Source organism: Bradyrhizobium iriomotense (assembly GCF_018130765.1).
GTDB lineage: Bacteria > Pseudomonadota > Alphaproteobacteria > Rhizobiales > Xanthobacteraceae > Bradyrhizobium > Bradyrhizobium iriomotense_A.
In genome coordinates, this window is record NZ_JAFCJZ010000023.1 from 1 (window position 1) to 57,671 (window position 57,671).

51 protein-coding genes (1 of these 51 running past the window's edge) are annotated in these 57,671 nt (G+C 64.7%); 21 read left to right on the plus strand and 30 right to left on the minus strand.

The annotated features are described in order from the left end of the window. Positions 1-141: 141 nt before the first annotated feature. A complete protein-coding gene (locus tag JQ635_RS30825) occupies positions 142-567 on the plus strand; it encodes a DUF5071 domain-containing protein (RefSeq protein ID WP_211413554.1) in 426 nt (141 codons plus the stop codon). Between the two features lie 268 nt (positions 568-835). Here the strand turns inward: JQ635_RS30825 and JQ635_RS30830 are convergent, their stop codons facing one another. Further along, a complete protein-coding gene (locus JQ635_RS30830; protein WP_211413555.1) occupies positions 836-2,266 on the minus strand; it encodes an aldehyde dehydrogenase family protein in 1,431 nt (476 codons plus the stop codon). Between the two features lie 326 nt (positions 2,267-2,592). Beyond that, positions 2,593-4,956, minus strand: coding sequence for a transketolase (locus JQ635_RS30835; protein WP_211413556.1), 2,364 nt, complete (start codon positions 4,954-4,956; stop codon positions 2,593-2,595). Between the two features lie 136 nt (positions 4,957-5,092). On the opposite strand from JQ635_RS30835, the gene JQ635_RS30840 reads away from it, so the two are divergent. Continuing rightward, entirely contained in the window at positions 5,093-5,554 is a 462-nt protein-coding gene (locus JQ635_RS30840) for an Lrp/AsnC family transcriptional regulator (RefSeq protein WP_027571162.1), read from the plus strand. A 4-nt stretch (positions 5,555-5,558) separates the two neighbouring features. Here the strand turns inward: JQ635_RS30840 and JQ635_RS30845 are convergent, their stop codons facing one another. The 11 genes from JQ635_RS30845 to JQ635_RS30895 form a co-directional block, all read right to left on the minus strand. Continuing rightward, positions 5,559-6,638, minus strand: a complete 1,080-nt coding sequence (locus JQ635_RS30845; RefSeq protein WP_211413557.1) for a zinc-binding dehydrogenase — start codon at positions 6,636-6,638, stop codon at positions 5,559-5,561. 60 nt (positions 6,639-6,698) lie between these two features. Beyond that, on the minus strand, positions 6,699-7,640 hold the full coding sequence (locus tag JQ635_RS30850; protein WP_211413669.1) for a DMT family transporter: 942 nt from the start codon (positions 7,638-7,640) through the stop codon (positions 6,699-6,701). Between the two features lie 189 nt (positions 7,641-7,829). Next, positions 7,830-8,669: an aldo/keto reductase gene (locus tag JQ635_RS30855; RefSeq protein ID WP_211413558.1), complete on the minus strand. Its 840-nt coding sequence runs from the start codon at positions 8,667-8,669 to the stop codon at positions 7,830-7,832. Between the two features lie 19 nt (positions 8,670-8,688). Continuing rightward, complete coding sequence (locus tag JQ635_RS30860) at positions 8,689-9,585, minus strand: SMP-30/gluconolactonase/LRE family protein (RefSeq protein ID WP_211413670.1); 897 nt, start codon at positions 9,583-9,585, stop codon at positions 8,689-8,691. Between the two features lie 291 nt (positions 9,586-9,876). Continuing rightward, on the minus strand, positions 9,877-12,579 hold the full coding sequence (locus tag JQ635_RS30865; protein ID WP_211413559.1) for a nitrate reductase: 2,703 nt from the start codon (positions 12,577-12,579) through the stop codon (positions 9,877-9,879). Position 12,580: 1 nt separating this feature from the next. Then, positions 12,581-13,798 (minus strand): NAD(P)/FAD-dependent oxidoreductase, encoded by a 1,218-nt coding sequence (locus tag JQ635_RS30870; protein ID WP_211413560.1) that lies wholly within the window; start codon positions 13,796-13,798, stop codon positions 12,581-12,583. 10 nt (positions 13,799-13,808) lie between these two features. Further along, on the minus strand, positions 13,809-14,237 hold the full coding sequence (locus JQ635_RS30875) for a globin family protein (RefSeq protein ID WP_211413561.1): 429 nt from the start codon (positions 14,235-14,237) through the stop codon (positions 13,809-13,811). A gap of 122 nt (positions 14,238-14,359) precedes the next feature. After that, positions 14,360-15,739: an MFS transporter gene (locus JQ635_RS30880; protein ID WP_211413562.1), complete on the minus strand. Its 1,380-nt coding sequence runs from the start codon at positions 15,737-15,739 to the stop codon at positions 14,360-14,362. A 339-nt stretch (positions 15,740-16,078) separates the two neighbouring features. Next, positions 16,079-16,873 carry an ABC transporter ATP-binding protein gene (locus tag JQ635_RS30885; RefSeq protein WP_211413563.1) on the minus strand — a complete coding sequence of 265 codons (795 nt, stop codon included), beginning with the start codon at positions 16,871-16,873 and terminating at the stop codon, positions 16,079-16,081. Between the two features lie 14 nt (positions 16,874-16,887). Next, positions 16,888-17,784 carry a nitrate ABC transporter permease gene (gene ntrB, locus JQ635_RS30890; protein WP_211413564.1) on the minus strand — a complete coding sequence of 299 codons (897 nt, stop codon included), beginning with the start codon at positions 17,782-17,784 and terminating at the stop codon, positions 16,888-16,890. A 61-nt stretch (positions 17,785-17,845) separates the two neighbouring features. Next, positions 17,846-19,165 (minus strand): CmpA/NrtA family ABC transporter substrate-binding protein, encoded by a 1,320-nt coding sequence (locus tag JQ635_RS30895; protein ID WP_211413565.1) that lies wholly within the window; start codon positions 19,163-19,165, stop codon positions 17,846-17,848. A gap of 678 nt (positions 19,166-19,843) precedes the next feature. On the opposite strand from JQ635_RS30895, the gene JQ635_RS30900 reads away from it, so the two are divergent. Together JQ635_RS30900 and JQ635_RS30905 are read left to right on the plus strand one after the other, a co-directional pair. Then, a complete protein-coding gene (locus tag JQ635_RS30900; protein WP_211413566.1) occupies positions 19,844-20,683 on the plus strand; it encodes a formate/nitrite transporter family protein in 840 nt (279 codons plus the stop codon). A gap of 60 nt (positions 20,684-20,743) precedes the next feature. Next, entirely contained in the window at positions 20,744-22,477 is a 1,734-nt protein-coding gene (locus tag JQ635_RS30905) for a bifunctional protein-serine/threonine kinase/phosphatase (protein WP_211413671.1), read from the plus strand. A 5-nt stretch (positions 22,478-22,482) separates the two neighbouring features. Here the strand turns inward: JQ635_RS30905 and JQ635_RS30910 are convergent, their stop codons facing one another. Next, positions 22,483-23,400: an intradiol ring-cleavage dioxygenase gene (locus tag JQ635_RS30910; protein WP_211413567.1), complete on the minus strand. Its 918-nt coding sequence runs from the start codon at positions 23,398-23,400 to the stop codon at positions 22,483-22,485. Positions 23,401-23,563: 163 nt separating this feature from the next. Here JQ635_RS30910 and JQ635_RS30915 point away from each other — a divergent pair, with 163 nt between their 5' ends. Then, positions 23,564-24,838 carry a serine hydrolase domain-containing protein gene (locus JQ635_RS30915; RefSeq protein WP_211413568.1) on the plus strand — a complete coding sequence of 425 codons (1,275 nt, stop codon included), beginning with the start codon at positions 23,564-23,566 and terminating at the stop codon, positions 24,836-24,838. Between the two features lie 39 nt (positions 24,839-24,877). Here the strand turns inward: JQ635_RS30915 and JQ635_RS30920 are convergent, their stop codons facing one another. The 3 genes from JQ635_RS30920 to JQ635_RS30930 all read right to left on the minus strand — a co-directional run bounded on the left by JQ635_RS30920 (position 24,878) and on the right by JQ635_RS30930 (position 27,792). Continuing rightward, the gene (locus JQ635_RS30920) at positions 24,878-26,197 is read right to left on the minus strand and encodes a TRAP transporter large permease (protein WP_211413569.1); all 1,320 of its coding nucleotides are present in this window, start codon (positions 26,195-26,197) and stop codon (positions 24,878-24,880) included. After that, complete coding sequence (locus tag JQ635_RS30925) at positions 26,194-26,709, minus strand: TRAP transporter small permease (RefSeq protein ID WP_211413570.1); 516 nt, start codon at positions 26,707-26,709, stop codon at positions 26,194-26,196. The genes JQ635_RS30920 and JQ635_RS30925 overlap by 4 nt, the downstream gene beginning before the upstream one ends. A gap of 84 nt (positions 26,710-26,793) precedes the next feature. After that, positions 26,794-27,792 (minus strand): TRAP transporter substrate-binding protein, encoded by a 999-nt coding sequence (locus tag JQ635_RS30930; protein WP_211413571.1) that lies wholly within the window; start codon positions 27,790-27,792, stop codon positions 26,794-26,796. Between the two features lie 660 nt (positions 27,793-28,452). Between JQ635_RS30930 and JQ635_RS30935 the strand changes: the two genes are divergently transcribed. Beyond that, the gene (locus JQ635_RS30935) at positions 28,453-29,910 is read left to right on the plus strand and encodes a sensor histidine kinase (protein ID WP_211413672.1); all 1,458 of its coding nucleotides are present in this window, start codon (positions 28,453-28,455) and stop codon (positions 29,908-29,910) included. A 4-nt stretch (positions 29,911-29,914) separates the two neighbouring features. Here the strand turns inward: JQ635_RS30935 and JQ635_RS30940 are convergent, their stop codons facing one another. Next, complete coding sequence (locus JQ635_RS30940) at positions 29,915-30,421, minus strand: SRPBCC domain-containing protein (protein ID WP_211413572.1); 507 nt, start codon at positions 30,419-30,421, stop codon at positions 29,915-29,917. 113 nt (positions 30,422-30,534) lie between these two features. Here JQ635_RS30940 and JQ635_RS30945 point away from each other — a divergent pair, with 113 nt between their 5' ends. From JQ635_RS30945 to JQ635_RS30970, 6 genes are all read left to right on the plus strand, one after another. Beyond that, positions 30,535-31,458, plus strand: a complete 924-nt coding sequence (locus tag JQ635_RS30945) for a LysR family transcriptional regulator (protein WP_211413573.1) — start codon at positions 30,535-30,537, stop codon at positions 31,456-31,458. Beyond that, the gene (locus tag JQ635_RS30950) at positions 31,455-32,588 is read left to right on the plus strand and encodes a mandelate racemase/muconate lactonizing enzyme family protein (RefSeq protein ID WP_211413574.1); all 1,134 of its coding nucleotides are present in this window, start codon (positions 31,455-31,457) and stop codon (positions 32,586-32,588) included. The genes JQ635_RS30945 and JQ635_RS30950 overlap by 4 nt, the downstream gene beginning before the upstream one ends. 328 nt (positions 32,589-32,916) lie before the next feature. Next, complete coding sequence (locus JQ635_RS30955) at positions 32,917-33,855, plus strand: helix-turn-helix transcriptional regulator (RefSeq protein WP_211413575.1); 939 nt, start codon at positions 32,917-32,919, stop codon at positions 33,853-33,855. Between the two features lie 96 nt (positions 33,856-33,951). Further along, complete coding sequence (locus tag JQ635_RS30960; protein ID WP_211413576.1) at positions 33,952-34,233, plus strand: hypothetical protein; 282 nt, start codon at positions 33,952-33,954, stop codon at positions 34,231-34,233. Positions 34,234-34,351: 118 nt separating this feature from the next. Then, on the plus strand, positions 34,352-35,554 hold the full coding sequence (locus JQ635_RS30965) for an NAD(P)/FAD-dependent oxidoreductase (RefSeq protein WP_211413577.1): 1,203 nt from the start codon (positions 34,352-34,354) through the stop codon (positions 35,552-35,554). A 90-nt stretch (positions 35,555-35,644) separates the two neighbouring features. Continuing rightward, positions 35,645-36,562, plus strand: a complete 918-nt coding sequence (locus JQ635_RS30970; protein WP_211413578.1) for an MBL fold metallo-hydrolase — start codon at positions 35,645-35,647, stop codon at positions 36,560-36,562. A 71-nt stretch (positions 36,563-36,633) separates the two neighbouring features. Here the strand turns inward: JQ635_RS30970 and JQ635_RS30975 are convergent, their stop codons facing one another. From JQ635_RS30975 to JQ635_RS30985, 3 genes are read right to left on the minus strand one after another with little or no spacing between them, the layout of a single operon-like run. Beyond that, on the minus strand, positions 36,634-37,107 hold the full coding sequence (locus JQ635_RS30975; protein WP_211413579.1) for a DoxX family protein: 474 nt from the start codon (positions 37,105-37,107) through the stop codon (positions 36,634-36,636). 55 nt (positions 37,108-37,162) lie between these two features. After that, positions 37,163-38,518, minus strand: coding sequence for an MFS transporter (locus tag JQ635_RS30980; RefSeq protein WP_211413580.1), 1,356 nt, complete (start codon positions 38,516-38,518; stop codon positions 37,163-37,165). Further along, positions 38,487-39,554, minus strand: a complete 1,068-nt coding sequence (locus JQ635_RS30985; RefSeq protein WP_211413581.1) for an amidohydrolase family protein — start codon at positions 39,552-39,554, stop codon at positions 38,487-38,489. The genes JQ635_RS30980 and JQ635_RS30985 overlap by 32 nt, the downstream gene beginning before the upstream one ends. A gap of 177 nt (positions 39,555-39,731) precedes the next feature. Here JQ635_RS30985 and JQ635_RS30990 point away from each other — a divergent pair, with 177 nt between their 5' ends. Both JQ635_RS30990 and JQ635_RS30995 read left to right on the plus strand, forming a co-directional pair. Further along, positions 39,732-40,286, plus strand: coding sequence for a MarR family winged helix-turn-helix transcriptional regulator (locus JQ635_RS30990; protein ID WP_211413582.1), 555 nt, complete (start codon positions 39,732-39,734; stop codon positions 40,284-40,286). A 21-nt stretch (positions 40,287-40,307) separates the two neighbouring features. Continuing rightward, a complete protein-coding gene (locus tag JQ635_RS30995) occupies positions 40,308-41,519 on the plus strand; it encodes a 3-hydroxybenzoate 6-monooxygenase (RefSeq protein WP_211413583.1) in 1,212 nt (403 codons plus the stop codon). Between the two features lie 9 nt (positions 41,520-41,528). Here the strand turns inward: JQ635_RS30995 and JQ635_RS31000 are convergent, their stop codons facing one another. Both JQ635_RS31000 and JQ635_RS31005 read right to left on the minus strand, forming a co-directional pair. Continuing rightward, positions 41,529-42,260 carry a cytochrome c biogenesis CcdA family protein gene (locus JQ635_RS31000; protein WP_211413584.1) on the minus strand — a complete coding sequence of 244 codons (732 nt, stop codon included), beginning with the start codon at positions 42,258-42,260 and terminating at the stop codon, positions 41,529-41,531. Between the two features lie 203 nt (positions 42,261-42,463). Further along, positions 42,464-42,730, minus strand: a complete 267-nt coding sequence (locus JQ635_RS31005) for a hypothetical protein (protein ID WP_129271976.1) — start codon at positions 42,728-42,730, stop codon at positions 42,464-42,466. A 484-nt stretch (positions 42,731-43,214) separates the two neighbouring features. On the opposite strand from JQ635_RS31005, the gene JQ635_RS31010 reads away from it, so the two are divergent. The 5 genes from JQ635_RS31010 to JQ635_RS31030 all read left to right on the plus strand — a co-directional run bounded on the left by JQ635_RS31010 (position 43,215) and on the right by JQ635_RS31030 (position 47,952). Continuing rightward, a complete protein-coding gene (locus JQ635_RS31010) occupies positions 43,215-44,261 on the plus strand; it encodes a LysR family transcriptional regulator (protein WP_211413585.1) in 1,047 nt (348 codons plus the stop codon). 30 nt (positions 44,262-44,291) lie between these two features. Continuing rightward, positions 44,292-44,663 carry a helix-turn-helix domain-containing protein gene (locus tag JQ635_RS31015; protein WP_020608151.1) on the plus strand — a complete coding sequence of 124 codons (372 nt, stop codon included), beginning with the start codon at positions 44,292-44,294 and terminating at the stop codon, positions 44,661-44,663. 407 nt (positions 44,664-45,070) lie between these two features. Further along, positions 45,071-46,420 carry a L,D-transpeptidase family protein gene (locus tag JQ635_RS31020; RefSeq protein ID WP_211413586.1) on the plus strand — a complete coding sequence of 450 codons (1,350 nt, stop codon included), beginning with the start codon at positions 45,071-45,073 and terminating at the stop codon, positions 46,418-46,420. 120 nt (positions 46,421-46,540) lie between these two features. Further along, positions 46,541-47,356: an enoyl-CoA hydratase gene (locus JQ635_RS31025; protein ID WP_211413587.1), complete on the plus strand. Its 816-nt coding sequence runs from the start codon at positions 46,541-46,543 to the stop codon at positions 47,354-47,356. Positions 47,357-47,664: 308 nt separating this feature from the next. Further along, positions 47,665-47,952 (plus strand): hypothetical protein, encoded by a 288-nt coding sequence (locus JQ635_RS31030; protein ID WP_211413588.1) that lies wholly within the window; start codon positions 47,665-47,667, stop codon positions 47,950-47,952. Between the two features lie 78 nt (positions 47,953-48,030). On the opposite strand, the gene JQ635_RS31035 is transcribed toward JQ635_RS31030, so the two are convergent. The 4 genes from JQ635_RS31035 to JQ635_RS31050 form a co-directional block, all read right to left on the minus strand. Further along, on the minus strand, positions 48,031-48,447 hold the full coding sequence (locus JQ635_RS31035; RefSeq protein ID WP_211413589.1) for an ASCH domain-containing protein: 417 nt from the start codon (positions 48,445-48,447) through the stop codon (positions 48,031-48,033). Between the two features lie 10 nt (positions 48,448-48,457). After that, positions 48,458-49,537: an isocitrate/isopropylmalate dehydrogenase family protein gene (locus JQ635_RS31040; protein ID WP_211413590.1), complete on the minus strand. Its 1,080-nt coding sequence runs from the start codon at positions 49,535-49,537 to the stop codon at positions 48,458-48,460. 73 nt (positions 49,538-49,610) lie between these two features. Further along, complete coding sequence (locus JQ635_RS31045; protein WP_211413591.1) at positions 49,611-50,678, minus strand: alcohol dehydrogenase; 1,068 nt, start codon at positions 50,676-50,678, stop codon at positions 49,611-49,613. Between the two features lie 147 nt (positions 50,679-50,825). Then, positions 50,826-52,022, minus strand: coding sequence for a CaiB/BaiF CoA transferase family protein (locus tag JQ635_RS31050; RefSeq protein WP_211413592.1), 1,197 nt, complete (start codon positions 52,020-52,022; stop codon positions 50,826-50,828). 196 nt (positions 52,023-52,218) lie between these two features. Here JQ635_RS31050 and glgA point away from each other — a divergent pair, with 196 nt between their 5' ends. Then, complete coding sequence (gene glgA, locus JQ635_RS31055; RefSeq protein ID WP_211413593.1) at positions 52,219-53,634, plus strand: glycogen synthase GlgA; 1,416 nt, start codon at positions 52,219-52,221, stop codon at positions 53,632-53,634. A gap of 171 nt (positions 53,635-53,805) precedes the next feature. On the opposite strand, the gene JQ635_RS31060 is transcribed toward glgA, so the two are convergent. Both JQ635_RS31060 and JQ635_RS31065 read right to left on the minus strand, forming a co-directional pair. Further along, positions 53,806-54,756: an oxygenase MpaB family protein gene (locus JQ635_RS31060; protein WP_211413594.1), complete on the minus strand. Its 951-nt coding sequence runs from the start codon at positions 54,754-54,756 to the stop codon at positions 53,806-53,808. A gap of 92 nt (positions 54,757-54,848) precedes the next feature. Further along, positions 54,849-55,997 (minus strand): patatin-like phospholipase family protein, encoded by a 1,149-nt coding sequence (locus JQ635_RS31065; protein ID WP_211413595.1) that lies wholly within the window; start codon positions 55,995-55,997, stop codon positions 54,849-54,851. Positions 55,998-56,194: 197 nt separating this feature from the next. Between JQ635_RS31065 and JQ635_RS31070 the strand changes: the two genes are divergently transcribed. After that, complete coding sequence (locus tag JQ635_RS31070) at positions 56,195-57,082, plus strand: LysR family transcriptional regulator (protein WP_211413596.1); 888 nt, start codon at positions 56,195-56,197, stop codon at positions 57,080-57,082. Positions 57,083-57,281: 199 nt separating this feature from the next. Here the strand turns inward: JQ635_RS31070 and JQ635_RS31075 are convergent, their stop codons facing one another. Beyond that, positions 57,282-57,671 carry the 3' portion of a peroxiredoxin-like family protein gene (locus tag JQ635_RS31075; protein WP_211413597.1) on the minus strand. 327 nt of this gene lie beyond the right edge of the window, so the window shows 390 of its 717 coding nt (coding positions 328-717); its start codon lies off the right edge, out of view; its stop codon occupies positions 57,282-57,284.

Genomic DNA, 57,671 nt, shown 5'->3' on the forward strand with positions numbered 1-57,671 from the left:
CTGGCTCTCCGTGGGTTCGAGTGTGGAAACCCAAACCTATCGGAAAGGCCACGCTCACCGCCCCATGGAATCTACGAAGTCTGCGCTCCGTCATTGCGAGTGGGGTACGAGTCCACCATTCACAGGAATGATTGCCAAACGATGGACGACCTCAGCGATCTCATCCCAACCGGGAAAGCCGACCTGGAGCGTGCGCATGCTGCGGTCGATGCCGGTTATCCCAAGGTGGCCCCTATTCTCGGCGAACTTGTCGGCTGGCTTCGCGACTGCAATTGGCCGGTCGCGCGCGTCCTGGCCCCGTTTCTGGCTTCGCTCGGGGCTCCGCTGAAACCGCATATCCGGGACGTCCTCAAGTCCGACGACGACGTTTGGAAATACTGGGTGATCAGCATCCTGATCGATGCGCTCGCGAAGACCGACACCGAGGAGTTTCGCCCCGAGCTTGAACGGCTTTGCTATGCGCCCAAGCCGCACGAAGTCGCGGAGCAGCTGGACGAGCAGGCTCGATCGGTCCTTCAGAAATTTGACTGGTTTCGGGACGATCCCGAAAGACCTCAATTGGATTGATGCCAACATCAGGCACGTTTCGTAGGGTGGGCAAAGCGAAAGCGTGCCCACCATTTCCTGTTCGTCGTAGAATGGTGGGCACGTCGCGCGAAGAGCGCGCCTTTGCCCACCCTACGAGATCCCTCTTCCGTCATTGCGAGCGAAGCGAAGCAATCCAGATTGTCTCCGCGCAAGGATTCTGGATTGCTTCGCTTCGCTCGCAATGACGAAACAAAAAACGCCGGGGCGGTTTCCCGCTCCGGCGTCTTGTACGTTCAGCAGCTGAAACTTAAGCCGCGTTGAAGCCGGCCACCGCCTTCACTTCGAGGAAGTCCTCGAGGCCGTACTTGCCCCACTCTCGGCCGTTGCCGGACTGCTTGTAGCCGCCGAACGGCGCGGTGCGGTCGTTGGGCACGCCCTGAAGGTTGACGTTGCCGGCGCGGATCTGGCGGCCGACGCGCTTGGCGTCCTCGACCGTCGCACCCGAGACGTAACCAGCGAGGCCATAGGGCGTGTCGTTGGCGATCTGCACGGCGTCGGCTTCGTCCTTGGCGCCGATGATGGTCAGCACCGGTCCGAAGATCTCTTCACGGGCGATCGTCATCTCAGGGGTGACGTCGGCGAAGATGGTCGGACGGACATAGAAGCCCTTGTTGACGCCTTCGGGCAGGCCCGGGCCACCGGCGACGAGCGTTGCGCCCTCGTCGATGCCTTTCTTGATCAGCGCCTGGATCTTGTCCCACTGGCCGCGGTTGACGACCGGGCCGATGGTGGTGCCTTCCCCGCGCGGATCGCCGGCCTTGGTCTTGTCGGCGACGGCCTTCGCGATCGCGGCGACTTCCTTCATCTTCGAGGCCGGCACGATCATGCGCGAGGGCGCGTTGCAGGACTGGCCGGAGTTGTTGAACATGTGCATCACGCCGCCGGTCACCGCCTTCGTGAGGTCGGCGCCTTCGAGGATGACGTTCGGCGACTTGCCGCCGAGCTCCTGGCTGACGCGCTTGACGGTCGGCGCTGCGCGCTTGGCGACGTCGATGCCGGCGCGGGTCGAGCCGGTGAAAGAGATCATGTCGATGTCGGGGTGCTCGCTCATGGCGGCGCCGACCTCGGGGCCGAGGCCGTTGACGAGATTGAACACGCCCTTCGGCACGCCGGCTTCATGGAGGATTTCCGCGAAGATCAGCGCCGAGGTCGGGGTGAACTCCGACGGCTTCAGGATCATGGTGCAGCCGGCAGCGAGCGCAGGCGCGACCTTGCAGGCGATCTGGTTGAGTGGCCAGTTCCAGGGCGTGATCATGCCGACCACGCCGATCGGCTCGCGCAGCACCATGGCGGTGCCGACCGGCTCCTCGAAATGATAGTTCTTGAGCACGTCGAGCGTGGTCATGAGATGGCCGAGGCCGGCGCCGGCCTGCAGCTTCTCCGCCATCGGCAGCGGGGCGCCCATCTCGTCGGAGACGGCGGCGCCGATCTCCTTGATGCGGGTCTTGTAGACCTCGATAATCTTCGAGAGCAGCGCGACGCGCTCCTCGCGGCTGGTCTGGGAGAACGTTGCGAAGGCGCGCTTGGCGGCGGCAACGGCCTTGTCGACATCGGCCTTGGAGCCGAGCGCAACCTCGTACATCGCCTCTTCCGTCGCGGGATTGACCACGGCGGTGGACTTCTTGACGGCGGGATCGACCCAGGCGCCGTCGATGTAGAATTGCATGCGATTGACCATCGTTAACCTCTTCTTGGGGGCTTGGAGGGGGCGTTTCGGCAGGCATCCTTGCACGAAAGCGCCGGCAATTGAACCCGCCATATGCGGGGCCAGCGTTGCGGCGGACGCGCGGAATATGGGGCGCGATTTGAGGCGAGGCAAGCGGCCATGGGTCCCGGCTCTGCGTCGCGACATTTCATGTCGCGCCGCGTCCGGGACACAAGATTAGAACGGATGCAAACACTCTCGTGTCCCGGACGCAGCGCAGCGCTTCCCCGGCGATGCGAAGCATCGTCCGGCGCAGCGGTGCGCTGCAGAGCCGGGGCCCATGCGGCCGGTTACCTCGACTACACCGCCATCTTCCGATGCAGCACCGGCGCGCCGGTGGTGAGGGTTTCGGCCGCATCGATGATGGCGTTGGCGTCGATGCCGTAGTGGCGATAAAGGTCCGCGATGCTGCCGGTCTGGCCGAACTGCTCGACGCCGAGCGCCTCGACGCGATGGCCGCGGACGCTGCCGAGCCAGCCGAGCGCGGAGGGATGGCCGTCGATCACGGTCACGATGCCGCAGTCGCGGGGGAGCTGCGCCAGCAGCTTTTCGATGTGGCTGAGATGCTGCACGCCGCGGCGGTCGCGCCGCAATTTCCGCGCGGCGGTCCAACCCGCATGCAGGCGATCCGCCGAGGTGATCGCGAGCAGGCCAACGTCGCGGCGGCTCTCGCCGATGAAGCCGGTGGCCTCGATCGCCTCGGGCGCGACCGCGCCGGTATAGGCGATCACGACCTCGGCATTCGGGCCCGGCTTGCGCAGCCAGTAGGCGCCGTCGGTGATGCCCTGCTGCAGTTCCGGCGTCATGATCCGCTGCGCCTGCTCGATGCTGCGCGTCGAGAGGCGCAGATAAACGGAACCGCCCTCGCCCGGATCGCGCTGCATGTGCTGGAAGCCGAAAGCCATGATCACGGCGAGTTCGTCGACGAAGGCCGGCTCGAACGAGGCGAGCCCGTCCTGCGCCATGCCGATGAGCGGCGTCGCGATCGACTGATGCGCGCCGCCTTCGGGCGCGAGCGTGATGCCCGAGGGCGTTGCCGCCACCATGAAGCGCGCATCCTGGTAGCAGGCATAGTTCAGCGCATCGAGCCCGCGCTCGATGAAGGGATCGTAGAGCGTACCGACCGGCAGCAGCCGCGCGCCGTTGATCTGGTGCGACAGGCCGAGCGCGGAGAGCATGATGAACAGGTTCATCTCGGCAATCCCAAGCTCGAGATGCTGGCCCTTGGGCGAGGCGTCCCAATTGTAGGTCGACGGAATTTTCTCGCTGCGGAATAAGTCCGCCTTCTCCGCGCGCGCGAACAGGCCGCGCCGGTTCACCCAGGGGCCGAGATTGGTCGAGACTGTGACGTCAGGCGACGTCGTCACGATGCGTTTTGCGAGTTCGCTGTCGCCGCGCGCGATCTCGTTGAGCACCAGCCCAAAACCCTGCTGGGTCGACATCTGCGGCGACGGCTTGAAGCTGAGCTGCTGGGGCACCTCGATGACCGGCGCGGTCAGCCTCCGGCCGTCCTGGTTGAACGGCACGCTTGCGAGGAACGCATCGAGCTCGGCAGCGGATTGCGCGAGGCCCTCGTACTTGTCCCATTCATGGCCGGGGCGGATGTTCTGGCTGTCGCGATATTTCTCCATCTGCGCGACCGTCATCAGGCCGGCATGGTTGTCCTTGTGGCCCTGGAACGGCAGGCCGACACCCTTGATGGTGTAGGCGATGAAGCAGACCGGGCGGTCGTGGTCGATGGACTCGAACGCCTCCAGCATGCTCGCCATGTCGTGGCCGCCGAGATTCGACATCAACGCCAGCAGCTCCTCGTCGCTGCGCTTGTCGATCAGCTTTGTGATCGGCCCCTGGTCGCCAATCTCGTCATGGAGATGTTTGCGGAAAGCGGCGCCGCCCTGGAAGCAGAGCGCGGCGTAGAGCGCGTTCGGGCAATTGTCGATCCAGCGCTTCAGCGCCTCGCCGCCGGGCTCAGCAAAGGCCTCGCGCATCAGACGGCCGTATTTCACGATGACGACGTCCCAGCCGAAATTGCGGAACATGGTCTCGAACTTTTCCCAGAGACCTTCGCGCACGACGGCGTCGAGCGACTGGCGGTTATAGTCGACCACCCACCAGGTGTTGCGCAGACCGTGCTTCCAGCCCTCTGCCAGGGATTCGAAGATGTTGCCTTCGTCCATCTCGGCATCGCCGACCAGGGCAATCATCCGCCCTTCGCGGCGGTCCTTCATCCAGCCATGCGCCTTGACGTAGTCCTGCACCAGCGAAGAGAACAGCGTCTGCGCGACACCGAGGCCGACCGAGCCGGTGGAGAAATCGACGTCGTCGACGTCCTTGGTGCGCGAGGGATAGGACTGCGCGCCCTTGAAGCCGCGAAAGTTCTCCAGCTTCTCCCGGCTCTGCCGGCCGAACAGATACTGGATGGCGTGGAACACCGGGCTCGCATGCGGCTTCACCGCGACGCGGTCCTCGGGCCGTAGCACGTGGAAATACAGCGCCGACATGATGGTGGCGAGCGAGGCGGAGGAGGCCTGATGTCCCCCGACCTTGAGTCCATCAGCGTTGGCGCGGATGTGGTTGGCGTGGTGGATGGTCCAGGACGACAGCCACAGCGCCTTGCGGCTGAGAGCGGTCAACGTATCGAGACGGGCGGAATCAACGGGCATGGCAATGCGCTCCCGGAAACAGGTTCTGACGATGATACGCCTGCGGCCGGCGCCAAACTTCTCAATTTTTCGCGCCATACCTCCGATTATTGGGATATTTTACCAACCTAGCCCGCCAGAAACAGGTTTCATCCCAATGCCCGAGCTCGACGCCATCGACCGCAAGATCCTCAGCCACCTTCAGAACGACAGCCGCCTGACCATGCAGGAGCTCGCCGACAAGGTCGGGCTCTCGGTCTCGCCCTGCCATCGCCGGGTCAAGCTGCTGGAGGAGCGCGGCGTCATCTCGCGCTATGTCGCAACCGTCGACCAGAAGGCGCTGGGACTGCACGTCAGCGTGTTCATCTCGATCAAGCTGGCGCGGCAGAAGGAGGAGGACCTCAACCGCTTTGCCCGCGCCATCTCGAAATGGGATGAGGTGCTGGAATGCTATCTGATGACCGGCAATCGCGACTATCTGCTGCGCGTCGTGGCGGCCGACCTCGCCTCCTACGAGACCTTCCTGAAGACCAAGCTGACCCGGCTCGACGGCATCGCCTCGATCGAGTCGAGCTTTGCGCTGAGCCAGGTGAAGTACTCGATCGCGCTGCCGGTATAGGCCCTCACCGCCACGGTTGCACGATGATCTTGGTGTGGACTTCCGGATTGGCGAGATCCGCGAAGGCCTTGGCGACGCCGTCAATGCCGACTTCCGCCGTCACCATTGCCGCGGCATCCACCTGCCCCTCCGCAATCAGGCGCAGTGACGCGGCAAACTCCTCCGGCGTGTAGCCGAGCACGTACTGGACGTTCAGCTCCTTCATGATGCCGAGCATGGGCTCGCTCCTGTCGGTCTCCATGCAGACGCCGACCACGACGATGCGCGCATCGCGCGGCGCGCCTTCGAACACCTGCTGCAACAGGCCGGGCACGCCGACGCATTCGAAGATGATCGCGGGTTTCAGCGCCGGCAGCATCGCCTGGAGCGGCGGCCGCGCCGCCTTCTCCGCCTCGGACATTTGCGCGTGCTCGGCCCAGGTCGCATACGGCTGCGACACCCTGGGATCGACGACGACATCGGCGCCGAGCTTTGCCGCAAGCGCGCGACGCGCCGGGGAATAGTCGGCGGCGACGATCGGATGCAGGCCCTTGATCCTCAGCGCGGCGATGACAGCGAGCCCGACCGGCCCGCAGCCGATCACGAGCGGCACCTCACCGCCGCTTATGTTGGCTTTCGCCACGGCGTGAACGCCGACCGCCAGCGGCTCGGTGAGCGCAGCGTGTTCCGGCGCAAGACCATTGGGCACTTCGAGCAACAACGGCTCGCTCAGCAGCATCGCTTCCGCATAGCCACCGACAAATTCGTTGGAATAACCGATGCCCTTGATGCCCTCCGGCGTCAGCAGCGCAGGCAGCGAGCACACATGCGTCCCAGGCTTGAGCCGACGTTCAGTGCCCGGGCCGTAATCGACGATCTCGCAGCAGAACTCGTGACCAAACACGACATCGCGCGACAAATCCATCGGCGTGCGACCGGTCTTCCTTGCCATCTCCACCATGCGCGGAGCGTGCTGACGCGCATGCAGGTCGGAGCCGCAGATGCCGCAGGCGAGCGTCTTGACCAGAACCTGGCCCTGGCCCGGCTTCGGCTCGGCCATCTGGCCGACGACAATCTCACCGTCCCTGAAAATCGCAGCCCGCATCCGGCTCCTCCCGTGTTGTTGGAGCCGTTGATATCACGAAGCGGGAGCTGCGATATTGCGTCAGGCGTTCGGGGAACGCTCTTCCAGCACCAGGAGCGAGGCGCGGCGGACGCGCTCGCGATGGGCGATGTAGAGACCGCTGGCGACGATGAAGGCCGCGCCGACGATGGTCCAGATGCTCGGCACCTCGCCGAAGATGAAGAAGCCGAGAATGCTGACCCACAACAATTGCGAGTAGGAGAACGGCGCCAGCACCGAGGCATCGCCGTAGCGATAGGCCAGCACGACGATCCACTGGCCGGCGGTCGAGGCGACGCCGATGAAGATGCCGAGCGCGATCGCGGTCCAGGACGGCGTCACCCAGACAAACGGCACGATTGCGGTGAGGATCGCAAGGCCGGTCAGCGAGGAATAGGCCATGGTGGTGACGACGGCCTCGCGGCCGCTCATCATCCGCGTCAGGATCAGCGTGCCGGCCCAGCAGGCCGCCGAGACGACGGGGAAGAACGCAGCGGGGTGAAACGCGCTGGTGCCCGGCCGCAGGATGATCAGCACGCCGATGAGGCCGAGCGCGGTGGCGAACCAGCGTCGCATGCCGACCTTCTCGCCGAGGAAGACGATCGAGAGCGCAGTGACGAACAACGGTGCAACGAAGCCGGTAGCCGACGCCTCCGCGATCGGGAGGAAGCCGAGGCCCGTGATGAAGAACAGCGAGGAGCCGAGCAGCACCGCGCCGCGCATCACGTGCAATCCGAGACGCTCGGTGCGCATCGCGTAGTACGGCGAGGACCGCAGCATCACCGGCGTGAACATCAGCGCGAAGGTGAGAAAGCGGATCCAGGTGATCTCGATCGAGGGCAGGCTGGTCGACAGATATTTCGCGGCGGTGTCGGAGCAGCCGAGGAACACCGTCGACAGCAGGATCAGTGCGATGCCCTTGAAGGGATGATCGACGCGCGCGGGTGCGCGGCGGCCGACATGCTTCTTCTCGGGCATGGGCACGGAAATACTGTCGAGCCTTGCGGCTACGGCTGGCGGCGGGGTCACGGCTGGAACTCGGGAAAAAATGCGATTCGAGTGCAGTCGTAAAAAACGACAAATGCGCCGCTTTCACAACTTCCGAAAACAGGATGCCGATATGCGCAGACCGCCGCGCGCGTAAATACTCCATTAATAATGGGCGTTTGTGCACTACAGCATGGGCAGTCCACGCGGCTTCGGGCCGCGCGGAAACGCCGCATCGAGCGCCAAAATCTCCTCTTTCGTCAGCACGAGATTACCGGCCGCCGCATTCGCGCCAGCATGTTCGGCGGATGACGCCTTCGGGATCGCGAACACCGTATTCGCACGGGTGAGGAAGCTCAGCGCGACCTGACGTGATGTCGCACGACGCGCCTCCGCAATGCGCGCGAGCACAGCGCCGCCCTTGCTGCGCGCATCCGGAAAATCATCGTGACCGAATGGTGAATAAGCGACGACGGCAACATCATGCTGCTCGCACCACGGGATCACCGCATGCTCGATGGCGCGTTCCTTGAGATGATAGAGCACCTGATTGCAGGCGATGCGGCCCTCGCCTGCGACATCGAGGATCTCATCGAGATCGTCGGCATCGAAATTGGAGACGCCCCAGGACTTGATCTTGCCAGCCTTCACGAGCTCCTCGAAGGCGGCGACGGTGTCATCGAGCGGATACGAACCGCGCCAATGCAGCAGATAACAATCGAGTCGATCGGTCTTCAGCCGCTTCAGCGAACGCTCGCACGCCGTGATGGTGCCACGGCGCGAAGCATTGCTCGGCAGCACTTTCGAGACGAGGAACACCTCGTCGCGCCGGCCTGCAATCGCATCGGCAATGACGAGCTCGGCATCGCCATACATCTCGGCGGTGTCGATATGCGTCATGCCGAGATCGAGCCCGCGCTGAAGTGCGGCAATCGCGCGCTTGCGGTCGCCATGGTCGAGATACCAGGTGCCCTGCCCGATGACGGAGACGTTGGCGTTGGTTTTGCCGAAGGGGTGAGTGTTCATGCTTGTTCCTTCAGGTGCTCTAGAGACCGCTGATGTCGGCGACCAGCACGCTGCCGGTCGCTGACTCCGTGATATAGAGCCGATCCTTGTTTTCGCCACCGATTGCAACATTGGTGCAATTCGGCCCTGCGCACGACTTGATCCGCGCGATCAGTTCGCCATTCGGCGCGAACACGAAGACATGGCCAAGCGAGGCATGGCCGACGAACAGGCGCCCCTTCGCATCCATGGTCATGCCGTCAGGACCGCTGGTGCCGAACAGCGAGCAGAAGCGGCCGACTTTCGACACGCTGCCGTCCTTCATGAATGGCAGCCGCCACACCGCATTGTCGCGCGTCATCGCGACGAACAACACGGTCTCGGTTGGATCGAGTACGAGACCATTCGGGCTGATGCCGGTGTCGATCAGGCAGTCGAGCCGTCCATTCGGTGCGAGACGATAGACGCGGCCGCTGGGATCATGCAGACCGGTCTGGCCCTGATCGGTGAAATAGATGTCGCCGTTGGAGGCTAGATGCAGGTCATTGCAGCCGCGGAACGATTCCGAATTGCGCGCGGTCAGGATGGGCTTGATACGGCCAGCCTTCGCATCGAGCTCCATGATGCCATGCATGTAGTCCGCGACCAGGATACGGCCGTCGGCGGCGATCTTCAGTCCGTTCGGCCAGCCCTCATATTCGATCACCAGCGACCATTCGCCGTCGGGCGCAATGCGGAAGATGCGGCCGAACGGAATGTCGACGATGTAGAGATTGCTGTCGCTATCGAACGACGGACCTTCGATAAAGGAGTCCGTTGGCATGCCCGGGCGGTTGGCGTCAGCCCAGTCGGTCCGCTCGCCCTTGCGGCGAAATTTGTCGGGCATCGCGGAGAAGAGCCTGGTCTCGATCAGGCGCGGCGGCGTTTCCAGGTACATCATTGTTGTTATGGTTGTTGGGCTGGCGGGATGCGCGGCAGCATAGGGCACAATGGCGAGCCCGTCGAATGGTAGCGTTGAGAGTGATGGCTTGTGCCACACACACCGTTGTCGTCCCGGCCTAGCGCGCAATTGCGCGCGGGGGGCCGGGACCCATAACCCCAGGGAGAAGTTTGGCGAAGGCTTGCCGTTCGGGACTGATACCGTCCGCGATCGATAGATTCCGCGGTATGGGTCCCGGCCCCCCGCGCGCAATTGCGCGCTAGGCCGGGACGACCACGGAGAGACTTCCTACCCCGCCGCGCTCGCGACCTTCGCCGGCTGCGCGGGCACTTCCGTCGTCGCGATCAGGCGCTTGAGCTCGGGGATGCAGGAGCCGCAATTGGTGCCGGCCTTGAGCTTGGCGCCGATCTCGGCGGCGGTGCGCGCGCCGCTCGCGATGGTGTCGCAGATGGTGCCGCGGCCGACGCCGAAGCAGGCGCAGACGATCGGGCCGGTCGAGGCGGCGCCCTCGCTGGACTTGCCGGACAGCAGCATGCGCCGCTGATCGTCGGTGACCTGATCGGCCACGAACAGGCTCTTCACCACCTCCCAATCGCCGGCGTCGTGCCCGGGCCCGACGAACAGGCAGGTCTCGATGCGGTCACCTGCAAACGAAGCGGCACGATAGACGCCACCACCAAAATCGCGGTACTCGGCAACGTCCTCGCCGGCGATGCCCTCGAGCCAGGCCGGCCAACGGGCGAGGTCCGCGTTGTCGGCGAAGAGATAACCGAAGCCGCCCGCCACCGTGACGCGGGTCCACAACAGGTTCTGCGGCAGATCGAGCTGCTTGCGCGACAGCGCGAAGCCGCGGAAGACGAATTCATAGGGCGCGATCGCGGCCGGCGTGGCTTTGGCTTCCGGCTGGCCCGAGAACGGGTCGGTGAAGGACTGCACCAGCGCGCCGACGCGGCCGTGCGAGGTGTTCATCGCGCTCCAGTGGATCGGCACGAACAGCGTCCCGCGCTGCTGCCGCTCGCTGACGACGGCCTTCAGGATGCATTGGCCGTAATCGGTGGTGATGCGGGCATAGCCGTCATGGGCGATGCCGTATTTGCCGGCGTCATCGGGATGGATCTCGACAAACGGCTCGGGCAGATGCGCGCCGAGCCGCTGGCTGAGCCCCGTGCGCGTCATGGTGTGCCACTGGTCGCGGATGCGCCCGGTGTTGAGCCTTAGGGGACGCGACGGACCGGTCTCGCCGCGCAGCGCCGGCACCTCCGGCGCAATGAAGCGGCCCTTGCGGTCATTGGTGAAGAAACCGCCGTCCGCGAAGAAGCGCTCGCCCGGCGAAGCACCTTCGCGCGCCGGCCACTGCACCGGCTTCAAGGCGTCGAAGGCTTCGTCGGACAGAGAAGTGAGCGCGCTGATGTCGAAATCGCGACTACCATCATTCTCGAAGGCCGAGAGCGCGGCGTGCTCGCGGAAGATATCGGCCGCGGATTTGTAATTAAAACTGTCGCCGAAGCCGAGGCGCTTTGCGGTCTCGCTCAGGATCCACCAATCGGGACGCGCTTCGCCCGGCGCCGGCAGGAACGAGCGCTGGCGCGAGATGCGCCGCTCTGAATTGGTCACCGTGCCCGACTTCTCGCCCCAGGCCAGCGCAGGTAACAGCACATGCGGGCCGGCTTCGACCGTGTCGTTGGAGAGCACGTTCTCGGAGACCACGAACAGCTCGAGCTTCTTCAGGGCGTCGCGAACCATGTCGGCGTCGGGCAGCGACACCGCGGGGTTGGTGCCCATCACCCACAGCGCCTTGACCTCGCCGCGGTTGATGGCCTCGAACAGCTGCACCGCCTTCAAGCCTTCATGCGTGGCGATGCGCGGCGCCTTCCAGAACCGCCTGACCCGGTCGATGTCGGGCGGCGTGAAGCCCATATGGGCGGCGAGCATATTGGCGAGGCCGCCGACCTCGCGGCCGCCCATCGCGTTGGGCTGGCCGGTGAGCGAGAACGGCGAGGCACCAGGCTTGCCGATGCGGCCCGTGGCGAGATGGCAGTTCAGGATCGCGTTGACCTTGTCGGTGCCCTGCGCCGACTGGTTGACGCCCTGCGAATAGAGCGTGACGACCTTCCCGGTGTCGCGGAACATCTTGAAGAAGGTGGCGACGTCCTGCTCGGAAAGGCCGGTGGCAAGCGCCGTCGCGGTGATGCTGCCGGCGATGTTGCGCGCGCGGGCCAGCGCATCGTCGAATCCACTCGTGTTCTGGGCGATGTAGTCCTGGTCCAGCACGCCGTTGTCGGCGAGATGCACGAACAGGCCGGAGAACAAGGCGGTGTCGGTGCCGGGCTTGAGGCCGAGGAACAGGTCGACGTCGCTGGCGGTGTCGGTGCGGCGCGGATCGATCACGATCATGCGCGCGCCGCGCTCCTGCCTGTTCTTCAGCATGCGCTGGAACAGCACGGGGTGGCACCAGGCCGCGTTCGAGCCGACGAAGACCAAGAGATCGGCCTGGTCGAGATCCTCGTAGCAACCGGGCACAGTGTCGGCGCCGAAGGCGCGGCGATGGCCGGCAACGGAGGACGACATGCAGAGCCGCGAATTGGTGTCGACGTTCGCCGTGCCGACGAAACCCTTCATCAGCTTGTTGGCGACGTAATAGTCCTCGGTGAGGAGCTGGCCGGAGAGATAGAACGCAACCGCATCGGCGCCGTCGCGCGCCACGATGTGCTGCATGCGATGGGCGACATGATCGAGCGCATCGCTCCAGGCGACACGTTCGAGCACGCCCTTGCAGCGGATCATGGGATAGAGCAGCCGGCTCTCGAGCCCAACGGTCTCGCCGAGCGCCGAACCTTTCGAGCACAGCCGGCCGAAATTGGCGGGATGGTCAGGATCGCCCGCGATCGCCGCGCCGCCCTTGCCGTCGGGCGTCGCCAGCACGCCGCAGCCGACGCCGCAATAGGGGCAGGTCGTTCGGGTCGCGCGGAGATTTGGATCGATCGCCGTCATATCAAGCCGCTTTCGAAGGCTGCGCGAGCACGCGGCCGAACATCATGTCGGTGCGGATCGCCGCCACCTTGTCGCGATTGCGGATCAGCTCGAGATACCAGAGCGCATCGACGGTATCGCCGATCAGCACCGCGCCGGTGAGCCGGCCGTCGGCGATCACGAGCTTCTTGTAGGTGCCGCGCCTGCGATCCGACAGGACGAGGCTCTCGCTGCCGTCCCCGCCCATGAAGTCGCCGGCGGAGAACACGCTGACACCGGAGACCTTGAGGTTGGTCGAGACCACGCTGCCCTGATAGGCGGCGGGCCGGCCGGCGAGATGCCGTGCCAGCACCCGCGCCTGCTCATAGGCGGGCTCGACCAGGCCATAGCAGGTGCCGCGATGCTCGGCGCATTCGCCGAGCGCGAAAATGTCGGACGAGGAGGTCTGCATCACGTCGTTGACGACGACGCCGCGATTGACCGCAATCCCCGCCTCTTTCGCCAGCGCTACGTTCGGCCTGATGCCGGCGGCGAAGATCACCGCATCGGCCTCGATGCGGCTGCCATCGGCAAGCTCAACGGCCTGAACATGGCCATCGCCATGGATGCACTTCGTGCTGGCATTGAGCAGGATGCGGATGCCCTTGCGCTCGACCAGCGTCTTGAGCAGGTCGGCAGCGGGCGCGTCGAGCTGACGCTCCATCAACCGGTCCATCAGATGCAGCAGCGTCACCGGCGCGCCGGCCTTGGCGAGGCCGTAGGCCGCTTCAAGTCCGAGCAGACCGCCGCCGACCACGACGACGCGCTTCTTGGCGGCGGCCAGCGTCAGCAGCAGGTCGACATCGCGCGTATCGCGAAACGTGTGCACGCCGGCAAGATCGGCGCCGGGCACATTGAGCCGCAGCGGCGTCGAGCCGGTCGCAAGCACGAGCTTGGAATATTCCATGCTCTCTTCGCCCGCGATCTTGAGCTCGCGGCGGCCGGTGTCGATCTCGGTGACGCGATAGCCGTAGCGCACCGTGACGCCGCGATGGCGCCACCAGTCGGCCGGCCGGAGCTCGATCTCGTGCGAGCCGGTCTCCCCCGCAAGCACGGAGGAGAGCAGCACGCGATTGTAAGCGAGCCGCGGCTCTTCGCCGATCACGGCGACCGCGTAGCGGCCGAGCGCGGTCTTGGCGAGCTCGTCGACCAGACGCGCGGCCGCCATACCGTTACCGACGATGACCAGCGGTTCACTCACAAGGCATCTCCTATTCGGCGGCCTGCGCTTGCGCGCCGTAGGCCTCGGACATCATGTAGCCGGACAACACGCCGTAGGCGTCGGTCCAGGCGGCAGCGAGTTCGGGCGTCCAGGCTTCGCCAAGACCCTTTTCGAGGGTCCACAGCAGGGTCGCGCCGACCACGGGGTAGTGCTCGGCCTTGGCGCCATAGGCGACGTGACGCTTGGCGAGCGCCGAGGCCGCGGGAAGGATCGTCTCGAGGTTCGACAGGCCGCCGACCACGGCGGCGAGCATGCCCATCAGCTTCTTGCGCTGCTCGGTCATGTCCTCGGGAAACATCGCGCGCACCGATGGCGCCACTTCGAACAGGCGATCGTAGAACAGCACCGCAGCCTGCTCCGAGATCGGAGCGACCTTGGCGAAGCTCTGTTGAATGAGGGTAATCTGTTCGGGCGTCATGATGTTCTCCTGTCTGTTTCGGTCTGCCTTGGTGCGCGCCGTTGCGAACAAGGTTCATGGGTCAAACGTCATCAGAGAGTCTTCTCCCCGCGTACGGGGAGAAGCGAGATTCGTACCAAGTGTCACACGCGTGCTTCGGCGAGGCCTGCCGCGCCCTCACCCTGCGGGCTGCGACGCAGGTAGAACCACCAGGTCAGGCCGAGGCAGGAGGCGTAGAAGGCGAGATAGATCGCGAGCGCGAGCTGCGGACCGCCGGTCAGGGCGATCGACTTGCCGAAGCCGCTCGGGATCAGATAGCCGCCGACGGCACCGATCGCGCCGATGAAGCCGACCGCCGCACCGCTCTCGATGCTCGCCGTCTTCAGGGCGGCGCTACGTGCCGCATCGCCCTTGCCGCGCACCTTGAACAGGTTCTGCTCGCGGAAGATCGAGGGGATCATGCGGTAGGTCGAGCCGTTGCCGATGCCCGTCGTCACGAACAGGATCAGGAACATCGACAGGAAGCCGATGAAGTCCTTTTGGCCGACGAAATAGAGCGCACCAACCGTCGCAGCCGCCATCGCGATGAAATTCCAGAAGGTGATGACCGAGCCGCCGATCCTGTCGGCGAGCCAGCCGCCGAACGGGCGCGACAGCGAGCCGACCAGCGGACCGAGGAAGGCGATCGAGATCGTCACCGACGGAAACTGCGTCTTGAGCAGCAGCGGGAAGGCCGCGGAGTAGCCGATGAAGGACCCGAACGTGCCGATATAGAGGTACGCCATGATCCAGGTGTGCTTGCGCTTGACGATGGCGAGCTGGTTCTTCACCGAAGACTTCGCCGTGGTCAGGTTGTTCATGAAGAACACCGCGCCGAACACCGCGATCGCGATCGGCAGCACCCACATCAGGCCGGCATTCTGGAGGAAGATGCCGTCAACGGGCGTCGCCTGGAACAGGTTGAAGACGGCGAGCGTCATCAGGATCGGCGTGAGAAGCTGCACGCTGGAGACGCCGATATTGCCGCCGGCCGCGTTCAGGCCGAGAGCCCATCCCTTCATCCGGTCAGGGAAGAAGAAGGAGATGTTGGTCATGCTGGAGGCGAAATTGCCGCCGCCGAGCCCCGCAGTCGAGGCGACCAGCAGCATCAGCCAGAACGGCGTGTCGGGCTGGCTCACAAAGTAGGCAAGTGACAACGTCGGGATGAACAGGATCGCCGCGCTGAAAATCGTCCAGTTGCGGCCGCCAAACGTCGTCACGGCGAACGTGTAGGGAAAGCGGATCAAAGCGCCGATCAGGCCCGGCACGGCAATCAGCTGGAACAGCTGATCGGTGGTGTAGTGGAAGCCCGCCTGCGGCAGCTTGGTGGTCACGATGCTCCAGATCAGCCAGACCGAGAAGCCGATATGCTCGGCCACGATCGACCAGATCAGGTTACGCCGGGCGATGGTCTTACCGCCCGCATTCCAGAACGCCTCATCTTCGGGGCGCCAGTCAGAAATCCACGTCGAATTCTTGGTCATACATTATCCCTTCCAGTCTCACCGCTGCGTCGTTGCAGGCTCAGCCTCCTGTCACGGAGGCGCGCTCCGGGGCTTCACCCCGGTGGCGAGTTCACGATGCTGATTGATGATGTTGAGGGACGTCGTCGTTGGCGTCGCGTAAGGACTCTTCAATTTCCGTGCCAATTGCGCGCATGCTGGAAATACAGGGATTTCAGGACGTTATTCGCGTTGCCCGAAGTTCTTGCAGGGCTTTTTCGCACGCTGAATTTGCGATTCGCTCAATCCTTGTGCGACGCACAAGGATTGAGCTTGATGTCGATTATTTGGGCGCGGACGTTTCGCGCATTAAACTTTGGTTTACGCGGCCTCAACGAAGCGATGACGCTCGTAGAGGAATTCGAGCACACGCTGCCGGCACTTCAGATAGGTGGTGTTGGTCGCGAGCTCGAGCCGCTTGCGGGGACGCGCGAGCGGCACCTCCAGCACCTCGCCGATGCGCGCGCTCGGCCCGTTCGTCATCATCACGATGCGGTCGGAGAGCAGCACGGCCTCGTCGACGTCGTGGGTGATCATCAGGATGGTGTTGCCGAGCTTCTGATGCAGCGCCATCACCGAGTCCTGCAGATGCGCGCGGGTCAGCGCGTCGAGCGCGCCGAACGGCTCATCCAGCAGCAGCACCTTCGGCTCCATGGCCAGCGCCCGGGCGATGCCGACGCGCTGCTTCATGCCGCCGGAGATTTCCGAGGGCCGCTTGTCCCTGGCGTGCGCCATCTGCACCAGGTTGAGATTGTGCATCACCCAGGCGTCGCGCTCGGCTCTCGTCTTGGTCCTGGCGAAGACCTTGTCGACGCCGAGCTTGACGTTCTCGTAAACGGTGAGCCACGGCAGCAGGCTGTGGTTCTGGAACACCACCGCGCGGTCGGGGCCCGGCGAGTTGACCTCGCGGTTCTCCAGCAGCACGCCGCCGGTGGTGGCGGTCGTCAGCCCGGCGATGATGTTGAGCAGGGTCGACTTGCCGCAGCCGGAATGACCGATGATCGAGACGTACTGCCCCTTCTCGATGGTCAGGTTGATGTCCTTGAGCACCTCGGTCGTCGCAGCGCCGCGGGTGAAGATCTTGTCGATGTGGTCGAGCTTCAGATAGGCAGTCATGTGTCTCTCCTCCCTTAGCTGGTCGCGGTGCCGCGGGTGACGACCTTGCCGAGGCCCGCGATCAGGCGGTCCAGCACGAAGCCGACGATGCCGACATAGAACAGCGCCAGGACGATCTCGCTGATATGCGAGGAGTTCCAGGCGTCCCAGATGAAGAAGCCGATGCCGACGCCGCCGATCAGCATTTCCGCGGCGACGATCGCAAGCCAGGATAGGCCGATGCCGATGCGCAGGCCCGTGAAGATGTAGGGCGCGGCCGCCGGGATCATGATCTTGGAGAAGAACTCGAGCGGATTGAGCTGCACCACCGCCGCGACGTTGCGGTAGTCCTGTGGAATGTTGCGGACGCCGACCGCGGTGTTGATGATGATCGGCCAGATCGAGGTGATGAAGATGACGAAGATCGCCGAGGGCTGGCCGTCGCGGAACGCCGCGAGCGAGAGCGGCAACCAGGCGAGCGGCGGAATGGTGCGCAGCACCTGGAACAGCGGATCGAGCCCGCGCATCGCCCAGACCGACTGCCCGACCAGCACGCCGAGCGCGATGCCGGCGATCGCCGAGAGCGAATAGCCAAGAGCGACGCGCTGGAGACTGGCGGAGAGATGCCAGAACAGGCCTTTGTCGATGCCGCCATGGTCGAAGAACGGATCGAGAATCAGTTCCTTGGTGTCCTTGAAGACCTTTGACGGCGGCGGCAGCGCCGATCCGGCGCGGCGGCAGACGAGCTCCCACACCAGCGTCAGCAGCGCGAGCACGACCAGCGGCGGGATGACGCGCACGGCGGTTTCCCTTGCCATGCGCGCGTAGGCCTCACTGCGCGGCGGGCGCTTCGGCCTCATCGCGACGACCGGCGCGGCAACAGCCGCAGGCGTTGCGGTCTCAACCTCAATCTTCGTGGCAGGCATATTCATCGCAATATCTCTCCGGCTGCAAAAGACGATGCGGCCGCCCAATGGGCGGCCGCTGGCTCCATCAGACTTCGACGCGCTTGATCGCGAGCGACTTCAGATAGGCAGCCGGATTTTCGGGATCGAACACCTTGCCGTCGAAGAAGGTCTCCTTGCCGCGCGAGGTGGAGGTCGGAATTTCCGCGGCAGCGACGCCGAGCGTCTTGGCCGCGTCCTTCCAGAGATCCTCGCGGTTGACCTTGGCGATCAGCGCCTTGGTGTCGAAATTCGCCTCATACTTGCCCCAGCGGATGTCCTCGGTCATGAACCAGAGATCGTGGCTCTGGAACGGATAGGAGGCATGATCGCGCCAATACTTCATGATGTGCGGCGAGTTCTCGATCACCTTGCCGGGGAGGCCGTAGTCGAACTTGCCCTTGGCGCGATCGGCGATGTCCTCGACCGGACAATTGATCCACTGGCGCTTGCCCATGATGGTGGCGAGCTCTTCCTTGTTCTCCATCTTGTCGGCCCATTGCTGGGCCTCCATCACCGCCATGAGGATCGCCTTGGCGGCCTTCGGGTTCTTGTCGACCCAGGCGGCGCGCATGCCGAGCGATTTTTCGGGATGCTTGCTCCAGATCTCGCCGGTGTTGACGGCGGTATAGCCGATGCCCTGGTGGACCAGCTGCCCGGGCCAGGGCTCGCCGACGCAGAACGCATCCATGGTGCCGACCTTCATGTTCGCGACCATCTGCGGCGGCGGCACGGTGATGGTCTCGACATCCTTGTCGGGGTCGATGCCGCCGGCGGCGAGCCAGTAGCGGATCCAGAGATCATGCGTGCCGCCCGGGAAGGTCATCGCGACCTTTGCCGACTTGCCTTCGGCCTTCTTCTTCTCGAACGCGGCCTTGAGCACCGAGGCGTCCGCGCCGAGCTTGAGATCGGCATATTCCTTGGCAACCGAGATGCACTGGGCGTCGAGATTGAGCCGCGCCAGGATGTACATCGGCGTCGGCTGGTTGTTCTGCGTCACTTTGCCGGCCGAGATCAGGTACGGCATGGGGGTGAGGATATGCGCGCCGTCGATGCCGTTGCCTTCGGAGCCGAGCACGAGGTTGTCGCGCGTGGTGCCCCAGGAGGCCTGCTTCTGCACGTCGACGTCAGGCATGCCGTATTTCGCGAACAGGCCCTTGTCCTTGGCGACGAACAGCGGGCCGGCGTCGCTCAGCGCGATGAAGCCGAGCTTGGCGCCCTTGACCTCGGGTCCTGAATCCTGCGCGAAGGCGCCGGCGGGGAAATTGAATTTGGCGGCGGCGAGAAGGGCAGCAGTAGAGCCAGCGGCTTTCAATAATTGACGGCGGCTGAGGCCAGTCTCGGAGGGCCGGCGAATGCGCTTGGTCATCGTTGGTGTCGTCCTTTGCGTCGTTGCGAATGATTGCGTCAGTGCGCACGAGCAGCCCGTCCGTCCGTGACGCCCAAAAAGGGCGCATGCGAACGCGCGACGGGGAGACCCCCGCTTGGGTGGCGTCAGCAATTCGGATGAGAAGTCTCGCGGGACGGCTTCAATGGCGTCGGCTTGGAACTATTCAAGCTTCATGCCAAGCCCGCCGTCGTCAAAAACATCCAAATAACAATATGTTATGGACGCCGCGCCAGACTGTCGCAGGTCTGTCCCGCTCGCGAAATTTGCGATCTGCTCAATCCTTGTGCGCCGCACAAACGTTGTGCAGGCGCCCAAGCAAAAGGCGGCGCGACGCGCCAAGGCCATCACATAGCAAGTGACATCCAGCTGATTTTATTTGATTTTTCGGCCTAAACGCCGCGGCACACAACTTGCTTCTTCATTTGCGTCAACGAAGACTGCGGCTCGCCGCATTGTTGCAGCCTCTGCCGGCTGCATCCCGGAAGCTCACCTGCTTCGCGGCCTCCCCGGCTCAGTCTGTCGTGACGCGATTCCCAAGGCTTCCAGACATTCCATAGCCCTCGTGCGCGGCAAAGCCGTCCGCACGGCCAAAACGTTCAGCCGCGCTCTCTGTGGGAGGGCGTGTCGATCTCACTTACGAAGCAAAAGGAACCATTGATGTCGTATCTCGCGCCTTCGGAATTCGTCACCAAGATGGTGGATGCGGGCGAGTCCAAGATCTTCATGTCCACCCGGGATACCATCATCCGGGCCTATATGGCCGGCGCGATCCTCGCCCTCGCCGCCTGGTTCGCCGTCACCATCAACGTGAACACGGGCCAGCCGCTGATTGGCGCGCTGCTGTTCCCGGTCGGCTTCGTCATGCTCTACCTGCTGGGCTTCGACCTCTTGACCGGCGTGTTCGTGCTCTCGCCGCTCGCCCTGATCGACAAGCGCCCGGGCGTCACCCTTGGCGGCGTGCTGCGCAACTGGGGCCTCGTCTTCGTCGGCAACTTCGCCGGCGCCTTCACGGTGGCCTTCATGATGGCCTTCGTGACGACCTTCGGCTTCACCCAGGCCCCGGACAAGGTCGGCGCGGCGATCGGCAATATCGGCGAAGGCCGAACGCTCGGCTACGCCGCGCATGGCGCGGCCGGCATGGCGACGCTGTTCATGCGCGGCATGCTCTGCAACTGGATGGTCTCGACCGGCGTCGTCGGCGCCATGATCTCGACCTCGGTCTCCGGCAAGGTCATCGCGATGTGGATGCCGATCCTGGTGTTCTTCTACATGGTGTTCGAGCATTCCGTCGTGAACATGTTCCTGTTCCCGTCGGGCCTGATGCTGCACGCCAAGTTCTCGATCATGGACTATCTGATCTGGAACGAGATCCCGACCGTGCTCGGCAACCTCGTCGGCGGCCTCGCCTTCACCGGCATGACCCTCTACGCCACGCACGTCATGACCCTGCCGAAGCGCCAGGCCGACAAGGCTGCGAAGCCCCGCGTCGCGGCCTGATCGAATACGTCTCGACAGGGGAGCCTCGCCCAAGCAGGGTGAGGCTCCCCTCTCCTGGTGATGACGATGTCCCGCGAACTCCAGATCTCGGTCGGCCAGCACTCAGACAAGGGGCGCAAGCCCGTCAACCAGGATTTTCACGGCGTCCTGATTCCGGAAGAGCCGCTGCTCAGCCTGAAGGGCATCGCGGCGGTTCTCGCCGACGGCATCTCCAGCAGCAGCGTCAGCCAGATCGCCAGCGAGTCGGCGGTCAAGAGCTTCCTGATGGACTATTACTGCACGTCGGAATCCTGGACGGTGAAGACCTCCGCCCGCCGCGTGCTGGAGGCGACCAATTCCTGGCTGCATGCGCAGACGCGCAAGAGCCAATATGCCTATGACCGCGACAAGGGCTATGTCTGCACCCTCAGCGCCATGGTCATCAAGGCGGCCACCGCGCACATCTTCCATGTCGGCGACTGCCGCATCTACCGCGTCGCCGGCAAGGCGCTCGAGCAGCTGACCGACGATCACCGGATCATCGTGTCATCGGAGCAGACCTATCTCGGCCGCGCGCTCGGCATCAATCCGCAGCTCGAGATCGACTATCAGACGGTCGAGATCCAGGCCGGCGACACCTTCCTGCTGGCAACGGACGGCGCGTACGAATTCGTCGAGCCGCGTTTCGTCACGAACGCGATCAACGAGCATGCAGCCGAGCTCGACGGGGCGGCGAAAGCGATCGTCGAGGAGGCCTATCGGCGCGGCAGCGACGACAACATCACCGTGCAGATCCTGCGCATCGATGCGACGCCGGAGGAATCCGGCGTCTTCGATCAGAGCTCGGCGCTACCGCTGCCGCCTCTGCTGGAGCCGCGGGCGATGTTCGATGGCTACCGGATCATCCGGGAGATCCACGGCAGCAGCCGCAGCCACATCTATCTCGCCGTCGATGCGGAGACCGAGGAAACGGTCGCGCTCAAGATTCCGTCGATCGACCTGCGCGATAACCAGGCCTATCTGAAACGTTTCCTGATGGAGGAATGGATCGCGCGGCGGATCGACAGTCCGTATGTGCTCAAGCCGCGGTCCAGATCGACCCGGCGCAACTACCTCTACGTCGCGACCGAGTTCGTCGAGGGCCAGACGCTGCGGCAGTGGATGCTCGACAACCCCCGTCCCGACCTGGAGACGGTGCGCAGGATCATCGAGCAGATCGCCACCGGGCTTCGCGCCTTCCACCGGATGGAGATGCTGCATCAGGATCTCAGGCCCGATAACGTCCTGATCGACAAGACCGGCACTGCGAAGATCATCGACTTCGGATCGGTCAGGGTCGCAGGCGTCGTTGAAGCTGCGCCGAGATCGGCCGACGCGGAGATTCTCGGCACGGTCCAGTACACGGCGCCGGAGTATTTCCTCGGCGAAGGCGGATCGCCCCGGTCCGACATGTTTTCACTCGCCGCCATCTGCTACCAGATGCTCACCGGCTATCTGCCTTACGGCGCCCAGCTTGCCAAGATCCGGGGACGATCGGACGCGTGGAAATTGAGATATCGCCCCGCGATCGATGCCGAGCGGGGCATCCCTGGCTGGATCGACGGCGCGCTCAGGAAGGCGTTGCATCCCGATCCCTACAAGCGCCACGAAGACCTCTCCGAGTTCGTCTTCGAACTCAGAAACCCTAATCCGGCCTATCTCGCCACGCGGACCACGCCCCTGCTGGAGCGCAATCCGCTGCTGTTCTGGAAGCTGACCACGGCGATCCTGGCCTGCGCGGTTATCGTGCTGCTCGCAGCACTTCGGCTGCGATAGCCGGATCACGCCGGCTCCGCGGCCTTCGTCCCCAGCGGCTTCGGCGCCATGCCGCCGCCCGGCTTGAGGTGGAATTCGTAACTCATCAGATGCCACTTCCCGTTCGCCTTGGTGCCGTCGGGCATCTCAGGATCGTTGCGCGGCTCGACCTTGGCGACGAGGTCGTCCTTGACGCCGAACACGACGTCGGAATCCAGATATTTGTCGCCGTCCATGAAGACGTGCGTGATCAGCGGCTCATAGCCCTTCGCGTTGACCAGGAAGTGCACATGCGCGGGGCGCATCGGGTGGCGATTGGTCTGCAGGATCATCTCGCCGACAGGACCGTCGGTCGGAATCGGATAGCTGCATGGCAAAATGGTGCGGAAGAAGAAGCGGCCGTCGCTATCGGTGATGAAGCGTGCCCGCGCAGAGGCCCCGACCTCGTCATAGTTGGCCTTCTGTGAATCGTAGAAGCCGTCGTCGTCGGCATGCCAGACATCGACTGGGACGTTCGCCAGCGGCTTGCCCTTGAGATCCGTGACGCGGCTCTGCACGAACATCCGCTCGCCGGTGAGATTGTTCGGCGAGATGTCGGTGCCATGCGCGGTCACCTTGTGCTCGCCGACATAGAACGGGCCGAGCACTGTCGTTTGGGTAGCGCCCTCGCGGTCGCGGTGGTTCACGGCGTCGACCAGCATGGAGACGCCGAGCACGTCCGACAGCAGGATGAACTCCTGGCGGGTGTCGGTGCATTTCTGCCCCGTCCGGGTCAGGAAATCGATGGCGTATTCCCATTCCTCGAAGGTGAGACCGGTCTTGCTCACGTAATCGTGCAGCGACTTCACCAATTCCTGGAGCAGGAATTTTGCCCGCGGGTTCGGCGTCGGATCGAAGCTCTTGACGACGGCTTCGGTGAGTTCGGTCTCGTTGAACTGGGTCATGGTGCGTTTGCCCTCGCGTTTTTTCGTTGGCCCGGGCGGGCTCCTTGGAGGCGTTCCAGGCTGGACACTACACCAGTCGGCGGCCCCACGTTAAGCGCAACCGGCTTGGAATGAGCCCGCCATTTGGCTATCACCGTCCTCGAGAAACTGCCCGGAGGAACTGATGCTCGCCCCCACCCCCGCCTCGCCCGAATCCGTCGGCATGTCCAAGGCCGCGCTCGACCGCGTCGATGCGCATCTGAAGAAGCGGTACATCGATGCCGGCCGTTTCCCGGGCACGCAGCTCCTGGTCTACCGCCGCGGCAAGATCGCCCACAGCTCGGTGCTGGGCCTGGCCGATGTCGAACGCAAGGTGCCGGTGAAGGACGACACCATCTACCGCATCTATTCCATGACCAAGCCGCTCACCAGCGTCGCCTTCATGATGCTGGTCGAGGAAGGCCTCGTGGCGATCGACGAGCCCGTCGCCAAATACATTCCGGAATGGAAGGATCTCGGCGTGTTCGTCGCCGGCACCGCGCCGGCCTTCCTGACCCGGCCGCCGTCCCGGCCGATGCTGATCGTCGACCTCTTGCGCCACACCTCCGGCCTCACCTACGGCTTCCAGCAGCGTTCCAATGTCGATGCCGCCTATCGCGCCGAGAAACTCGGCGAGGTCGAGAAGTCAGGCACGCTCCAGACCATGATCGAGGGGCTGGCGAAAATCCCGCTGGAATTCTCGCCGGGCGAGTCCTGGAACTATTCGGTCGCGACCGACGTGATCGGTTACCTCATCGGCAAGATTTCGGGGATGCCGTTCGAGCAGTTTCTGAAGGCACGCATTCTGGATCCGCTCGGCATGACCGACACCGATTTCCATGTGCCGGCCTCCAAGGCCCACCGCTTCGCCGCCTGCTATTCGGCGGACCCGGGCGGCGGCATGACCTTCCATGCCGGCCAGCGCCGCGAAGGGCTGACGCTTCAGGACGATCCGACGACGAGCTCGTTCCTCATCCCGCCCTCGTTCATCTCCGGCGGCGGCGGATTGTGTTCGACGGCTGCCGACTATCTCACCTTCTGCCGCGCGCTGCTCAATGGCGGCGAGCTCGGCGGCGTCAGGCTGATCGGGCCGAAGACGCTGGCGCTAATGACGACCAACCACATTCCCGGCGGCCGCGCGCTGCCGGAAGTGTCGCGCTCGCTGTTCTCGGAAGCCACCTATAACGGCATCGGCTTCGGCCTCGGCTTCGCCGTGACCATGCGCCCGGCCGAGACGCTGATCGCCGGCAGCCCCGGCGAATACAATTGGGGCGGCGCGGCCACGACCTCGTTCTGGATCGACCCGGCCGAGGAGCTGATCACGATCTTCATGACGCAGGTGCTGCCGTCGAGCGCCTATCCGCTCCGCCGCGAGCTGCGCAGCATGGTCTACGCCGCGATCACCGAGAGCAATGTGTGACCTGTTCGATCGATCCCGCGGCCGTCGGCCGCGGGACGCTCATTTCAGCATCTCCGGCACGATCAGGCGCGGCAGGAACAGCGACACGCTCGGCCAGACGATGACCGCTGCCAGCACGAGCAGCATCGGAACCAGCATGATCATGGTGTCCTTCAGCGCATAGCGCAGCCGCACGCCGGCGACCGAACAGGCGATCATCAGACATAAGCCGTAAGGCGGCGTCACCAGTCCGAAGGCCAGCGACACAATCGATATGATCGCGAACTGGACCGGATGAAGGTCGACGGACTTGGCCAGCGGCTCCAGCACGGTGCCGACGATGATGATGGCCGGAATGGCGTCGAGGAAACAGCCCACCACCAGAAAACAGAAGCAGATGAAGAAGCCGGCCGCGACGGTGCCCATGCCCCACGCCGAGACGTTGGCCAGCAGCTCCTGCGGGATCCTGTAATAGGCGAGCAGCCAGCCAAACGCGCTTGCGGTGCCGACGCAAAACAGCGCGACTCCGGCAAGACGCCCGGTGTCGAGAAAGGCCTTGTACAATTCGCGCGGACCTGTCTCGCGGTAGAAGAACGCCGAGAGCGCGACGGAATAGAGCACCGCGACGCAGGCGGACTCGGTCGCGGTGAACCACCCGAGCAGAATGCCGCCAACGATGATGAACGGCGTCATCAGGGCCGGTATCGACTGCCAGATGGCGCATCGCATCTCGACCCAGGTTGCCTTCGGATAGGTCGGGTAGCCGCGGCGCACCGCATAGATGTGCACCGTCGCCATCTGCGCGCCCGCGATCAGCAGGCCCGGCACGATGCCGGCCAGATACATCGCCGCAATCGAGGTCGAGATCAGCCCGCCCCACACGATCATGAGGATCGACGGCGGGATGATGACCGCCAGAACCGCCGACACCGCCGTGATGGCAATGGAGAACGAGAGGTCGTAGCCCTCCTTGGTCTGCGCATCGATGAAGATCTTTGACTGGCTCGCCGCGTCGGCGGTCGAGGAGCCCGAGATGCCGGCAAAGAACACCGACAGCACGACGTTGATCTGCGCCAGCGATCCCGGCCAGTGCCCGACCATCGAGCGCGACAACGCCACCAGGCGGTCGGTGATGCCGCCGATGCTCATCAGGTTCGCCGTCAGCAGGAAGAACGGTACCGCCAGCAGGATGAATGAATTGTACGCATTGAAGGTCTCCTGCGCGAGCATCATCAGCGACAGACGCGGCTCGATCAGCAGGATCGGCACGCAGGCAAGGCCGAGTGCGAAGGCGACCGGCACGCGCACGATGAGCAGGCCGATGAAGACCCCGAACAGCACCATCGCAGCCTGTCCGGCCGAGAGTACATTGCCGCTCATCGCCGTGCCCCGAGCAGAGTGCGCATTTCATCGACGATCTGCTCGCCCGCAAAGACGATCCATGTCGCGCCGGTCACCGGCCAGGCGACGTGGATCAGCCAAAGCGGCAGATCGGCCAGTTCCGACGTCCTGTTCCAGGCAAAGCGGGTGAACTCGAGGCCGGCTGACACGAATACCAGCGCCAGCGCCAGCACCCCGAGCCGCGCGAGGATCCGCACCGCAGCCTCCGACCGCCGCGACAGGTCCGGCCACACGTCGACCTCGAAATGCTGCGCTTCCCGGATACCGACCATGGCGCCGATCATGATCGTCCAGACGAACAGGAAGCGGGCCATTTCCTCCGTCCAGATGTAGGACGGGATGAAGGGCGTGTAGCGCGAGATGATCTGCAGCGTCACGGGGATGACGAGAATGCCGACACAGGCCGCCAGCAGGATTTCCAGCAGTTTTGCATAGGCCGCCGTGACGCGACGCCACAGCGGTGGTGTGGACGGGACGGGCGTTTCAGACATTTGGGCTCCGTGCGACAGCTCATCCGCCACGGCCGGGCAAGAAGCGGGGCTTGCCCGGACATGCCGTCGGCGGATGCAACGAGCTCAGGCGACGTTGATCTTCTCGAAAATGCCCTCCGCGCCAATCTCCTTGGCGTAAGTGGCCATCACGGGGTCGGCGAGCTTCTTCATGGCGTCCCGCTCCTCGAAGGGAACGCGCTTGAGCTTGCCGGCCTTCTCGAGCGTGTCGAGCTTGACGACCTCTTCGCTCGATTCCACCTGACGGCCGTAGTCGCCGGCTTCCTTGCCGGCCTTCATGATCGCGTCCTGCAAATCCTTCGGCAAGGTCTTCAGCGTCTTCACCGAGAAGCAGATCGGCCGGATCGACACGGCGTGCTGGGTGAGGCTGAGATGCGGGGCGACTTCGTAGAACTTCATCGCCTCGACGCCCGCCGCCTCGTTTTCGCCCGCCGATATCACGCCGTTCTGGATCGCATTGTAGATTTCGTTATAGGCGATCACGGTCGGGCTCATGCCGACGGCCGCAAAGGTCTTCGACCAGATCGGTGCGCCCTGCACGCGAACCTTGAGGCCCTTGAGATCGGCGAGATTCTTGAGCGGCTTGTTGGCGAAGATGTTGCGGATGCCGCCGCCGGCATAGCCGATCAGAACGACCTCGGCTTTCGCCGCGACCTCGTCGGCGATCGGCGCCAGGATATTGGCTTCGACGACCTTGTTCATGTGCTCGATGCCCTTGAACACGAAGGGCGCATCGATGAACGGAGCCGCCTTGGCGAAAGTCGACATATGGGCCGGCGAGACGATGCCGTAATCGACCGCCTTGCCCTGCGACATGTACTCGAAATACTGCTTCTCGAGACCGAGCGAGGAGTTCCTGTGCAGCGTGAAATTGACGGGCTTGCCGTAGTATTTCTTCACCAGCTCCTCGAACCGGATCAGTGCCCGGTTGAAGGCATGGTCGTCGTTGAACTGGACCGCGCCGTTCAGCGTGATCGGCGCCTGCGCCCTGAGGATCGACGGCATGCCGATCGTGGCCGCCGCGGTGGTTGCACCGATACCAGCGAGAAATGCCCTTCGCTTCATCGTCACCCTCCCTTTGATGCTCCGGCCCTGTCGCCGGGCCGTGAGCGCAGCCGGTATGCGGCTTGCGAAACGGAAGCGTATGAAAAACCCCGGCGGGACGGAAGTCATTTCGCGTGCGCTGGAGGTACTCTTCGTCGCAGGACTTGCTCCTGTGCGACCTGCTGCACTGCAACTCGCGTTCCTGCCGGCACGCCGCGTGAGCGGCCTCCCACTCCCGGAGGACAGGGGAAGATGTGCAGACCTTGACGGTCTTCATGCTGCTCTCGGCTTCGGCGCGCGACTTGTAGATCGGGCACGGCCGATTTGACCCATCCCTCACCAAATATCGCTACGTCTATTCCGGCGAACGCGTGATGCTGGTGGACCAGGGCACACGGACCGTCTTCAGAAAATTGAACTGACGGACCAGCGCCGCCGCGAAGGCGGCCGCTGGCCGGAGTTGATCGCGATCAGCATGAGCTGAAGCGCAGATCGCCCCGCACTGCGCTGCAAAATCCACGTGGACCGCTCGCCGGATGCGAAAATCGTGGCGCGAGGCAAGGCCTGCCCGTATGGTTCTCGACAAAATCATAATCCGGCGCCGCCGCGCCGGAACCGGGACGCCCGCGTTTGTCAAAGCTCTCCCTGCCGGTCCGGCTCGCTCTCCTGGTCGCGGGAACGATGCTGCCGATGATCGTCTTCGCGGTCGGCATCGCCTTCTACCATTACAAGCAGGACCGCAGCGACGCGACGCGCCGCGTGCTGGAGAACGTGCGCAGCATGCGCCTCGTGCTGGATTCCGAGGTGCAGCGCATGACCGGCAGCTTGCAGGTGCTGGCGCTGACGAACTCGCTGCGCAACGACGACTTCCAGAGCTTTCGCCGCATCGCGCTCGGCTTCCTCGACCAGTACGGCAAGGGCGGCCTGATGCTGATCTCCGACCGCAAGGGCCGGCTGTTGTTCTCCACCGCGACGGAGGATACCGCGAGCCTGCCGCTGCGTGGCAATCTGGAGATCGTCGAAAAGGTGTTCGCGACCAGGACGCCGCAATATTCCGACCTGGTCACCGGCGCGATCAATGGACGTCAGGTGCTCACTGTCGAAGTGCCGGTGTTCCGGAACGGCGAGGTGATCTACGACCTCTGCTTCAGCCCGCCGATCGGCGTCTTCCAGGAGCTGGTCGAGAAGCAGCGGCCCGACCCAAAGTGGACAGTGTCCCTGCTCGACACCAAGGGCACGGTATTCGCCCGCGTGCCAAACCCGGGGGAAAACTTCGGCAAGCGCGCATCGCCGTCGTTGTATGCGGAAATGTTTCGCGCGCCCGAGGCAACGCTGTCGTCGGTCTCGCTGGACGGCGTTGCGCTCGCCTCCGCCTACACAAGATCGCAGCTCACGGGATGGACGGTGGCCGCGGGCGTCCCCGAGAGCTCGCTGATCGCCCCGCTCTGGCGCAACATCGCGATCACCAGCCTGATCGGCGGCATCCTGCTGCTGATCGGTCTCACCTTCGCGGTGCGGATGGCAACCACGATCGCGCGCGGCGAGATGCTGCACAATCTCCTGATCGAGGAGCTCAACCACCGCGTCAAGAACACGCTGGCCTTGATGCAGGCGATCGCGGTCCAGACCTTCCGCAGCGCCAGCCGGGACGAGCGGGCCAAGTTTGAAGGACGGCTCGGCGCGCTCGCCGAGGCACATAATCTGCTCAGCCAGGAGAAATGGGCGGGCTCGGAGCTGAGGGACGTCATCGCCCGTGCGCTTCAGCCGTTCCTGCTGAGCAATCCCGACCGCATCCGCATGGCCGGCCCCGCAGTGCCGCTGTCGCCGCGGCTTGCCGTGGTGCTGTCGATGATCGTGCACGAGATCGCCACCAACGCGGCGAAATACGGCGCGCTGTCGAACGAGACTGGCCGGGTGACGCTCGACTGGGAGGTCATCACTGAGGCGTCGAAGCCGCAGCTACGGCTGATCTGGACCGAGATCGGCGGACCGCCGGTGACCGCGCCGGTGCGACGCGGCTTCGGCTCGCGCCTGATCGAGCGCAGCGCGCGCGACCAGCTCGGCGGCGAGGCCACCGTCGACTTCCTGCCGCGCGGCGTCGTCTGCACCGTGACTTGCACGCTGGACGATGCGCGGTAGCGATCTATTTGCGGCGAGCGGCGGCGGCGAGCCCCTCGATCCATTCCTGATGGGCGTTCAGCATCGGATTGGGCCTCGTCTGCGCCAGGTCCTTCGCCGGCTGGCCGGTCTGGGTCTCCTGCGTGAGGATCCGCACGCGGCCGCCGGGGAGATCCTCGATCAGCCAGGCATGGTGGACATCGAGCCGCGTCGCGGCATCGCCCTCGACCCAGCCGTGCCAGGCGACACGCGCCGGCCTGCCCGGCGCCGGCGGCTCGTACTCCGTCACCTCGGTCTCCACCGGAAAGCTGAAGGTGGTGAAGCGGAAGCGTGCCCCCAGACGCAATCCGGGCCCCTTGCCGTCGTGGAAGCGGATATCCGAGACGTTGCTGTAATAGGTCGGCCAGGCCGTGGTATCGTTGAGCTGCGGCCAGACCTGGTCGGCACGCAGACCTTTCACGATGATCTCGTTCGAGACGTAGTTGTCGGTCGTGCCCGGCAGGTACTGATCGGGCCAGATGATATCGCTCATTGCAGAGAAATCCTTCGTTCGGATCGGATTGACGTTCTCGCCATTGGACTTTCCGACAGATGGGGGTTACGTCCGGACAGCGCCAATCGTCATTTCCGATTACGATCATCAGCATGCGCGATATCAGAACCCTCGACCTCAACCTGCTGAAGGCCTTCAATGCGCTGATCGAGGAGCGCAACGTCACGCGCGCCGCGGCGCGGCTGGCGCTGACGCAGCCCGCGATGAGCGGAACCCTGACGCGCCTGCGCGCCAGTTTCGGCGACCCGCTGTTCGTCCGCACCCAACGCGGCATCGTTCCGACCTCGCGCGCATTGGAGCTCGCAGATCCCGTCAAGCGGGTGCTGGAAGACGTCGAGGCGCTGCTGAAGCCGCGCGCGTTCGAGCCCGCGGCCGCGAGCTTCACGCTGTCGCTGGCAGCCACCGACTATGCCTTGCGGGCCGTCGTCGTCCCCTTCCTCGCAGCGCTACGGACGCGCGCCCCGCATGTTCGCGTGGCGGTACGCCCGATCGACGACGAGCGGCTGCGCAGCCAGTTCGAGCGCGGCGATCTCGACCTTGCGCTGCTCACGCCGGAGACGACGCCTCCGGACCTGCATGTCCGCCGCCTGTTCGACGAGCAATATGTCTGCGCGATGCGCCGCAATCATCCCGATGCGAAGGGCAGGACGCTCTCGCTCGAACGCTTCTGCGCGCTCGACCACGCGCTGGTCTCCTATGCCGGTGACAGCTTTACCGGCACGACCGACACGGCGCTCGCAAAGCTCGGGCGCCGGCGGCGCGTCAGCCTGTCGGTGGCGAGCTTTCTCGTCCTCCCCGAAGTGCTGCGCGCGAGCGACCTCATCGCCGTGGTGCCGCGGCGTCTGGTCGCCGATATCGACGGGCTGACCCTGCTCAAGCCGCCGCTGGAGATCCCCGGATTTGCCAAGATCGCCGCCTGGCACGACCGCACCCATCGCGACCCCGGCCATCGCTGGATCCGCGCGTTGCTGTTCGAGACGTCAGGCGCGAAAACGAGAAGGGAGAAGACCCCATGAAGATCACGAGTGTTCGGACCCACATCATCGAGGCAAAACTCTCGCAGCCCTTCGCCTATTCACGCGCCTGGTACGACACCCGCACCGCGATGCTGGTCGAGATCGAGACCGACACGGGGCTGACAGGCTGGGGCGAATGCTACGGACCCGCGCGGATCACGGCAGCCGTCGTGCAGACCATCGCACCCTGGCTAATCGGCGAAGATCCCTTGCGCACCGACGTGCTGTGGCAAAGCATCTACGCGCGCTTGCGCGATCACGGCCAGAAGGGCGTCGTGATCCAGGGGCTCAGCGGCATCGACATCGCGCTGTGGGACATCAAGGGCAAGCATTTCGGCGTGCCTGCGCATCAGCTTCTCGGCGGCGCGGCGCGCAAGGACGTGCAGGCCTACGCGACCGGGCTCTACCGGCGCAAGACAGGCGATCCGCTGCAATATCTGCCGGAGGAAGCGGCCGGCTATGTCGCGGAAGGATTCCGGGCCGTAAAGCTGAAGGTCGGCTTCGGCATCGCGGAGGATGCCGCGGTCACGCGCGCGGTGCGCGAGGCGATCGGCCCCGATGTCGCGCTGATGGTGGATGCGAACCACGCCTATGACGCGGTGGCGGCGATCCGCCTCGGCCACCTGATCGAGCGTCACGACATCGGCTGGTTCGAGGAGCCGGTGCCGCCGGAAGACGTCGCTGGATATCGCGCGGTGAAATCCGCGCTGTCCATTCCGGTCGCAGGCGGCGAATGCGAATTCACGCGCTTCGGCTTCCGCGACCTGTTCGCCTCGCATGCGCTCGACATCGCCCAGCCCGACACCTGCGCGGCCGGCGGCCTCACCGAATGCAAGAAGATTGCCGACATGAGCGAAGCCTTCGGCATCCGCTACAATCCGCATGTCTGGGGCACCGGCGTCGCCATCGCGGCCTCGCTCCAGCTCCTCGCCGTGCTGCCGTCGCATACGCCGACCTCGCTCACACCACTCGAGCCGATGATCGAGTTCGACCGCACCGAACATCCGATCCGGCAGGCGATCCTGAAGGAACCGATCGAGCATGCGAAGGGCGTTGTGCGCATCCCCGACGGCCCGGGACTCGGGATCGAGATCGACCGTGAGGCGCTGGCGCGATTTGCTGCGCGCTGAGGCGTTGACCGGCAATCGAGCAGTGGTCCCCACCTGCCCGTCGGCTCGCCATGTGACGGCTTGCCGCTCTTTCACGAACCATTTCAACGGCATCTAACGCCTCTCGCACGATCTCCATTCAGCATCGCGACAGCTCGGCGCCGCCCGGCGTGCGTTTGCGAAAACGCGCGCCCGCCCGGAGCAGGATCGGACAAAGCATGGCCGCTTCAGGAAAGACGCTGTGCCCTCGCACGCATAGAACGCGCGCCGACCCGTACAAATACGGACACCTGATGCGTAGCCTGAGACGACCAGGAGGATCCACGCGATGACCGGGAGCACCGCACTCATGCGCAGTCCCTCACACAAGGGCTTGCCACCCATACCTCGCACACAGCCAGAAGATGGTGCGACATCCGAGCGGCGCGCCGCCGATGCCGAGATGGCGCGGGTGCTCAGGACCGAACCCGCCCGCATGGCGCTCGACACCTCCGGCGCCGGGATCGCTCACTGGAAACACGATCCGTTGCACGACGTGGTCGAGCCCATGAGCCACCACGTGATCATGGCGTACAACGGCATGATGCAGCGCATGGAGCGGCGGTCGGGAAGATCGATTGCGATCGGTACGTTTCGTCCTGGAGTCGTGATCATCATTCCGGAGGGATCGAGCTCCCGATGGGACATTCCGAAGCCTGTCGATGTGGTCCAACTCTATCTTCCCAATGCAACACTGAAGCGCGTTGCCGGCGAAGCCGGGATTGCGAAGCCAGCCGAGCTGCTGGAGCGTACGGCGCACCCCGACCCGATCACGTCCAGGCTGATCTTGAGCGCGGCGGATTCGCTGGAGGGCAACGGAGCCCTCGATACGCTGTTCCGCCATCAGCTGACGGACCTCCTGGCCACGCGCCTGCTGGTTGCCCACACAGGCTCGTCCATCACGTTCCAACCGACCATGGGCGGGCTGTCGCCGAAGGTTCTGCTCCGTGCGATCGAACGGTTGCGCTCGGACAGCGATGCGGACGTCTCCCTCAATGCGCTGGCGTCTGATGCCGGCCTGTCGCGCTTCCACTTCTGCCGTGCCTTCAAGGAGAGCACCGGACTCTCGCCGCATGCCTGGCTTCGCCAGCACCGGCTCGAGCAGGCCATGACCATGCTGCGCGACAGCGACGAACCGGTCGTCTCGATCGCTGCGGCGCTTGGCTATTCGTCCCAGACGGCGTTCGCAGCAGCCTTCAGGAAGCTGACCGGCGAGACTCCGAGCGATTGGCGCAGGCGCGTGCGCTAGCAGCAATCTCTCGACAGCGACGGCAATCGCTCTGGCGCGTTCGAATATCTGGTTCGCTAAACATCGCATAACAGACCACGCGGACGGAGACGTACAATGAATTGGAAACGCCTTGTCATCGCACCGCGACGGAAAGCCATCGCAACGGCGCTCCTGTACGGGCTCTCACTGACCGTGCGTCTCACCTCGCCGACAGCCGAGGAGGCGCCGGCGCAGAGCGCCAGTCCCCTCGCGTCAATCCTGGTCAATCATGATTGGCCGAGGAAGGCTGCCATGCCGGTCGCGCTGCGCGGCTGGCCATCGAGCCCGAGAAGCTGCCAGGCGTCCTGTGGAAGCCCTGCGCTGCTGTCGTCACTGCCGAGCTGCACCGCTCCGTAAGGCGCAACCGGTCACCGTTTCACCTCTTCGCGTCATCGCCGATCGCAGCAGGCTCCGCCGATTTTGGGCGGCGGCGACGCACGTCTGTCCCGATCAATCGAATCCAGGAGTGAACCACATGCGACTTCTCATCATCGGCGCCGGCTTTGCAGGCATGTACACCGCCCTCTCCGCCGCCCGCCTGCGCGACATCCAGGGCGCCTCCCCTGACGATCTCGAGATCGCGCTGATCGCGCCGCAGCCGACGCTGGTGGTCCGCCCGCGGCTGTATGAGCCGAAGCCGGAAACCCTGACGGCGCCGCTGCTCGACGTCCTCAAGGCGATCGACGTCAACTACATCCAGGGCAGCGCCGAGACTGTCAACACCGAAGCGCGGACGGTGCTGATCACGTCTCCCAGGGGCCCACGCACCCTCTCCTACGACCGCCTGGTGATCGCGACCGGCAGCCGCCTGTTCCGCCCCAACATTCCCGGCCTTGCCGAGCACGGTTTCAGCGTCGACTCGCTCGATGACGCCGTGGCGCTCGACAGGCATCTGCATGGTCTCGCCGAGCGGCCCGCCGTCAACGGACGCGACACGGTCGTCGTCGCCGGCGGCGGCTTCACCGGCATCGAAGCCGCGACCGAGTTGCCCGCGCGCCTGCGCAAGATCTTCGGCAAGGATTCGAAGACACGCGTGATCATCGTCGAGCGCAATGGCGCTATCGCGCCTGATATGGGTGAAGGCCCCCGTCCGCTCATCGAGGATGCCCTGCGCAAGCTCGGCGTCGAGACCCGGCTCGGGGCCGGCGTCGCCTCGCTCGACAAATCCGGCGTGACGCTCTCGACCGGCGAGCACATCGAAACCGAGACGGTGGTCTGGGCTGCCGGCATCCGCGCCGCGCCGTTGACGGCGCAGATCCCCGCCGAGCGCGACAATTTCGGCCGGCTGCTGGTGGATCGCGATCTGCGCGTGCCCGGTGTCGCCGGCGTCTTCGCCACAGGCGATGCCGCCCGCGCCGCCTGCGACGACGACGGCAATTACGCGCTGATGTCTTGCCAGCATGCCACGCGCATGGGCGCCTTTGCCGGCAACAACGCCGCCGCGGAGCTGCTCGGCGTTCCGACCAGGCCCTATCACCAGAAGGCCTATGTCACCTGCCTCGACCTCGGCGAAGCCGGCGCGCTGTTCACGCGCGGCTGGGAACGCAAGGTCGAGATGGTCGGCGACGTCGCCAAGAAGACGAAGCGGGAGATCAACACCGTCTGGATCTATCCGCCGAAGGCCGAGCGCGCCGCCGCGCTCGCCTCGGCCGATCCGGAGCGTGTGACCGATCTCTAGGCACGTGAAGCGACGGCGGCCGCGCGCCCTGGCTGCGCGGCCCGCTCAACCAAACCCAGCCAGAAGCCTTCCACGCAACAGGAGACGAACATGAACCTGCACAACACCTCATATCCCCAGTCATCGGGCCCCGAAGAGCTGGTGCCGTCGCGCTACGCACTCAAGATCGGCGAGATCGACGTGCTGGTGGTCAGCGACGGCGTGCTGCCGCTGCCGACCACGATGCTCGCGCACAACGCCGCCCCGGCCGAGCGTGCGGCCTGGCTGCACGACATGTTCCTGCCGCAGGACGCGTTCGACTGGGCGCTGAATGCGGTCATGGTGCGCAGCCGCGACAAGACCATCCTGATCGACGCCGGCCTCGGCTCCGATCCGAACTTGCACCTGCCGCGGGCCGGGCAGTTGGCCAGGCGACTGGAAGCCGCCGGCATCGATCTGTCGTCCGTGACTGACCTCGTGCTGACCCATCTGCACATGGACCACATCGGCGGGCTGCTCGTCGACGGCGTGAAGGAGCGGCTGCGCAAGGACCTGCGCATCCACGTCGCGGCCGCCGAGGTCAAGTTCTGGGAGGCGCCCGATTTCTCCCACACCAACATGCCGCAGGGTTTTCCGGACGCGCTCCGCGCGACCGCCAAGCGTTTCGTGAAGGAGTACGGCCCTCAGTTGCGGACATTCGACGAGACGCAGGAGATTGCGCCCGGCGTCATCGCTCGCCGGACCGGCGGTCACACCCCCGGCCACAGCGTGGTTCGCGTGGCGTCCGGCGGCGACGCACTGACCTTCGCCGGCGACGCCGTGTTTGCGGTCGGGTTCGAGCAGCCCGACTGGCACAACGGCTTCGAGCACGACCCCGAGGAAGCGGCGCGCGTTCGCATCAACCTGCTGCGAGAGCTTGCCGAGACCGGCGAGATGCTGGTCGCCACGCATTTGCCGTTCCCGTCAGTGGGCCGGGTGGCGGTTGATGGCGAAGCCTTCCGCTGGGTGCCGGTGTTCTGGGACTACTGACGGCTTGTCGAGCCAAGCTAAGCCGGGGCGCGCGCTCATGACATTCGTGAGTGCGCGCCCGGTTCAAATCATCACGAGAGCCCGGGGACACCTTTCGGGCCGGTCTTCATGGCTGCCTGCGCGCTATAGGCACCTGGTCCGTAGGTCGCGATCAAGGCAAGCGCGCCGAGCAGGCCGAGATTCTTCAGGAAGTTGATGGTCTGGGTGACAATTTGCGCTTCCGGCGCCGCCCAGAAATTGTGAAACATCAGCGTGGCCGCGATGGTGAACAGGAACAGGATCAACGCTGCCGGCCGCGCAAACAAGCCGAGCAGCAGCGCCATGCCGCATCCAATCTCGACCGACAGCGCGCCTGCGGCAAGGACGGTACCAAATCCGTCGGCTCCTCCGGGAAGCCGCCCGGCGGTCGCGGCAAATGCCAGCACCTTCCCGGTGCCGCTGTAGAGAAACAGCGGAGCGATCGCGACCCGCGCGAGCAGGAGCGCCCAGGACTCGAACGGACCAGCGGGCTTCCCCATGTCGGCGAAACGGGTGGATGTCGGCATTTCAGATCTCCTTTGGCAGGACTTGGTCAATAAGGCCGCATGCGGCCGGCGATGATCACTCCGCAGGCGCCACATCGGCGCGCGGAAGACGACTGGCGGCAGCCATGCCAAGCGAGCCGATCGCCAGCGCGCCGACGATCGATGCGCCGCCGATCGCCCAGAACACAGCGTCCGGACCGCCGGTGACCTGCTGCAACAGGCCGATGACGTAAGGGCCTAGAATTGCCCCCACGCGGCCGATGCCCAGCTCCATTCCGACGCCGCTGGCGCGGAAGCAGGTCTCGTACGAACCGGCGGTGAAATTGTTCAGCACGTGCTGGGCGCCGATGATGCAGAAACCCGCAATCGCGACGATGGCGAGATTGACGCCGTGGCCACTGACGAAAACGAGTGCCAACACGGCGATCCCGCCGCTCAGCCACCATGTCGCGAGATAACGGGGCGTCAGCGCAAAATTGCGATCGGCCAGCATCGCAAGCGTGAGGCCGCCGATGAAGGACATCGCCTGCATCAGGGCGCCGAAGCCGAACGAGGCCGCAAAGGTCTCGCCGCGCTTGAGCATGACGGTCGGAATCCAGCCGGTGAGACCGAAAATCGCGAACAGGCTGAGGAAGGCCGTGACCCAGATGGTCAGGGAGATCCGGCGATAGCGCGGGCTCAGCAAGGCCGCGATCGTGCTCTGCGGGACATTGCCGTCTGATTTGAACGTCGCAGTCTCATAGACAGCCGCCCGCTCCGGCCGCAGCCGCGCCAGCAAGGCGCGCAGTTCCTCGACACGCGACCGCGCCGCCAGAAACCGCGGGCTTTCGGGCAGAATCGCATGAGCGACGAACGTCAAAGGGATCGACAGCGCGCCGACATAATAGAGGATCTGCCAGCCATGTTGCGGCGTCAGGAACACGCCGACGAGGCCGGCGCAGACGCCACCCAGCGACCAGCCCAGTGTCACGCCCCACAGCGAAAAGGTGTTGCTGACGCGCTTGGGCGCGAGCTCGTTGATAAAGGTCGTGCCGAGCGGCAGCAGCACACCGAGGCCGAGCCCGGTGACGAAGCGAAGCGCGCAATAGCTCCAGAAATCGCTCGCCAGGATGGCGGTCAGCAATGTGAAGACATTGACGATCCAGAGACCCGCGAGCAGCGTGCCGCGCCGGCCAAGGCGGTCGGCGATGCTGCCGTGACCGATCGCACCGAACAGGAAGCCGATCAGACCCGAGCTCACCAGCAGCCCCGCCTGGCTTGGTGCGAGTCCCCAGGGCTGGACCACGTAGTGAATGACATAGGCCGGATTGAAAGTGTCATAGCCATCGAACAAAGTGATGAGCGTGATCAGGACACCGAGCAACTTGTGAAACGGACCGATCGCGGCGCCGGACAATTCTTCATGCACGTCGATTTCGGACGAGATGCTCACGGGTTTCCTCCATTGAAATTGGTGACGTCCTCTGCTCTGCGGCAGATTGGATTTTTGTCTCGCCGAGCCCGAACAGGACGCGTGCGTTGTCGCGGCCGATCTTGAGACGGTCGCCTTCGGAGATCGTGGCGGCGTCGAACCATTGGGCGGCGTGGTCGATGTTCTCGAACGGCCAGTCGGCGGAGAAGAGAATGCGGTCGGCACCGATCTCCAGCATCGCGTCGATCAGCGCCTGGGTGCGGAAATTGCCCGACGTGGTGATGTAGAAATTTTCCCTGAAGTAGTCGGCGATCTTGCGGCGCGCCGGATAGGTGTTCTGGGTGCGCATCCACTTGTTGTGATTGTCGACCCGCCACATCGAGTAAGGCAGCCCCTCGCCCATGTGACCGAGGATCACCTGTAGCCGGGGATAGGCGTCGAACAGGCCTGAGCCCATCAGACGCAAGGCATGCACCGCAGTTTCCTGCCCGAACGCCCAGGTCGGTCCCAGCAGCCAGCGATGCCCCTCGTAGATCGCCGCATCCTTCGCCAGCGGATTGCGCGGGTGCAGATAGAAGGGAACGCCGAGGCGCTCGACCTCCGCCCAGAACGGCCAGAACTCCTTGCGATCGTAATAGATCGCATGATCGATACCGGTGAGCTCGCTGAAGCCGTTGACGAGCGCGCCGCGAAATCCGAGCGCGCTGACGCAGCGATCGAGCTCGCGCGCGGCCGCCTCGGGGTCCTGCATCGGCAGTGCCGCAAGTCCCTGGAAGCGATCGGGCCGCCTTGCGACCTGCTCGGCGAGAAAGTCGTTGGCCCGGCGCGACAGCTCCAGCGCACGATTGCGATCCGGAATCGCCTGCACTGCCGGCGCATTCAGCGACAGCAGCATCAGCTCGATGCCGTGGGCGTCCATCTCCGCAAGCCGCCGCTCATGGATGTCGAGCAGCCGCGCCTTGAGCTCGATCCAGTCCTGGGCCGGCGCGAAGCCCGCGCTGTCCTGGATGGTGTCGTCCATCGCGAAATGCTCCTCGAGCGCAATCTTGCCCTGCATGGCGTCGTTCCTTCGGCTTTGCTTTCGGCGTTGACAAAGCAAAGCACCCGGCGCAAATACTTGTCAATGATAAAGTTGCATTTGCAAATGATTGAATCGCAAATATTGCACATGCGAAGGTTGGCGCTTATTCCGGGCGGAGCTCTCCCGCCAGGACCCAAGCCCGGACCTAAACTCATGTATCGATTTTCGAATTCGCTGCCCTATCTGCTCGCCCGTCTCGGCGTACGCATGGGCGATCTGTTCACGCGCGTGATCCGTCACGAGAAGTTGACGCTGCCGATGTACCGCGTGCTGGCCGCGCTCTCGGAGCAAGGGCACCCGTTGCGCCTCGGCGAGATCGCCGAGCTCACTTCGGCCGATGTATCCACCCTGTCGCGCATCGTCGCGGAGATGAGCCGCGTGGGCTTGTTGACGCGCGACCGGCCGGAGAACGACCAGCGCAGCCTCCAGGTCGCCCTGACGCCCAAGGGCGCCGAGCTCGCCGGACGGCTGATGCCGCTCGCCGCCTATTATGAAGAGGTCGTCACCGGCGGCATGTCCGCGAAGGAAGCGGCCGAGCTCAAGCGCGTGCTGGTCGAGCTCTATCACAATATCGATCGGCTCGAGCAGGAAGTCGAAGCCGGTCTGATCACCGTCGCGCCGCCGGCGCGGACGAAGGACGTTCGCGACGAACGCGCGGAGACGCGCAGCAAGGCCAGCCTGCCTCGCGGCAAGACATCGAGAAAATAGAGAAGCGATCAAGGAGAGGACATGCGACAGGATCCCATCATCATTGCAGGCGGCGGCATCGGCGGACTTGCAGCCGCCATCGCGCTGGCGCAGAGGGGTTTCCAGGTCACGGTCCTCGAGCGCGCATCGCGCTATCAGGAGATCGGCGCCGGCATTCAGCTCGGCCCCAACGCGTTTCATGCCTTCGATCGCCTCGAGCTCGGCGACGCCGCGCGCCAGATCGCGGTCTTCATCGATCAGCTCCGCCTGATGGACGCGATCTCGGCGGAAGAGATCACCAGCATCGATCTGACCAGCTATTTCCGCCGGCGCTTCGGCAATCCCTATGCCGTGGTTCATCGCGGCGATCTGCACAGCATCTTCGTCCGCGCATGTGACGCGCATCCCAATGTCACCTTACGAACCGACTGCGACGTCGTCGGCTATGAGCAGAATGGCGCGCGGGCCACGGCCCTGCTCAAGTCCGGCGAGCGCATCGACGGATGTTTGCTGATCGGCGCGGACGGACTCCGTTCCCGCATTCGCCAGCAAATGGTCGGCGACGGCGCGCCGCGGATCGCCGGCCACACCACCTATCGCTCGGTGATCCCGACCGAGCAGATGCCGGAGGATTTGCGCTGGAACGCGGCGACGCTGTGGGCCGGCGCCAGGCGCCATCTCGTGCACTATCCGCTGTCAGGCTGGAAGGTGTTCAACCTCGCGATCACCTGCCACAACGATCCCGCAGAGGCCTTCGCCGCCAGGCCCGTGACGCACGACCAGGTCCTCGAAGGTTTTCGCGACGTGCATCCCCGCGCGAAGGCGATCATTCATCACGGCAAGGACTGGAAGGCCTGGGTGACCTGCGATCGCAACCCGACCGATCGCTGGATCGACGGGCACGTCGTGCTGCTGGGCGATGCGGCCCATCCGATGCTGCAATATTTCGCGCAAGGGGCCTGCATGGCATTGGAAGACGCGGTCTGTCTGGCCGACGAGCTCGACGAGGCCGAAGGCGATGTCGCCCACGCGCTGGAGCGATACAGAAATGCCCGGATGCTGCGCACCGCGCGGGTCCAGCTCCAGGCACGCGAGCTCGGCGAGCACGTCTATCATCCGGCGGGCGTCCACGCATTGCTGCGCAATCAGCTCATGCGCGAGACCAGCCTTGAGCGCTTCTGCGACAACCTGGCCTGGCTCTATCAGGATCCGTTCACCGAACGGCCGTCGGACACGACAAGGAAGATTGCGTAGCCTTCGGTGCTACCCGATCGTCTGCAGCGCCGGGAAGGTCTCGAGCAGCCAGATGCTCACATTCGAGACCGCGCCGGTGAGAAAGCCGATTCCGGTGATCACCATCAACACGCCCATGGCGCGCTCGACATTGACGAGATGGCCCTTCATGCGCGCGAACAGCGTGGAGAACTGTTCGATCATCAGCGCAGCGATCAGGAAGGGAATGCCGAGGCCGGCCGAATAGACCGCGAGCAGGCCGGCACCCTTGGTCACCGTGGCTTCGGCCGCGGCGATCGAGAGGATCGCAGCCAGGATCGGGCCGATGCAGGGCGTCCAGCCGAAGGCGAAGGCCAGCCCCATGATGTAGGCGCCCCAGAGGCCGACGGGCTTGGGGATCGGCAGCCGGCCCTCGCGCATCAACAGGCCGATGCGCGTCAGGCCGAGGAAGTGCAGGCCCATGATGATGATGACGATGCCGGCAAGGATCGACAATTCGGCCGACCAGGCCCGGATCAGCCCGCCGATCAGCGAGGCACTGGCGCCGAGCGCCACGAACACCGTCGAGAAGCCGAGCACGAACAGCAGCGCCGACATCATGATTGCGCGCTTGGAGGCCGCGGCCGGCTCCTCGCTCTCGACATGCTCGATCGTCGCGCCCGTGAGATAGATCAGGTAGGGCGGAACCAGCGGCAGGACGCAAGGGGAGAGGAAGCTGACGAGGCCGGCAATCAGCGCCGCCGGGATCGAAACATTTTGCATGATACAGTCGGAGCCATCTCAGGCCCCAGTGCGGCACGCGGGGAATGCGCGCGGCCCGGAGCACCGGCTCTGGTGTAGCCGATGCCGAGGAATGCGCAACAGATGCGCACAAAACCAGGGCTCCTCCCGATGCCGTCCGTGATCACAGATGCGGCATCGGGACGCGCACAAATCTCGCCAAAAAGCGAGACCAGGCGGCGCGGCTACTTCACCACGCGGAGCAGCGGACGCCGGGGCTGGTCCTGCGTCTGCTTGGAAGGGGGCTGCGGTTCGCTTCCGGCGCTCCGCAGCATTTCGTCGCACAGCGCCTTGAGATCGGCGCCGTCAATTCCTTTGAGTTTCATCCGCACGTCGAGGATGACAATCGACAGCAGCTCGGCCGACTCACGACTGTTCATCTCGTTGAGCGCCCTGCGGCACTCCTCGAGCGTTTCCAGCACCGACTGCAACTGTTCGTCTGAATGCGACACCGGGCGTTCTTTCCGTTAATTCGGCCTGTGAGACGTATTTGCGACGACCCCTCTGGCCCCCATGGGAGACCAAGGATAACACGACGCCGCTGCGCCTCTGAACATGATTTCAATGTGTTTCTGCGATGAATCCGCGGTTCCGACGAACATCGGCGCGCCGCACCGTTGGCCGCCATCGAAGCAGGCAGCAATAGAACGCCCGCTACGCTGTGATTGATCCATTCCGGGAGTTGGAAGCGCCATCTGCGCAAGAACGTCCATTGCGGACAGCGCCGACAATCCCGCAGCCATCTCAAGGCTCGCAACGGAACTCACGCGACACCCCTCAATTCAGGCGATCGTCTGCCCGATTCCCAGCCCGCGGCCGCACCATGATACCACCCGCGAGGCAGTAAGGATGACGTTCAAAACTCGTCACCCCGCAACCCGCCGTGGTTGTGGTTTGCGCCAGATTCTGCCAGTTTAGCCGCCTGAAGGGACTTGTATGCACTCCTTGGCGGAAAGGGGCGTTCCTCCAGAGGAACGCCTAAAAACAAATCTCAGCGGCCTCTCAGATTGGGATGCGGCGCGCATCTTCCTGGAAGTCGTCCGCTGCGGAAGTTTCCGTTCGGCAGCCGAACGGCTGTCGCTGTCGATCAACGCTGTCCGCCGCCGCATTGACGATTTCGAGCGCCAGACCGGCACCACTCTGTTCACCCGCGACGTCCATGGCACTCATCTGACCGACGAGGGCGCGCTCGTCGTCTCCGCCGTCGAGCGGATGGAAGCAGCCGCGTTCGATGTGTTGCGCACCAGCGATTCGACCGGCAATGCCCTGTCCGGCGAGGTCCGCGTCGCGGTCACCGAGGGTCTCGGCACGTTCTGGCTCGCCCCGCGCCTGGTCGAATTCCAGCAGGCCTATCCGAAGATCCTGGTCGACCTGCATTGCGCGATGCGCTCGGCCGACGTCTCGCGCCACGAGGCCGACGTCGCCATCCATCTGTCCCGGCCTTCGGCACTCGACGTCAAGCTGGTGCGGCTCGGCCGCATGCATCTGATGTTCTGGGCTTCGGAGAAATACCTCGAGAAATACGGCACGCCGCGCTCGGCCCATGAATTGATCAAGCACCGCCTGGTGCTGCAATTCGCCGACCAGCTCGCCGCCAAGGAGACTTTTGAGAGCTTCTTCCCGGGCGTTCAGGAACGTGACCTTCTGGTCATGAAGACGAACGTCTCAAGCGCCAATTACTGGGCGGTCGCGAATGGCGCCGGAATCGGCGTATTCCCGAGTTACGCCATTGCGCTTGGCGGGAAGTTGATTCCACTGGAGGTCGAATTGAACCGACCGCTGGATATCTGGTTGTCCTACCATCCCGGTAGCGGCCGCATCCCGCGCGTACGGCACATGATTGACTGGCTGATCGAGGCTTTCAATCCGGCTCGCTTCCCGTGGTTTAAGGAAGAGTTCGTGCATCCGCATGAATTCAAGGACTCGTATATGGGCGAACCCCTGACCCAGCTCTTCGGGGGATTTTCAACCGAAGAACGGTGAGAAACGACTATGAAAACAGCGGCGAAAAGAATGAAGCAGCGCAGTGCCGGCAAGCCGGACATTGAGCTTGGCAAGCGGATCCGTCTGCGGCGCGTCGAGATGAAGATCTCGCAGGCCGAGCTCGGTGAAAAGCTCGGCGTGAGCTTCCAGCAGGTCCAGAAATACGAGAAGGGCGTCAATCGCGTCGGCGCAGCCCGCCTGCAGCAGATCGCATCCGCCCTCGACGTGCCCGTGACCTTCTTCTATGACGGCGACAACAAGGCACGCGAAGTCGAAAGCCTGCTCTTCCTCGATTCGGCTTTCAGCCTCCGCCTGCTGCGCGCCTACAGCAAGATCAAGGACCAGACGGTGCAGCGTCAGCTCGTCTCGCTGATGGAATCGATCGCAGCCAACGAAAGCTGAGCCGATCGACGGACTGGCCTTGACGGCCAACGTTCAATCCGCCGCGTCGCGGGGGCGCGGCCGGATTGGACGAGATCGGCTGGATCGGATCTTCTGAATCAGATCTGACCTGCGCGCAATCCGCGCGCGGCCTTCATTTTTCGGGGCGGCCTGACCGCCCCCTTTTTTTGCCCTTTCTCTCCCCCTGCCCGGCGGTTTTCGCGAACCGATTGCGGCCTTGCCGCGACCCAATCGAGAGACTCCGCGGGCGGACGCACGGAGCTTTCGACTGCCGTGCTTAATGGGACCTCAACAATGGCGCCCTAATTTTCCGCCGATTTCACGAATCGGCGTACGCAGCGCGGCGGCCGAAAATTGCCAATACGAGTGCCCGTTCGGGCCTCGCTCTCTTGGGGAAGATGGGACACATGTCGAAACGCCATGCGATGATCATTGCCGTCGGCGTGCTCGCCAGCGCCTCTGCGCTGGCGCAAACCGAGACCGTTGGACAGGCCACGCCCAAGCCGGCGACGGCCGGGACAGTGCCGGCCACGGCCAATCCGGCCCACGCGGCCGCGCCGAAAACCGCAACGACGCCCGCCTCAACGCCGGAAAGCCGTTCGGCCGCGGCGCTCGCGCTGACGCACGAGCCGACCTATGACGAAGGCTCCGCCCAGCGCATCAAGGAGGCTGCCTTCAGCTATTCCGCGCTCGCCGTGCGCGGCGGCTGGCCGACGATCCCCGCGGATGCCAAATTCGCGCTCGGCGTCCAGGGCAGCAGCGACGATCTCTTGCGCAAGCGGTTGATCCTCTCCGGCGATCTCGCCACCGAGAAGGCCAGCGGCGCCTTCGACCAGGATCTCGCCGACGCGGTGAAGCGCTTCCAGGCGCGTCACGGCCTCGCGCCGACCGGCGCCGTGACGCCGCGCACGATCGCGGCGATGAACGTCTCCGTGCAGAAGCGCATCCGCCAGTTGGAGGCCTCGCTCGAGCGGCTCGAGAACATGAATTTCGGCTTCGGCCAGCGCTATGTCGTGGTCAACATCCCCGCCGCCTTTGCCGAAGCGGTCGAGAACGACGTCGTGGTGCGGCGCTATCGCGTCATCGTCGGCAAGACCGAAAAGCCCTCGCCGACGCTGACGGCCCAGATCACCAGCGTCGTTCTCAACCCGACCTGGACGGTGCCGGCCTCGATCGCCAAGACCGAGATCTCGGCGCATATGCGCAAGGACCCGACCTATCTGTCGCGCATGCACATGGAGGTGCTCGACGCCCACGACAATCCGATCGATCCGCATTCGGTCGACTGGTCGGGCACGCACACGCCGAACTTCACCGTGCGCCAGCACAACGGCACCTTCAACGCGCTCGGCGCCGTCAAGATCGACATGCCGAATTCCTATTCGGTCTACATGCACGACACCAACCAGCGCAATTTGTTCAGCGACGACTACCGCTTCGATTCCCACGGCTGCTCGCGCGTCGACAATGTGCGCGACCTCGCCGCCTGGCTGCTCAAGGACCAGCCGAAATGGAGCCGCGCCGCGATCGACGCGGAGATCGCCAGTGGCCAGCACCTCGAGGTCGCCATGGCGAAGAAGGTGCCGGTGGCCTGGATCTATCTTACGGCCTGGATGACCAAGGACCAGACCATCCAGTTCCGCAACGACGTCTATAACCAGGACGAGCAGCTGCTGGAGGCGACAGCCGAAGAGGCGGCGTTCTTTGGCAAGGCCGCCGACCATCCGCTGACTGCGCACATGCATGTGACGCAATAGGCGCTTCTCGCGCCATGCAATCGCGGCACAGGCGGATGCGGAGCCGCATCCCTTGCCGCGGTTGACCCCGGCCTCGGCCCGGCCGCACATTGCGCCTCGCCAACAACACGCGAGCGCGCGATGCCCGAGATTTCCAACGAAAAATCCTACGCCGACGGCAAGATCCTCCAGCACGCCACCGACGGCGTCGGCGTGATCACCTTCAATAATCCCGACAAGCGCAACGCGATGTCGCTGGAGATGTGGGAGGGATTTGGCGAGGCGCTGACGACCTTGCGCGACGACGACGCGGTGCGCGTCGTGATCCTGCGCGGTGCCGGCGGCAAGGCGTTCGTCTCGGGCGCGGACATCAGCCAGTTCGAAAAAACCCGTCACAACGCCGCCGCGTCCGAGGAATATGCCAGACGCAGCGTCGCCCAGCGCGCCCTGCTTGCCGACTATCCGAAGCCGACCATCGCCTGCATCCAGGGTTTTTGCCTCGGCGGCGGCATGCAGGTCGCGATGCTCGCCGACATCCGCATCGCCTCGCAGGACAGCCAGTTCGGGATCCCCGCGGCGAGGCTCGGCATCGCCTATGGCTATGACGGCTTGCGGCACCTGGTGTCGCTCGTCGGCCCGTCCTGGGCGCGGCTTCTCATGTACACGGGCATGCGCATCGATGCCGCCGAAGCGCTGCGCATCGGCCTCGTCGAGCGCGTGTTCCCGGAGGGCGAGCTCTGGGGCGAGACCATGGCGATTGCCGAGACGATCTCGCAGAACGCCCCGCTCGCGATCAAGGCCGCCAAGATCACCATCGCACAGGTCTTGAAGGACGAGAGCGCACGCGACATGGACGCGATCAAGGCGATCGGCACCGCATGCATGGACTCGGCGGATTTCCGCGAGGGCCGGCAGGCCTTCATGGAGAAGCGCAAGCCGAAGTTCCAGGGGAAGTAATCAAGGCGCATTGCGAGCGCGCGTCTCTCACCACTGTCATTGCGAGGAGCCTTTGCGACGAAGCAATCCAGACTGCCTCCGCACAGGGATTCTGGATTGCTTCGCGGAGCCTGTCATCGGGCCGCGCTTCGCGCGGACCCGGTGGCTCGCAATGACGTCGTGGAGAGATCGAACCACAGAACTTGGAACCGTATTCCTGAGCAGGCTGAACCCTCGTTCAGCAAGATTAAATTCCTCTCCCGCCTGCGCTGCGGTAGCAACCAATTGATCTGTCGCTAGTTCTCCCGCAACCAACGAGGGAGATTGCGATGAAACTCAAACTTGCTGTTCTGGGTCTGGCTGCCATCGGCGGTATGGCGCTCGCTTCGGGACCGGCGCTTGCGGCAATGCCGAACGGCATTCCGCAGGCGGACCAGATTGCAAAAGGCCCGGCTGCCGACGTCGACCAGGTGCGTATGGTCTGCAACGCCTGGGGCCGCTGCTGGTGGCGCCCGAACTATTATGGCGCCTACGGCTACTATGGCGGCCCGCGACGCTTCTACGGTTACGGCCCCCGTCCGTGGGGCTACGGCCACCGCCACTGGCACCGCTGGTAAATGATGAAGGGGCCGTGAGGCCCCTTTTCCTGCGCAACGCTTTGCACATACAAAAGGCGCAGACGCGGAGCCGCTCGGCTATGATCTCGCGACCGGCGGATCGCCGAAGACCTCGATCAGGCGAAAGCGCTCGCACATGAGCATCATGTCTTCGCTGAAGCGTCCGAGCCGGCCGAAATAGGTGCGATGAGCGCTGCGCCAATAGGCCAGGCTTCGATCGCCTTCGCCCTCGTCATAGGCAAAAGCGGCGTCGACCTCATGGAAGCGCCGATATGTGATCTCGGTAGATTCGATGACGCAGCACGGTTCTCCCCGTCCATCGAGCACGACCCAGCGCTCGCCGGGCGTAGACGTGTTCGGCTCGTCTTCCGTGCTGCAAGTTGCGGTCTTGATGCCCCTGACGACGAGATCGAGCAATTCGTCCGCGAGCCTGGGACTGTCGCCGAAAGCAAACGTCCGGAGGTGTCGATAGCGTTCGGGGACCTGCCTGCTCATCCGCTTCCTTTCAGAGTGCGGCAATCACCGCCTTCGCGATATCGGCCGTGCCATTGCTGCCGCCAAATTCCATCGGCTTGATGCCGCCGGCATAGACCTGGTCCACCGCGCGCTCGATTTGCTCGCCCGCGTCAGCCGCACTCTCCACGCCATGCTTCTCGGCGAGCCAGTCCAGCATCATCGCGGCCGACAGGATCATGCCGGTGGGATTGGCCTTGCCCTGCCCCATGATGTCAGGCGCGGTGCCGTGGCAGGGCTGGAACACGGCATATTTGTCGCCGATGTCGGCGGACGGCGCCATGCCGAGACCGCCGATCAGGCTCGCGGTGATGTCGGAGACGATGTCGCCGAACATGTTCTCCATCACCATCACGTCGAAATCCCAGGGACGCTTGACCAGCATCGCCGAGCAGGCATCGACATAGAGCCGGTCGGTCCTCACATCAGGATGCTTCTTCGCGATCTCGTCGAAGATGCCGCGGAAGAAGGCAAAGGCCTTGAACACGTTCGCCTTGTCGATACAGGCGAGCGCACCCGGCTTGCCGCGCGCCTTGCGCCGCTCGGCGAGGCGGAACGAGAAGTCGAACAGGCGCTCGGACGTCCGGCGCGTGATCACCATGGTCTCGCGCGCGTCCTCATGAGTGACGACGCCCTTGCCCATCGAGGCGAACAGGCCCTCGGTGGATTCGCGGATCACGACGAGATCGATGCCGCGTTTGTCCGCGCCGACGATCGGGCTCGGCACGCCGGGAATGAGGCGCGCCGGGCGCACGCCGGCATAGAGATCGAAGATGAAGCGCAGCTCGATCTGCGGCGCGATCTCGGTATTGTCGGGATAGCGCACCGACGGCAGGCCGCAGGCCCCTAACAGGATCGCATCCGCCTCCTCGCAGAGCTTGATGGTCGAGTCCGGCATCGACTTGCCGGTGGCGAGATAATTGGTGGCGCCGGCCGGCGCCTCGGTGAAACGGAAGCCGAGGCCGGATCTTTCGCCGACCTTGCGCAGCACCTCGAGCGCCGGCGCCATGACTTCGGGACCGATGCCGTCACCGGCGAGCACGGCAATATGGAAGGCGTTGTTTGCGGACATGGGGGTTCCTGGATTTTCAGACGTCATTCCGGGGCGGTCCGCAGGACCGAACCCGGAAAGACGTAAAGAGAAACTACGGCGTCAGCACGGTGCGGCCAACCACCGCGCCCTGCTGCAATTGCACCAGCGCGTCGTTGGCCTTGGCGAGCGGGGCCGTCGTCACCGGGATCGGTGGCACCTTCTTCGACCGCACGAGATCGAGCAGCTCCTGCGTTTCGCGCAAGTTTCCGACATAGCTGCCCTGGATCGTCACCGCCTTGATCGGAATCAGCGGCAGCGCCCAGGTCGCGCCGCCGCCGAACAGGCCGACGATGATGAGCTTGCCGCCCTTGGTCAGACAGTCGAAGCCGAGCTGGGTCGTGGCGGAGTTGCCGACGAGGTCGATCACGGCGCGGATCGGACCGCCCGCTTTCTTCGCCAGCTGTTCCAGCGCATCCGGCGCCTTGGGATCGACCGTTGAGAGCGCGCCGGCCTTCTCGGCCGCTTCGCGCTTCCTGGCGTCGATGTCGACCATGATCGCGCCCTTGCCGCCCATCGCCTTCAGCAGCGACAGCGCCATCAGGCCGAGGCCGCCGGCACCGAACATCACGATCGGCGTGTCGAAATGCTGCTCGACCTTCTTCAGCGCACTGTAGGTGGTCACGCCCGAGCAGGCATAGGGTGCGGTCGTCGCGGGATCGAGGCCTTTCAGATTGAGCAGATAGCGCGGATGCGGCACCAGCATGTGATCGGCATAGCCGCCGTCGCAATAGACGCCGAGCGAGCGCGGCGTCAGGCACATGTTCTCGTCGCCGCCGAGGCACGTCGCACATTTGCCGCAGCCGATCCAGGGATAGACCAGGCCGACATCGCCGAGCTTGAGATCACCCTGGTCGGTCGGCTTCACGTCCGGGCCGAAGGCGAGGACTTCGCCGACGGTCTCATGGCCCATGGTCAGCGGCAGGTTGATGCCGCGGTCCTTCAGCGACAGCGGCTTGCGGCCGTGGCCGAGATCGTAACCGCCTTCCCAGATGTGGAGGTCGCTGTGGCAGACGCCGGCGGCCTTCACCTTGATCAGCACCTGCGTTCCCGAGGGCTGCGGCGTCGCCTCGTCGAACTCCTGCAGCGGCGCCTTGAAATCGGCAACCTTGAAACTCTTCATCGGAATCCTCCCGGCCTGCTTCTTGTTGTCATGCCCACCATGCCATGGCCGGCGGAGCGAGACAAACTCGCTCCTGTCTAGTTTACGGCGATCGGGGATGGCAATCCGACGGTGCGCAGGGCCGCATTGCTTGCGGCACGAAGCCGTTCAGCCTTGCGCGGCCGTTTTACCTGACGGAATTGGCGCCTTGTCGGCAAGGCCAATCTCCTCGCGCAACGCATCGGTGTGCGCGCCGAGCGCGGACACCGTCTTGGCCGGCGTCGTGTCGGCTCCCGACATCCGGAACGGCAGGTTGAGCACCTGGAACGAGCCGCCCTCGTCCCGCACCTCGGAGAGCGCCTGGCGATGCGCAAGCTGCGGATCGGCCAACGCCTCTGACACGGTGCGATAGGCCGAAGCCGGGACGCCGGCAGCACCAAGCGCGAGCAGGCATGCATCGGTCGAAAGCTGCCGCGACCAGACCTCGACGCCGTCCATCAACGCCGCCCAGTTCTCGCGGCGCGGGGCGTAGGTCGCGAAGCGTGGATCGGAGATCCATTCGGGGCGGCCGATCACCCCCATCAAGGCCTGGAACGTCTTCTCGCTGGCGACAGTGATCATGACATAGCCGCTTGCCGTCTCGGTCGGCCCGAACATCGGGCGCGGCGGCGGCGCGACCGCGAATTGCGAGATCTGCAACTCGGTCAGGGTCAAGGACAGCATCGATTCCAGCATGGAGACGTCGATGTGCTGGCCGAGCCCGGTCACGGTGCGCTGATAGAGCGCCGATGCAATTGCGCCAAAGCCGTAGGTGCCGGTGACAACGTCGGCGTGGTAGATGCCGCAACAGTCGGGCCTGTGACGGCCGGGCTGGTAGGCGAGATGCGCCATGTCGTAGCCGGAGGCGGCATGGATCACCGGCGCATAGGCCGGCAGCTCGGCCGAGGGGCCGGTCTGGCCATAGCCGGAGATCGAGCAGTAGATCAGCCTCTCGTTGACCGCACGCAGCCTGTCATAGTCGAGCCGCAGCCGATGCATCACGCCGGGGCGGAAGTTCTCGACCAGGATGTCGGCGGTCGCGGCCAGCCGGTAGACGGCGTCCCTGCCGTCCTCGGACTTGAGGTCGAGCACCAGGCTCTTCTTGCCGACATTGAGCTGGCCGAACGCGGTGCTGCAGCCCTTGCGCAGCGGCGGCCGGGTCCGCATCGTCTCCCCGCCGTCGGTCTCGATCTTGATGACCTCGGCGCCCATGTCGGCTAGCATGCGCGCGCAGTGGGGACCGGCGATCGTGGTCGAAAAATCCAGGACCCGCAGGCCCGCGAAAGCCTTTGTCGTCGTCCCCTCATGCTTGTCTGGTAGCTGCATGCGTGCCGCGTCTCCCTGGGGCCCCCTTAGGAACCGCCGATGTTCTCTCTTATTGGTGCGGCGACCCTAGAGGGCGGCGGCTGAGTAGGAAAGTCTTTACCGAGCAGACGCGTCTTGCGGCGGGCTTGAGAATTTCCAGGGCAACTGGACCCGTTCTTGCATAGCAGCAAACGGGATCGGATAAGGGCAGCAGTTCTTGAGGGTCTTGTTCGTTACGACAGAGATGGACGACTTCGTCCGCGTCGGCGGACTTGGAGCCGTTTCCGCTGCCCTCCCCCGCGCGCTACGCCCCTTCGCCGATATCCGGATCATGCTGCCCGGCTATCGCGACATCATCGAGCAACTCACGCATATCCAGATTGTCGGCCGCTGCCCGCCGTTCGCTGAGCTGCCGGCCTGCTCGCTCGGCCGTGCCGCGACCAAGGATGGCCTGCCGGTCTACGTGCTGTTGTGCTCGCAGCTCTACGACCGGCCCGGCAATCCCTATGGCGATGAGTCCGGGCACGACTGGCCCGACAACGACATCCGCTTCGCGCGCTTCGCCTCGGCAGCAGCTGAGCTTGCCATGGGCAAGCTGGACAAGAATTGGGCAGCGGACCTGGTCCATGCCAACGATTGGCAGGCCTCGCTGGTGCCGGCCTATCTCGCCTGGCGCGGCGCCAAGCTGCCGTCGATCCTGACCATTCACAACCTCGCCTATCAGGGCCTCTTCCCGAAGGAGGCGCTGCGGCGGATCGGCGCACCGGAAAGCTCCTTCCACATCGACGGCGTCGAGTTCTACGATCAGGTCTCCTTCCTCAAGGCGGGCCTGGTCTACGCTTCGCACCTCACCACCGTCAGCGGCACCTATGCGCGCGAGATCACCACGGAGGAATTCGGCTGCGGCCTGGAGGGCCTGCTCCGCCTGCGCTCGGATGCCGCCGAGCTCACCGGCATCCTCAACGGTATCGACGAGAGCTGGGACCCGCGCTCTTGCGCGCAACTCGCCCAGCAGTTCGGGGCCGGCGACTGGGTCGGCAAGAAGGCCAATGCGGATTATGTGCGCAAGCAGTTCGGGCTCGCGGTGTCGCGGGGGCCGATGTTCGGCATCGTCGCCCGCCTCGTGCACCAGAAGGGCATCGACCTCGTGCTGGCGGCGGCCGACGAGATCATCGATGCCGGCGGGCAGATCGTGGTCACCGGCTCCGGCGAGCCGGCGCTCGAGCAGGCGCTGATCAACGCCCATCGCCGGCGTCCCGATGCCATCGGAGTGGCGATCGGCTTCAACGAAGCGCAGGCGCGGCGTATCTTTGCCGGCAGCGACTTCACCCTGATGCCGTCGCGGTTCGAGCCCTGCGGCCTCAGCCAGATGTACGCCCAGCGCTTCGGCTCATTGCCGATCGGTCACCAGACCGGCGGTCTGGCCGAAACCATCACCGACGGCGAGACAGGCTTTTTGTTCTCAAGGCCCTCGCACGAATCCTTCCTCGGCGGCGTGCGCCGGGCGTTCTCGGCCTTCATGGCGCAGGACCAGCTCGACACCATGCGCCGCAGCGCCATGGGACGATCGTTCTCCTGGAGCATCTCGGCCGGCAGCTACAGCGCGCTGTATAGGAAGCTGGCGTCGGTGTGAGGCCTCACTCTCCTCTCGTGCCCCGGACGCGGCGCAGCGCGTCGCCCTTGCGACGTGGTGCGCTGCTGAGCCGGGGCCCATCTCACAGAGGAGTCCGTGGCCCCTGGGTCCCGGCTCTGCGCCGCAACGCTCATGCGTCGCAGCTTGTCCGGGACACGAGAGATTTGGCCCTCACCCCTTCCCGCGCACATCCATCCGCGGCCGGCCGATCCAGGCACGGTTGAGGCAACGCGTCATCCAGTCGGGCTGAGCCTCGCCCCGCAGCCGCGCCTGCGCTTCCTGATAGGGACCGACATAGCGCAGTCTGTGAGGCAGTTTCGGATAGACGCGCCTGATCCATCGTAGCGCATTGTCGGCGGATCTGGCGTCGCGCTCGTCAAACTCAAAACCAAACCCCACCCGCAAGCGCTCCGGCAGCATGCTTGCCGTGAGCGCGCGGTACCATCGCGGCGGACGCAGCCACGGACGCGCGCCCGTGAAGATCTGCGTTGCGATCTCACGCGCAGCCGCGCTGACCGTCAGCGTGTCCGATTGCGTCATCGCCGCGGTGTACGCGGCGAAGCCGGACCAATCCGCCGGGAGGTCATCCGCCGTCAGCCCGAACAGCGCACCGAACGTCCGGCTCTCGGCCCAGTAACGTTCGCGCTCCTCCACCGAGAGCGGTGGCAGAACGAGGTCATGCGCCATCAGCGCAGTGTCGACCAGCGTGGCGTGAACCCAGCGCAGCGACGGAATGTCGTTGGCGCAGTAGTGCGAGCCCGCTGCGAACGGGCCGACCGTCTCGGGCATCTGCCCGACGATCATGCCGTGGCGCCGGTGCAATTGCCGGGACGACAGCAGCGCACGATCGAGCGAGCCGAACACCATGGCGAAGACGATGTCGAAGGTGCGATGGAAGCGACCGATCGGATCAGCAAAGGTTGTGGAATGCTCGGCGATGGCGGCGGCGACCCAGGGATGGGAGAGTTGCAGCAGCAGCGCGCGACCGGCGCCGAGGAAGTTCACGGCCTCCCGGTCGATCCGCCAGGTCACCGTGTCAGGGCCGAACACGCCGGGGACTGGCCCCGCCGCGTCAGCGCGGACCTGATCGAGTGCCGCCTCAAGATCTTTCTCAACGACCACTTGCAAGTCTCGCGACGAAGACGCCGCGATAATAGCCCAGACCGCACGCTCTTGACATCGTCACCGTCCGAAACAAATGACGGACAGGGCCCTCACTCTGCCGCAATCGGCATCTCGTCCGTATGCTCGTGCAGCACCACGCCGGCGAGCGGATCGAACTCGCCGATCCAGGGCCTGCGCGCCAGCACCGATCGCGTGTGAGCATAGCCTGCATGCCAACGCCGCGTGATCCCCGACGGGCTGAAGTCGATATCCTTGGTATGGGTCTCTTGCTCGAGCTGCGGCGCCAGCAGCCGCACCACATGCATGCGGGTCGGACAGCCGTAGCTCGTCAGCTCCCTCACCGCGGGATCGCTGCGCTCGCTCTCGGGCAGCCGTGCCGCAAGCTGGTTGATGACATGGCGCAGGCGATGGGCCTGCTGCTGCCGCACGATCTGGCTCGCGATGCGGCTGGAATATTGCACGTCCTTGTGCCGGTTCAACACCTCCGCCATGGTGGTCGGTTCCGGCCCGACGGGATTCCACAGATGCACGGAGAAGATCAGCGAATCCCTGCGCGGATTGTCGTCGAACACCGCTTCCGTGGGCGTGTTCGACAGGATGCCGCCGTCCCAATAGAGCTCGCCGTCGATGCGCACCGCCGGAAAAGCCGGCGGCAGCGCGCCCGAGGCCATGATGTGCTTGACCGTCAGCTCGCCGTCGCGGCTGTCGAAATAGCGCATCTCGCTGGTGCCAACATGAGCCGCACCGACCGTCAGGCGCGGCGCGCAGCGATTGGCCAGATCGAAATCGACCAGCTCGCTCAGCGTCTTCTCCAGCGGCGCGGTCGAATAGAAGCCGGCATGATCGGCGCCCAGCGGATAGGAATCGCCGGCATGCGCCAGCGGATTGGGCCGGAAGAATCCTGGAATGCCATGGGTCACCGTCGACCAATAGGCCAGCTTCTCGTTGAAGCCGGGAAACGTGGCGCGCCAGTCCCAGACCGGCTGCTGCTCCATCCGCTTCCAGAACTCCCGCAAGCGCGCCAGCCGGTGCTCGGGCGAGTTACCCGCAATGAGACTCGCATTGATCGCGCCGATCGAGGTACCGATGATCCAGTCCGGCTCGATGCCGGCTTCGTGCAATGCCTGGTAGACCCCGGCCTGGTAGGAGCCGAGTGCGCCGCCGCCTTGCAGCACGAGCACGACCTGTCCCGGCAGGTCCATGCTCTTGCGCTGTACCTTGTCCTGCATGCCGTTCATATCTCGCTCCTGTCGAGCCTATGGTTATCATTCGTCGGACGTAAGGCCATTGTTACGTCCTGCCGTTCTCGGCGATTGTCGGGCCTTTTGGAAATGCCGGCTGGCTTCCGTAACCATACGTAGGCGCTATCGAGCCCGGGATGTCATTTCCCGTCCGGATCGGCTAGATTCCGGTCGATCCTGCTGGGAGCCGATCCATGGAAATGCACCAGGTCCGCTATTTCCTCGCGGTGGCGCAGCTGTTGAATTTTACGCGCGCCGCCGAGGAATGCAACGTGACGCAGCCCTCGCTGACGCGTGCGATCAAGCAGCTGGAGGCCGAGCTCGGCGGCGACCTGTTCCGCCGCGAACGGCCCGCGGCGCAACTGACCGAGCTCGGCCAGCGCATGCATCCGCTGCTGAAGCAATGCTACGACGCCGCCAGCGGCGCGCGCTCGCTCGCCTCCTCGTTCCGCAGCGGCGAGATCGGTGCGCTGCGCATCGCGCTGACGCATTCCATCGACCTCGCGCTGCTCATCCCGCATCTCAACGAGATCCGGCGGCAGTTCAACCGGCTCGAATTGCGTTTCCTGCGCGGGACGAGCCGCGAGGTCGGTGAGTTCCTGAAGAAGGGCGAAGCCGAGCTCGGCATCGCCGCCGAGATCGACGAGGCCTGGGAGCGGCTCGACGTGTGGCCGCTGTTCACCGAGACGTTTGATCTCGTCGTCAGCAGGGAGCACCGGCTCGCCGGGCGCGATACAATCGAGCCGGATGATTTGCGCGCAGAGCAGTTGCTCGGCCGGAACTATTGCGAGCATTCCAGGCGTATCTCCGCGAGCCTGCGCGAGCACGGCATCGACGTCGATCACGGCCACGAGATCGCAAGCGAGCGTGACCTGATCGAGCTGGTCGAGGCCGATATCGGCGTCGCCATGATGCCCCACACCTCGCCGGTGCCGGAGACCCTGAAACGCGCCGCAGTTGCCGGCCTCGACGCACGCCGCACCGTCAGCCTCTACGGCGTCGCCGGCCGGCAGCGCACGGCCGTCGCCAACGCAGTGATGCGGATGCTGCGCGGCGCAGACTGGCGGGAGATCGCGGGGTAGTAGATGGAGCGCTCTTGCATCACGCGAGATGCGCATTGCTGTGCCCTCGCCCCTTGTGGGAGAGGGCAGCGACGCTGGCAGACGCAGACTCGCTTGGGTGAGGGGTATGTCTCCGCGAGCATCAGTGCACGCGGAGACATACCCCTCATCCGGCGCTTCGCGCCACCTTCTCCCACAAGGGGAGAAGGGAAAAAGAAGCTCAATTCCCCTCGCTCGCGCTCTCCAGCGCTTCGATTAGGTCATCGATCTCCATGCGCTTGCGGAAATCCGGATCGACGAAGCGCGCCTTCACCAGCCCGTCACGGCCGACGACGAACACCGCCGGGATCGGCAGCATCCAGCCGTCATTGCCGTGGAACTTCGCCATATCCTGATAGGACAACAGGCTCTGGATCTCGGTGCCGAGCCAGATCGCGAGATTGAGCGACAGCGCGTAGCCGTTGTCGAGATCGGTCAGGATCGGAAACGGCGCGCCGGAGTCGGCCTTGACCTGCCGTGTGTATTCCTGCGTCTCCGGCATGATCGCGACGACCTGCGCGCCGATCGCCTTGATGCGCTCCTGCGCGTGCACCACCGCGCGGACATTGAG

Coding starts and splice junctions, on each gene's coding strand:
- JQ635_RS30935 (WP_211413672.1), top strand. CDS start 28,453: ATGCTGCCGATGATCGTCTTCGCGGTCGGCATCGCCTTCTACCATTAC.
- JQ635_RS30970 (WP_211413578.1), top strand. CDS start 35,645: ATGAACCTGCACAACACCTCATATCCCCAGTCATCGGGCCCCGAAGAG.
- JQ635_RS30880 (WP_211413562.1), bottom strand. CDS start 15,739: ATGACCAAGAATTCGACGTGGATTTCTGACTGGCGCCCCGAAGATGAG.
- JQ635_RS30910 (WP_211413567.1), bottom strand. CDS start 23,400: ATGACCCAGTTCAACGAGACCGAACTCACCGAAGCCGTCGTCAAGAGC.
- JQ635_RS30985 (WP_211413581.1), bottom strand. CDS start 39,554: ATGCAGGGCAAGATTGCGCTCGAGGAGCATTTCGCGATGGACGACACC.
- JQ635_RS31045 (WP_211413591.1), bottom strand. CDS start 50,678: ATGAAGAGTTTCAAGGTTGCCGATTTCAAGGCGCCGCTGCAGGAGTTC.
- JQ635_RS31050 (WP_211413592.1), bottom strand. CDS start 52,022: ATGCAGCTACCAGACAAGCATGAGGGGACGACGACAAAGGCTTTCGCG.
- JQ635_RS30990 (WP_211413582.1), top strand. CDS start 39,732: ATGTATCGATTTTCGAATTCGCTGCCCTATCTGCTCGCCCGTCTCGGC.
- ntrB (WP_211413564.1), bottom strand. CDS start 17,784: ATGAATATGCCTGCCACGAAGATTGAGGTTGAGACCGCAACGCCTGCG.
- JQ635_RS31025 (WP_211413587.1), top strand. CDS start 46,541: ATGCCCGAGATTTCCAACGAAAAATCCTACGCCGACGGCAAGATCCTC.
- JQ635_RS30995 (WP_211413583.1), top strand. CDS start 40,308: ATGCGACAGGATCCCATCATCATTGCAGGCGGCGGCATCGGCGGACTT.
- JQ635_RS30955 (WP_211413575.1), top strand. CDS start 32,917: ATGCGCAGTCCCTCACACAAGGGCTTGCCACCCATACCTCGCACACAG.
- JQ635_RS31000 (WP_211413584.1), bottom strand. CDS start 42,260: ATGCAAAATGTTTCGATCCCGGCGGCGCTGATTGCCGGCCTCGTCAGC.
- JQ635_RS31070 (WP_211413596.1), top strand. CDS start 56,195: ATGGAAATGCACCAGGTCCGCTATTTCCTCGCGGTGGCGCAGCTGTTG.
- JQ635_RS31035 (WP_211413589.1), bottom strand. CDS start 48,447: ATGAGCAGGCAGGTCCCCGAACGCTATCGACACCTCCGGACGTTTGCT.
- JQ635_RS30840 (WP_027571162.1), top strand. CDS start 5,093: ATGCCCGAGCTCGACGCCATCGACCGCAAGATCCTCAGCCACCTTCAG.
- JQ635_RS30950 (WP_211413574.1), top strand. CDS start 31,455: ATGAAGATCACGAGTGTTCGGACCCACATCATCGAGGCAAAACTCTCG.
- JQ635_RS31040 (WP_211413590.1), bottom strand. CDS start 49,537: ATGTCCGCAAACAACGCCTTCCATATTGCCGTGCTCGCCGGTGACGGC.
- JQ635_RS30830 (WP_211413555.1), bottom strand. CDS start 2,266: ATGGTCAATCGCATGCAATTCTACATCGACGGCGCCTGGGTCGATCCC.
- JQ635_RS30875 (WP_211413561.1), bottom strand. CDS start 14,237: ATGACGCCCGAACAGATTACCCTCATTCAACAGAGCTTCGCCAAGGTC.
- JQ635_RS31015 (WP_020608151.1), top strand. CDS start 44,292: ATGAAGCAGCGCAGTGCCGGCAAGCCGGACATTGAGCTTGGCAAGCGG.
- JQ635_RS30915 (WP_211413568.1), top strand. CDS start 23,564: ATGCTCGCCCCCACCCCCGCCTCGCCCGAATCCGTCGGCATGTCCAAG.
- JQ635_RS30900 (WP_211413566.1), top strand. CDS start 19,844: ATGTCGTATCTCGCGCCTTCGGAATTCGTCACCAAGATGGTGGATGCG.
- JQ635_RS30825 (WP_211413554.1), top strand. CDS start 142: ATGGACGACCTCAGCGATCTCATCCCAACCGGGAAAGCCGACCTGGAG.
- JQ635_RS30885 (WP_211413563.1), bottom strand. CDS start 16,873: ATGACTGCCTATCTGAAGCTCGACCACATCGACAAGATCTTCACCCGC.
- JQ635_RS30860 (WP_211413670.1), bottom strand. CDS start 9,585: ATGTACCTGGAAACGCCGCCGCGCCTGATCGAGACCAGGCTCTTCTCC.
- JQ635_RS30905 (WP_211413671.1), top strand. CDS start 20,744: ATGACGATGTCCCGCGAACTCCAGATCTCGGTCGGCCAGCACTCAGAC.
- JQ635_RS31020 (WP_211413586.1), top strand. CDS start 45,071: ATGTCGAAACGCCATGCGATGATCATTGCCGTCGGCGTGCTCGCCAGC.
- JQ635_RS30835 (WP_211413556.1), bottom strand. CDS start 4,956: ATGCCCGTTGATTCCGCCCGTCTCGATACGTTGACCGCTCTCAGCCGC.
- JQ635_RS30960 (WP_211413576.1), top strand. CDS start 33,952: ATGAATTGGAAACGCCTTGTCATCGCACCGCGACGGAAAGCCATCGCA.
- JQ635_RS30940 (WP_211413572.1), bottom strand. CDS start 30,421: ATGAGCGATATCATCTGGCCCGATCAGTACCTGCCGGGCACGACCGAC.
- JQ635_RS30865 (WP_211413559.1), bottom strand. CDS start 12,579: ATGACGGCGATCGATCCAAATCTCCGCGCGACCCGAACGACCTGCCCC.
- JQ635_RS31030 (WP_211413588.1), top strand. CDS start 47,665: ATGAAACTCAAACTTGCTGTTCTGGGTCTGGCTGCCATCGGCGGTATG.
- JQ635_RS30855 (WP_211413558.1), bottom strand. CDS start 8,669: ATGAACACTCACCCCTTCGGCAAAACCAACGCCAACGTCTCCGTCATC.
- JQ635_RS30965 (WP_211413577.1), top strand. CDS start 34,352: ATGCGACTTCTCATCATCGGCGCCGGCTTTGCAGGCATGTACACCGCC.
- JQ635_RS30930 (WP_211413571.1), bottom strand. CDS start 27,792: ATGAAGCGAAGGGCATTTCTCGCTGGTATCGGTGCAACCACCGCGGCG.
- JQ635_RS30925 (WP_211413570.1), bottom strand. CDS start 26,709: ATGTCTGAAACGCCCGTCCCGTCCACACCACCGCTGTGGCGTCGCGTC.
- JQ635_RS31065 (WP_211413595.1), bottom strand. CDS start 55,997: ATGAACGGCATGCAGGACAAGGTACAGCGCAAGAGCATGGACCTGCCG.
- JQ635_RS30945 (WP_211413573.1), top strand. CDS start 30,535: ATGCGCGATATCAGAACCCTCGACCTCAACCTGCTGAAGGCCTTCAAT.
- JQ635_RS30975 (WP_211413579.1), bottom strand. CDS start 37,107: ATGCCGACATCCACCCGTTTCGCCGACATGGGGAAGCCCGCTGGTCCG.
- JQ635_RS30895 (WP_211413565.1), bottom strand. CDS start 19,165: ATGACCAAGCGCATTCGCCGGCCCTCCGAGACTGGCCTCAGCCGCCGT.
- JQ635_RS31010 (WP_211413585.1), top strand. CDS start 43,215: ATGCACTCCTTGGCGGAAAGGGGCGTTCCTCCAGAGGAACGCCTAAAA.
- JQ635_RS30920 (WP_211413569.1), bottom strand. CDS start 26,197: ATGAGCGGCAATGTACTCTCGGCCGGACAGGCTGCGATGGTGCTGTTC.
- JQ635_RS30845 (WP_211413557.1), bottom strand. CDS start 6,638: ATGCGGGCTGCGATTTTCAGGGACGGTGAGATTGTCGTCGGCCAGATG.